The following is a 57,232-nucleotide window of genomic DNA, read 5'->3' on the forward strand; positions in this document are numbered from 1 at the left end:
CAGGCTCGACGTCGCCGGTCGCCTCCGCCACGACGTCGACCATCCCCTCGATGAACCGCTCCTTGAGGGTCCCGAGCAGCTGCTCCTTGGAGTCGAAGTAGAGGTAGAACGTGCCCTTGGCGACGCCCGCCGCCCCGGTGATGTCCGAGACGGTCGTCGCGGCCACCCCCTGCCTGGTGAAGAGCCGTTCGGCCGCGTAAAGGAGCTGCGCGCCGCGGTGCCGTGACCGGTCCGCGCCCGTTCCCGAGGTTGAGGTTCGTGTCTTCATGACCGCCGGTCACCGTACCGGAGGGCCCACCCGCCTCGGCTGTTCGGACCGGGGCGGAGCCCGAAGCATGTCCCGATGGACGGGCGTGAGGGGTTGGCAGGCGCCGACCCGCCGACCAGTGTGCCCACGGACCGTGATACACGGATGACACGAGGGGAACGACGATGGAACTGGGTCTGCTGCTCCTGCGCGCCGTTGTCGGTGGGCTGTTCATCGTCCGCGGAACCCAACGTCGCTACGGCAGCTTCGACGGCATGGGTCGTGAACGCACCGTCGGCCACTTCCAGGCGCTCGGCTACCGGGATGCCGGCGTCGTCGCGACCATCGTGACGATGACCGAGCTCGTCTCCGGTTCGCTGCTGGTCCTGGGACTGCTCGTCCCCGTCGCCGCCACAGCCGGCGGCGATGACGAGCGTGGCGAGCGCGGCCGCCAGCGCTCGCGGTCCGGCCATCGAAGCTAGCCGCCGGCGCCGGCGGCGAGCAACCCGGCCACGGGCAGGAACCCTCCGCTGGACCGGCGGTCGGCCCACCACCCTGCGATGATCCGGACCGAGAGACCCACCACGCTCGCCAGCGCGACGAGTAGCCCCGCCGTGGCCTCCTCGAGACCCGCATCGACGGTCGCCACGACGACGAACGCGTTCAGCGCCCCGACGCCCGCCATGGCGAGCCCGCCTCCCACCGCCAGCGTGACGAGCGACGGTGTCGCGATCGAGGACATCGACGCCGTGTCAGCGCGCTGACGCTTAGGCTCGGGCCCGCCGAGGGCTCGGCGCGGGACCGCCAGCGCTGCGGCCAGGGGAACCACCAGGCCAGCGACGAAGGCCCAGCGCCAGCCGATGGTCAGCGCGACCACGGGCAGCGACAGGCCCGCGAGCAAGCCGGCGAACGGGATGGATGCCTGCTTCACACCGAACAGCAGCCCCTGTCGCCCCGCGGGCATCTCACGCGAGAGGACCAGGTTCGAGGTCGGGATGGCGAGCGAGATCGACACCCCGCCGAGGATCAGGAAAGGCACCAGCGACGCGAACGAGTGGGCCAGCGTCGCGATGCCGAGTAGCACGGACGCGCTGATACCGGCTGCGACATCCAGCGAGCGTCGCCAACCGAACTGCTCGGCCAGGCGACCACCGAACGGGCCGCAGACCGCGGCCACCGCGAAGTACAGCCCGAGTGCCGCGCCGAGCGCCGTGTCCCCGAAGCCCAGGTCACGTCGCAGCTGGAGAGCGAGCGCGCCGACGAGGAGCGCCGGCAGCGCCGCCGCGGCGTTGATGACGAGGGCGGCGCCGAACGTGCGGAGCCGAGCGCTCACCCGCCGTCCGCCGGTGGCCAGGAGATGTCCTCGTACGACCAGGTACCGCGGTCCACGGTGCCGCCCCGAGCGGCCGCGCCATCTGCCATCTGCGCGCGGAGTTCCGCTGTCGCGGCTTCATCGACCGCACCGTCCGCACCGATGACGACGCCGTAGCCTGCGCGCGCCCCGTCCCGAGTCACGTACCCGTCGAGGTAATCGTCGACGACCTCGTCGATGGGTCGCTCCCACGCTGGTCCGTAGCCTCCGCCACCGGCGGACTGGAGGACGAAGCGGTCACCGCGGGCGAGCGGCTGTGGGGGCGTCTTCGAGGGCAGCCGCTGCTCCTCGGGCGATCCCACGTTGATCGCGTACACACCGCACGCACCGGCGCTCCCACCGAACAGGCCGAACGCGGGGATGTGAGCTCGCTCGGTGAGCAACGTCAGGTTCACGTCGTCGACCACCTGCCACTCACGCGCGACCGACGTGCCGCCCCGTTGCCTCCCCGCCCCACCGGTGTCAGGAACCCGCTCCCAGCGGACGTAGCGCACCGGTGCGTTGAACTCGACCATCTCCACGGGTTGGACGCGAGCGTTGCCGGTGTGGACCTTGATCCCCGAGACGCCGTCACGGGTCGCTCGTGCGCCCATCCCGCCCGGCGAGTTGTCCATCAGGATCATGCGGTCGCGCCGGAGTGCCTCACGTCGCCATGCGAGCGGGTCGCGGCCCTCGATCATCATGACGGTCGCCGACGCGAACGTCCCCGCGATGACGTCGTCGGGCACGGCCTCGGCGAGGCACAGCATGAGGAGGTCGGCCATGCGCTGGATCGTCTCGGCCACGCCTGCCTGGTTGGGGGCGGGTGGCGAGGGGTTGACGACGGTTGCCTCGGGCGCCGTGACCGTCACCGGTGCCCACATACCGGCGTTCGGCGGGATGTCGGGGTCGAGGGCAGCCTTGAGGGCGTAGACGCTGACCCCGGCGGTCGACGGGAACCCCAGGTTGAGACCACCACGGACCTGGGGGGCGCTCCCTGACCAGTCGAACTCGACGTCGCTGCCCCGCACGCGCATCGTGACCTCGATGCGGACGGGACGATCCTCCCACCCGTCGCCCTCGAGCCAGTCGAAGGCGTTGTACTCGCCGTCGGGGACCTCCTCGATGCGAGCCCGCATGCGACGCTCGGTGTACTCGATCGCGCGGTCGCTCACCTCGAGCACGGTCCCGCTGCCGTAGCGTCGCGCGAGGCGCTGCAGACCCCGCTCGCCGGCTACGCACCCTGCGTAGCCGGCACGAAGATCCCACTCGCGCTCGGTCCGACCCCGGACGTTGGAGAAGATCAGCTCCCAGATGTCCGCTACCGGCTCGTACCCGCGGTACGCCAGCAGCGTGGGGATCCGCAGGCCCTCCGCGTACATGTCGGCGACACGGACGTTGAACGAGCCTGGAGCCGACCCGCCGATGTCCATCCAGTGCGTACGGGTGCAGACGTAGCCGAGCAGGGTCTCGTCGTCCGTGAACGCCGGCATGATCAGGCACACGTCGTTGATGTGGTTCGAGCCGCTGACGTAGGGATCGTTGCCGATGAGCACGTCACCCGGCCCGAGCGTCCCGGCCCGGTCGCGCAGCATGGCCTCGAACGAGAACGGCAGCGCCCCGAGCTGGGCGGGGATGTCGCGCCCCTGCGCGACGACGCGCCCGTCGGGGCCGCCGATCCCGACGGACATGTCTCCACCCGTGGACACGATGGGGCTGTACGCGGTCCGCTGCACCGCGGTCTTCATCTCCTGCGCCACGGCCCGCAGACCCGCGTGCACGACCTCGAACGTGACCGCATCGACTGGCTCTGTCACCTCAACCCTCCTCGATCACGATCGACCCGAGCTCGTCGACGGACCAGTGCTGTCCCGGCAGCACGAGGGTCGTGGAGTCGTACTCCTGGATGACCGCGGGACCAGCCAGCCGCTGACCCACCTTCCAGGGCTGACGCTGGAAGAACGGGCAGTCGACGTAGCCGCCGTCCTCGAACCACGCCTCCCCGCGGAACGCCGGTTCCGGTTCGAGGTCGCTGCTCTCGACGCCGAAGTCGGGCTTCTTGATCGCCCCGACGGCACGCAACCTGGCACCGACGACGAAGATGGGCTCGTCCTCGACCGCGAAGCCGTAGACCCCGCGGTGAAGTGCGTGGAAGCGCCGCGCCATCTCCTCGAGGTCCACGTCTGCGATCTCGCCTGCGAGTGGCACTTCGAGGTCGTGCATCTGGCCGATGTAACGCGCGGCGAAGTAGGGCTGGAGGCTGATCTGCTCCTCCGTCGCACCTTCGTCGTTCAGGATCGTGCGCGCCCGATCGCCGAGGGTCCGGAACAGGCCGGCGAGATCCTCCTGGGTCAGGACGTGGAGCGGACGTAGGACCGACTCACGGAGATCGTGGATGAGGTCGCCCGTCCCCACGCCCATCGCGGACAACGTCCCCGGGTGCGGCGGGATGATGGTGCGGGCGATCTCGAGCTCACGCGCCAGAGCCGAGGCGTGCATCGGCCCGGCTCCGCCGTACGCGAACAGGGCCAGGTCACCGGGGTTCATCGCCCGCTCGCTCGCGATGATGCGCATCGCGTCCGCCATGTGAGCGTTCACGAGCCGGTAGACGCCGCTGGCTGCGCCTACGACCTCGAGGTCGAGCAGCTTGCCTACGTGGGTCAGTAGCGCCTCCTCTGCGGCCGGAGCCTCGACGCTGAGGTCGCCACCCGCGAGGTCACGCAGGTAGCCGAGGACGACGTTCGCATCGCTGACGGTCGGGAGGGTGCCGCCGCGCCCGTAGCACGCCGGTCCCGGATCCGCACCAGCGCTCTGGGGACCGACGCGTAGCGCCCCGCCGTCGTCGACCCAGGCGATGGAACCACCGCCGGCACCGATGCTGCGGATGTCCAGCATCGGGACGCGCACGGCGTAGCCGTCGACCTCGGTCTCGATGTTGAGCTGTGGGCGACCGCCCACGACGAGTGCGACGTCGAAGCTGGTGCCACCCATGTCCACGGCGAGGAGGTCCTCGATGCCCATCCGCCCCGCGAGGTAGCTGCATGCGGCGACGCCCGCTGCGGGTCCCGACTCGAGCAGCGCGACAGGTTGTCGCGTCGCCTCATGGATCGAGGCGAGCCCACCGTTGGACTGCATGATCCGCGGTGCCGGGAGCTCACGCCGCTGCGTCTCGGCCTCGAAGCGACGCATGTAGCGGTCGATGAGCGGGCCGAGGTAAGCGTTCACGACGGTCGTGCTGGAACGCTCGTACTCCATGATCGAGGGGTCGATCTCGTGGGAGCAGCTCACGTAGACATCGGGTAGGGCCTCATGCAAGGCGTCCCGCAACCGGATCTCGTGGGCCGGGTTCTCGAACGACCAGAGCAGGCAGACCGCGACGGCCTCGATCTCGGCGTCGCGGAGGAGGCCGATCACCCGCTCGACCTCGACGTCGTCGAGTTCCTCGATGATCTCGCCGCCGCGGCCGATGCGCTCGGCGACGCCGATGCGGTACCTGCCTGGCACCAGCGGGGCGGGGAAGTCGAACTGAAGCTCGTAGGGGTCGAGGATCCCGCTGCGATCCATGCGCCGGAACTCGAGCACGTCCCGGAAGCCCGCGGTGGCGAGCAAGGCGGTGCGCGCGCCGCTCTTCGTCAGGAACGCGTTCGTACCTGCGGTGGTCCCGTGCCCCAGGAAGGTGACCTCGGGGTCGCCCTCATCGGCGAGCAGCCGCGAGAGCCCGTCGATCACGGCGACGCTGGGGTCACTCGGAGTGGACGGGACCTTCAGGACCGCCCAGCGGTCACCGTCCTCCCCGATCCCCACGACGTCGGTGAAGGTCCCACCGACGTCGATACCCACGCGCAGTCGACCCACCATCGACATCCACCTGTCGTCGGCCCCTCGTGAGGGGTCGGTCACTGCAGCCCGAGCAGCTGCAGCGCGTTGCCGCGGACGATCTTCTCCGTGGTCACGGGATCGAGGTGCTCCGTCTGCTTCTTCGCGACCTCGAGCGAGTCCGGCCAGTTCGAGTCTGAGTGGGGGTAGTCGGTCTCGAAGATGACGTTGTCCGCACCGATGGCGTCGAGGTTGTCGAGCCCGAACGCGTCGCTGAAGAACGTGCACCAGATGTGGTCGGGGAAGTAGGTGCTGGGAGGCTCGGGGATCTTGCCGCGCACCTCGTTCCAGCCGCGGTTGTGCTCCCACACCTCGTCGGCGCGCTGCAGGAAGTAGGGGATCCAGCCGATCTGGCACTCCGCGAGACCCAGCTTGATGTTCGGGAACTGGATGAACAACCCCGAGAAGAGCCAATCGACCATGCACATCGCGGAGTTGACCGCCGGCAGCGAGTTCTGGACCGCGTTCGGGGCGTCCGAGGACGTGACGGGCAACTGCGAGCTGGACCCGATGTGGACCATGATCGCCGTCTCGGTCTCCTCGCAGGCGGCGAAGAACGGGTCCCAGTGGTCGCCGTGGATGGACGGCAGGCCGAGCTTGGCCGGCATCTCGGAGAAGCACATCGCGTGCATCCCCTTCTCCGCCATGCGGTGCACCTCAGCGGCCGCAAGGTCCGCGTCCCACAGCGGGATGATCCCCAGCGGGATGAGGCGACCGTCGGAGCCTGCGCACCACTCCTCGACGATGAAGTCGTTGTAGGCCTCGACGCACAGGCGCGCAAGCTCCCTGTCCTGGCCCTGCAGGAAGCGCTGGCCACAGAAGCGGATGAAGAGGTTCGGGAAGCACAGGGACCGGTCGATGCCGGCCACATCCATGTCCTCGAGCCGTGCCTTGGGCTGGTAGCAGCCGGGGCGCATCTCGTCGAAGGTCATGACGTCCATCGTGACGTCGTCGAGCGAGTAGCCGACCGCCGCGCCGGGGATCGTGGCTGGCACGCGCACGTCCTCGTAGTACCACACGTCGGCCCACCGACCCTCGTCCGTCTGCTCGTAGTGGAAATCGCCCTCGCGGAGCGCGACCTCCCCCTTCTCGCGCACGACCCGCGGCGCCACGTCCTGGTACTTCGCGGGCAGCCGGCTGGTCCACAGATCCGCGGGCTCGACGACGTGATCATCGGCCGAGACGATGAGCGGGAAGTCTCCCATGCTGACCCCTGTCCGTAGCTCTACGAATGATTATCATAGATACACGCTCGTTGCTTCGGCGTCAACCCTCGCGCCTCAGGAGCGTCGAATCGAACCGGAGGTGCAGCATGGTCACCCAGCCGCGAGCCGCACGTCCGTGGGTCGTGACCGGAGCCGCGTCGGGCATGGGCCACGAGCTGGCACGAACCCTGACCGCGGAGGGCGTCCGGGTGCACGCGTGGGACCGGGACCCGGTCCCGGCCGCGGCTGGTGGCGGCGTCGCGGTCGACCTCGCCGATCCAGAGCAGATCGTGGCCGCCGCCGCACGCGTCGAAGGGCCGCTGGCCTGCCTCGCCCACTGCGCCGGCGTGCTCCTGCCGACCTCCATCGACGATCACACCGCCGCCACGCACCTGCGCACGAGCCTCGAGGTCCACTGCACCTCGCTGCTGCTCGCGACCCAGGCCCTGCGCGATCGGCTGCGCAACGGCGGCAGCATCGTTGCGGTGACCTCGGTCGCCACCACGGTCGGGTACCGGGGCTCACTCGCCTACGGGCCATCGAGGGCGGCTCTGGCACGCCTCGTACAGCAGCTAGCGGTGGATCTCGCCCCCGATGGCATCCGAGTGAACGCCGTCTCCCCAGGGGCGGTGCGTACACCCATGACCGCCCACCTCTGGAGCGACGCCGAGGCCGACGCTCGACGCCAGCACAGCGTGCCCATCCCCCGACGCGCCGATCCCGGCGAGGTCACCACGGTCATCCGCTTCCTCGCCTCCAACGCGGCGAGCTACATCACCGGCACCGAGGTCCGCGTCGACGGCGGCTTCGTCGCCGCCCTGTCGCGCCCCGGCGGTCACACCGTCACCTCCTGACGACGACGGCACGTCGTCGCGCTCAAGCCCACGGGACAGTCAGGGCGGTGAGCACGTCGATGGCGACGCGCTCCGCCTCCGCGCGGAGGTCATCGTCGCCGAGCGGAGCAAGTGGGTGACGGACCACGACGACGGGGAAACCCTCCGCCCCGCGAGCCGCGGCGGTGGCGTCGGCGAGTCCGTGGAACGGCTCGGTGACCACGACGACGGCGGGCACCCCGTGTCGCTCGAGCTCGACGGCGTCGCGCACACTGCACGACGTGCACGCGCCTCAGTCACCGACGCCGCTGATGACGAGACGCGATCGCGCCGCGACGGAGCCGGTAGTGGTGGCATCCAGCGGACGGGCCGACGTCGGCTTGGTCACCAGCTCGATCTCGCCGATAGCCCGCAGGTGCTCAGATAGGGCCTCCCCCAGGTACCGGAGGAACCGCGCCGCTCCGGGCTTGCTGTTGTCGATAAGCGCGAGCGCGGACCCGGACGCGACCTCGTCGCGGGGGGCGGGCTGGACGAGCTCGGGTGTCGGCTCGGCCACGACCGGGATGACGATCTCGGCCACCGAGCCGCCCTGCTGCGCGGGGAGGTGATCGGGGGCGTGAGGCGTATCGACCCGGCGCGTCACGACGGCCGAGCCCGAGTGCCGCTTGGGCGCCCAGGCGGGGAGGAAGGCCGACCAGCCGGGGCCGGCTCCGCCGGCCGTCACTAGGAGCAGGTCTGCTCGGCTCTCGACGACAGGCAGCAGGCCGTCATCGCCGCGCAGGTCGAGCTGATCGTCCTCGAGCACGACCCCCGCCCTGCGCAGCGCCTCCGGCGACACCCGGCTCGCCATCGCGAGCGCATCGCCCACGCGCGAACGGTCCCAGCCCGCCCGGGCGAACGCCGCCGCGTGCTCCGGGCCGAGGACGACCACGCCCTGCCCGGCCTTGCCGACGGCGAACCTGGCGGGGTCGGCCATCGCGGTCGCGATGGTCGCGACGAGCGCGTCAGGGTCCGCGCTCAGGTGGTTCCCGATCTGCCGCGGGCCCTCGGTCCCGAGCAACGTCACCGTCGTTTCCGACGGGGCGTGGCCGAGGGCTTCACGCAGCGTCGACCATCCCGAGGGAGGCGGGGACTCGACGACGACCAGCGTGTACTGGCCCGGGTGCCCGATCGACGTCCCATCCCGCTCGCCGGGTCGCGCACCGAGGACGTTGCGAGCGATCAGGCGGAGGGCACGACCGATGGTCGCGTTGGCGCGGTTGCCCGGCCCCAGCGCGGCTGGGCCCGCGTTCATCCCCACCGCTGCCGAGATCGGTCCGCTCACAACGAGGCACAGCGCCGCCCCGCCCGTACTGCTGACGACCGTCTCGACGTTGAACCCGGGGTCGAGCATGGCGTCGACGGCGGCCGCCACGACGGTCAGGTGCTCGGTCCTGCATCCCGCCATGACCGCGTTGGAGACCAAGCGATCGGCGGTCAGCGTGCGGTCACCGACCGTGCCCAGGACGGTCGCAGGTTCGAGTCCGAGTGCCTCGAGACCGACGTCCACGCGCTGGCGCGTGGGCGGGATGACGGGGAGGCCGTCGGTCCAGCCCCGCTGGAACAACTCCTCCTGGGCCGCGCCGGCGCCGACACTGATCGTGTCCACGGTCAGGTCGCGTCGAGGCGGGAGAGGTGCTCGGTCAGCACCGGGCGGGTGACGCTCCGCGTGGCCCCCCAGGAGTGCACGCACGAGGAGTGCTTGCCAGGCCCCCCGGCCACGACGATCACCAGGTCCTCGGGCTCGCGCACGACGGGCAGCAGCGCGTCCTCGTCGACCGCGTAGAACCACTCCGGCCACCACTGCATCCCCCACATCCCCCCGCGCTTCAGCTCACGCAGGGAGTTGCGGGCATGCTGGAACAGGAAGCCCTGCACGTCGTTGCGGGTCCACCCCCCGTCGGCGATCGTCGCGGCGTGCTCGGGACACAGCAGCACCAGGATCTCGCCGCCGTAGTAGACGTTGTTCGATCCGATGGCGCCGATGGTCCCCGCCGCGGTGTGGAGGATCCCCGCGGGCTCGGTGCTGACGTGGTCCTGGATGTTGTGCGGCGATTCACCACCGAAGACGGTCACGGTGCTGACGTCGGCCGCGAAGCCGCGTTGCACGTGCAGGGGCTCCCACGGGTTGTCCTCCTCGGCCTCGGCCCCGCAGTAGGTGAACTTCGCCGGGCTACCCTGCGTTGAGCGGTCGGGGTTGGGCGAGCGCGCCCCGCCGATGTTCTGCAGGCACAGGCGCACGGCGCGACCGGTCGTGGCGTTGGCCTCGTTGCCGGTACCGAACATCCCCGCCCCGCTGTTGAACCCGGATCCGCGCACGGGCCCGTTGACGAACACGAGCGTGGACACGGTGTGCGTGGTGGTCTGTACCGCTTCGAGGTTGAACGCCGGGTCGGCCACGGCGGCGATCGCCGCTACGGCAACGGGGAACCGGTCGGGGCTGCCACCCGCCATGACTGCGTTGGCCGCGATGTCGGCGAGGGTGGCGCGGCGGTTGCTGGGAGCGAGCGTCGCCACGACGTGGTCCGGTGGTGCGTCGACGGTGGCGAGCATCGCCTCGACCCTTTCCACGGTCGGGGCGAGCATCGGCAAGCCGTCGGACCAGCCCCGCTCGCGGGCGTACGCCTGGAAGGCCGCGTCGTCGGTGACCGCGGTCTCGACGACCTCGAACGGCGCTGATCCCTCCGGTGGGATGTCGCTCACGTCACCTCCCCAGATCGCGGACCGCCGGTGGCTGCGACGAGGTCAACGCAGCGACGACGCGGTCCACCGCGCCCTCGGCCACCGCGACGACCTCGTCGTGCCGCAGCGAGCCGAACGGGTGCGGGATCACGACCAGGCGTGCGGAGGTCGCCCCGAGGCGTGCGAGCTCGAACTCCGCCTGCAGCTCGAACGCCTCGCTGACCAGGAGCACCGCCGGAAGGCCGAGCCGCTCGAAGGTGACGATGTCGCGACAACTGTGCGACGTGCACGCTCCTCAGTCGCCGGTCCCGGTGATGATGCCGCGCGACTTGGCCGCCAACTCGCCCGTGATGGGGCCGCCGTCGATGACGGAGTTGGGCTTGCGCCCGTGCACGGCGGACGCCCCGCGCTCGCCGAGCAGGTCGGCGAGCGTGCGCAGGAGCAGACGGGCGTTGTGCTTCGTGTTGTCCAGGAACCCCAAGGTCGCGCCCTCGATGTCGGGCACGGCGCCGCCCAGGGTCCAGTCCTCGCCGGTGACATCGCGGCCCTCGGGGGAGACGAGACGCAGGCTCTCAGCGGCCATCGACGACACCCTCCTCGGTCAGTCGCTCGCGTAGCTCGATCTTCCTGATCTTGCCACTCGCTGTACGTGGGAACTCGTCCACGACGTGGAAGGCCGTCGGGACCTTCAGCTTGGCCAGGTTCGCCACGCAACGCTCGCGCAGCAGGTCGACGTCTAGCTCGCGACCGGCCGTGGGGGCCACGAACGCGACGGGGACCTCGCCCCACTCATCGTCGGGACGCGCCACGACCGCCACCTCGGCCACACCCTCGATCTCGCGTATGACGGCCTCGATCTCGCTGGGGTAGACGTTCACGCCGCCGCTGATCAGCATGTCCTTGGCGCGGTCGACGATCCACACGTACCCGGCCTCGTCCATCCGGCCGAGATCGCCAGTGCGTAGCCACCCGTCGATGAGCACCTCAGCGGTGGCCTCGGGGTTGCGCCAGTAGCCGGCCATGAGCTTGTCGCTGCGGACGCACAGCTCCCCCACCTCGCCGGGCGCGAGATCGCTGCCGTGCTCGTCGCGGATCGCGATCGTGACGCCGGGGACCGGTCGGCCGGCGGACCGCAGCAGCTCGTCGCTGGCGTCGGGGCGGTGCTCCTCCGGCAACAGCCCGGTCAGGTTCGTCGTCGCCTCGCTCAGCCCGTAGCCCTGGTACATGCCGCCCGGCAGCTCCTCGATGGCGCGCCGGATGAGCGTCAGGCCGGTGGGTGCGGCCCCGTACACGAGCAGCCGCAGGCTGGAGAGATCGGGACGGTCCCGGTCAGGGACGTCGAGCATCCGGCGAAGCTGGGTCGGCACGGCGATGGTCGTGGTCACGCCGTAGCGCTCGATGGCAGCGAGCGCCTCCCCCGCGTCGAACCGAGGCAGGACGACGTGGGTCTGCCCGTCGACGATCATCGACACCACCCGGGTCCCCGTGGCCGCGTGGTACAGCGGCGTCATGGTCATGAACACGTCGGTGGGGACGAACCGCTGCACCATCGCCATCGTGACGGCGTTGAAGGTCAGAGCCGCCTGGCTCAGGCAGACACCCTTCGGCCGTCCGGTGGTGCCGCTCGTGTAGATGATCAGGGCGATGTCGGAAGCGCTCGCCCGTGAAGCCAGCGACGGCTCCTCGGCCCGCGCGAGCATCTGCTGGTAGTCGGTGCTGTCCGTCGCGATGAGCGGGATCGAGTCGTCGAGCACGCTCGCCAGGATCTCGACGTAGTTGGGGTCAGCGAGCGCGAACGACGGGGCGGCATCCTCGACGATGTGCACGATCTCGGGCGCGGCCAGGCGCGTGTTGACGGGCACCGCTGCCGCGCCGGCGTAAGCACACGCGAGGTAGGCGTCGAACGGGGTGAGGCTGTTGCCGGCCATCACCACGACGCGGTCGCCCGCGGTCACGCCGCGGTCGATCAGCGCGGTCGCCAGACCACCCACCCGGGCGCGGAGCTGGCGGTAGGTGACGGCCGGACCATCGACGATGACGACCGCCGGCTCGTCCGCGTACAGCCGGGCGTCGCGGTCGAGCAGGTCCCCGATGCGCATCGGCGCTACTGATCGAGACGCAGGGTGATGTCGTCGGGGACCTCGACCTCGAACGCCAGCATCAACGACGCGTAGGCCTTGCCGTGGGTGTCGAGCGCCAGCGAGCGCGACACCCCCCCGCCGAGGGCCTCGGTCAGGACGAAGTTGAGCGCCGAGATCCCGGAGAACTCGTAGCGCGTGACGTCGCCGCGCACCAGCGGACCGAAGTGCTCGCGCACCCGGTCGACGGTGAGCTGCTCCTTGAGCAGGTCGAGGTGCTGGGGTTCGTAGGGCACCACGCCGACGTTGGACGTGTTGCCCTTGTCGCCCGAGCGGACGAACGCGATCTCGCGCAGCTGCACGGTGCGCATGGATCAGCCCTCCAGGATGTCGACGGTGACGGAAACGTCCTCGCGCGGGACCAGCGCCGAGTACATCGCCAGGACCGGCTTGACGGTCTTGCGGACCCCTCCGCCCGCGGCCGACCCGAAGTAGACGAACTCGACCTCCTGCGCCACGGCCGCCGCCGCTTCCTCGGTGTTGCAGCGAGCCGCCAACCGCAGTCGGACCTCCCACGGCTCGGGTGCGTCCGCGGGGGTCGCGTCCCCGTGCACCGAGTTGAGCCCGATGTAGTCGATCCGCAGCTCCTCGGTGACGACGCCGTCGTGGGCGAGGCGCTTGGTGACGGTGTCCGCGGCGAGCTGGGCTCGGCTGAGCGCTCCTGGCCCGGCGAAGCTGACCTCACCCTCGCCGGTGAAGCCCTCGCGGACGCCCACGAGCACCTTGAGCGTGTCGGGGCGGGCGCGGCCACGAGCGCCCTGGACGAAGACGTGGTCGTGCGACTTCTGCTCCAGGGTGACCTCGCGCATGTCGACGGTGAGGTCTGGCGTCAGGTAGGTGGACGGATCGTGGATCTCGTAGACCAGCTGCGCCTTGCAGTTCTCGACGTCCACCGCTCCTCCCGTCCCGGGCAGCTTCCAGATGGTGGAGGTGCCATCGGGGTAGACGTCGGCGATGGGCAGCCCGAGGTTCCACAGGTCGGGGACCATCCGGTAGGGCGGGTCGGCGAAGTTGCCGCCGCTTCCGTGGGTCCCGCACTCGAGGAGGTGGCCAGCGACCTGGCCGCCGGCGAGCAGATCCCAGTCGTCGAGCGGCCACTCGAACTCGAACGCGGCCGGTGCCAGGAACAGCGACGGGTCCGCGATGCGCCCCCCGACGATCACGTTCGCGCCTCGACGCAACGACTCGATGATCGGGTCGATGCCGATGTACGCGTTGGCGCTGACGAGGCCGTAGTCCATCTCCGAGGGACGCTTGCCGTTGGAGAGCCGAAGGTCGCGCTCGAGCACGTACTCGAGGACGTCGTCGCCGGTGATGGCGGCCACCTTCGTGTCCGGGTGGCCGAGTTCGGCCAGGAGCTCCTTGGTGCGCCGGGCACCGGCCGCGGGGTTGGCGGCCCCCATGTTGGCGATGAAGGTGATGCCGCGCTCGACCGCGGGTGCCGTCAGCTCGCGCACGAGGCGGTCGAGGCGGATGTCGTAGCCCTTGTCGGGATCTTCCAGCCGTCGCAGCTGTGCATGCACCAGCGTGCGCTCGGCCAGGCAGTCGAGGGCGAGGTAGTCGAGCTCACCCTGCTCGACCAGATCGACTGCCGGCTCGATGCGATCCTCCGCGTAGGCGGATCCACAGCCGATCCGCACCCGTCCCTCGCTCATGACCGCCTCCTTCGGGGCCCGTCCGGCGTGCCCGACCCAACTCCGCTATCTAGGCGATTCATAGTAATTGATTCTGCGACGGCGTCAACCCCGCACCTCAGGCGCCGCCGAGCCAACCGGTCGCCGTGAGGCCGCCGTCCACCGGGAACACCCCGCCGGTGATCCACGAGGCATCGTCGCTGAGCAGGAACAGTGCCACCTGGGCCACATCGACGGGTCGGCCCAGGCGGCCGAGGGCCAGCCGCGAGGCGGCGAGCTCGAGGCGCGCCGTGATCTCGTCCTCGCTCGCCGTGCCCCGTGCGTACAAGCGCTCCACCAGCGGGGTCCGCACGGTCGCGGGGCAGATGGCGTTCACGCGCACGCCGTGACGTCCCAGATCGACCGCCATCTGCCGGGTCAACGCGACGACGCCGCCCTTGGCGGCGGAGTAGGCCGCGGTGTCGGGAGTGCCCACGATGCCGGAGACGCTCGCGGTGAACAGGATCGCTCCGGCCCCCCGGTCGAGCATCGTCGGAAGAACAGCACGCGCCGTCAGCCATGCCCCGGTGAGGTTGACCGCCAGGACGCGGTTCCAGCGCTCGAACTCGACGTCGGCGGCCGACCCCGGCCCGGGGATACCGGCGTTGGCATGTACCGCGTCGAGCCGACCGTAGGCCTGCAGCGTCAGGCCGACCATGCGCTGGGTGGCAGCCTCGGAGCTGACGTCCACCTCGACCGCGATCGCGTCGCCGCCACCCTCGGTGGCCACTGCCTCCGCCGTGCTCTCCGCGGCCGCGACGTCGATGTCGGCACACGCGACGCGCGCGCCCTCCCGACCGAACAGGACCGCGACCGCACGGCCGATGCCCGAGCCCGCTCCGGTGACGAGCGCGACCTTGTCGGTCAGACGGTTCACGGCTCCTCCTCGTCGTCGGGACCGTGGGTCCGGAGTTCCTCGATCACGACCGCCACCATCTGCTCCAGGGTCCTCGGCGTGAGGTCGAAGTCGGAGTCCGCCGCGGTGGCGTCCACCTCGGGCAGCGAGGGCCGCGTCCCGCCGGTGAACCGGATGTCCGCGTCGGGGACGACCGCGCGTGCGGCATCGGCGAGATCGGCCAGCGACGTGTAACGGCCCCCAGCGTGGTAGAAGGGTCGCCCCGTCGGACGCAGCACCGCACCTACGAGCATCGCGGCGACCTCACGCACGTGGCGCAGCGGCAGCGACCACCTCGGCTCCGCCGGCACGATCGCCGGCTCGCCACGCGCGACGCACGTCAACAGGTGCAGGTGCGGCGCGGCGTCGGGGGCCAGGCCCCTCCGTCCCACCCCGAGCGTCCCGGCGATGGCGACGACCGTCGCGTCGAGCCCGCGGTTGCGGCGGGCGAGGTCGATGTGGAACTCCGCGGCGAGCTTGTGCGCCCCGTAGAGGTTGCGCGGCGCAGGGTGGTCGCCACCCGTGTGCGGCAACCCCCACCCCGCCTGGCGCGTGATGGACGACGCGAACACCAGGCGCGCCACGTCCTCGACGTGACACGCCTCGAGGACGTTGCTGGTCCCCATCACGTTGACCGCGGCGGCGCGGTGCGGGTCGGCGTCGGTGCGGACCCCGATCAGCGCAGCCAGGTGGATGACCCGCCGGATGCGGTTGGAGGCCACGGCGTACCGGATCGCGGCGAGGTCACGGACATCACCCTCGACGTGCACGGCACCGGCGTCGGCCGGTGCGACCGGGTCGAACACGACCGCGGTGTGGCCCCGGTGCCGCAGCTCGGAGACGACCGCCCGGCCGATGAGCCCGGAACCGCCCGTGACCAGGACCGCCTCGCCGCCGCCGGAGCTCACCTCGGCTCGAGCCCGAACGCGCGCAGGACGTGGGGGACCATCCCGCCCCACCACCCGACGGTGAAGGCGAGGTCGAGCGCGCCCTCGCGCCCCCACGCCGTCGCCGCTGCCGCCCACTCCTCGTCGCCCCACCGCTCGCCGGCGTGGAGCCGCCGGCACAGCCTCAAGGCCAGCCGCTGCTCGTCGTCGAAGGGCGCGTCGGCATCGTCGACCGTCCCGGCGCGCAGAGCCATCAGCTGCTCCTGCGACAGACCGGCCGCGCGAGCGGCCTCGTGGTGGGTCGCCCACTCGTAGGCGGAGCCCTCCTCCACGCCGAGCCACAGGATCACGAGTTCGCGGACCGCCGCGGGCAGGTGACCGCGGTGGATGAGAGCGTTCGCCAGCAGCACGAAGGGTCGGAACGCGTCGGGAGCGTTGGCCACCAGCCGCAGGACCGTCAGGTCCTGGTCACTGGACTCCAGTTTGCCGAGGACGCGGCTGACCTCGCCGTCCGTGTCCGCCGACGAGCGCAACGGCAGGTCGCCCGACCAGGTCCAGTCTCCGTCGATCGACACGACCGCCTCCTCGCTCACGGCCCATACGCGCCCGTACTTGACGCCTCGGCTATTCTAGGCTAACCATTAGCATAGTCTCTCTGCGGGAGGGTGCCGGATGGCATCGATCACGGTTCGCAACCCCGTGGCGCTCACGGCCACGCCCAACGATCCCCCAGCCAAGCGGCCGCCGTCGCTGGACGGCCTGACGCTCGGTCTGTGGTGGAACGAGAAGCCGGGCGGCGAGGTCGCGCTCGAGCACGCCGGGGCGCGGTTCGCCGAGCGGTTCGACGTGGCGCTGCACGAGCGCTACCAGAACTTCCCGGCGCCGACCGAGAACATCGACGAGGCGGCCCTGAAGGCCGACGTGGTGATCGGCGCCACCGGCGATTGAGGGTCCTGCACCTCTTGGCTGATCCACGACCTGATCGAGATCGAACGTCGTGGAACGCCAGCTGCGGCGGTCGTCGCAGCCGAGTTCGAAGAAGACGCCAAGGCCAGCGCCATCGCCTTCGGCATGCGGGACCTCCCCATCATCGTGGTGCCACGGTGCCTGACCAACCTCGGCCACGACACCGTCCGTACCTACGTGGACGACGCTCTGGACGAGTTGATCTCTGCCCTGTCCCGTGACAGCGAAGCACGCGCCGCCGGCGTGCTGATCGAGCCCGACCCCGAGGAGGCGAACCTGACCTACAGCGGAGGTGACCTGCTGGAGGCAGCGCAGGCGTTCCAGGACGACTACCTCGACCGTGGATGGGGGGACGGGTTCCCGCTGATCCCGCCGACGGACGAGAAGGTCGAGGCGATGTTCGCGGCGACGCCGCTCGCGCGTGACCACGTCGTGGCCGCACTGCAACCTGGCCTGGGCGCGGCGACCGTGGAGAAGCTCGCGGTCAACGCGGTGATGGCCGGGTGCAGGCCCGAGCACCTGCCCGTGCTCATCGCCGCGGTCGAGGCGATGAGCGATCCGGTGTTCAACCTGCGCGACGTCGCGATGTCGACCGGCCCTCACGCCCCGCTGATCGTCATCAACGGACCGATCGCCCGCGAGCTCGGCGTCAACTCCGGGCGGGGAGCACTCGGTCCCGGCCGCCAGTCGCGCGTGAACACGGTCATCGGTCGCGCGCTTCGCCTGATCCTGATGAACGTCGGCAAGTGCTACCTCGAGATCCTCGACCTCGACACGATCGGGTCACCGAAGAAGTACGGCATGTGCCTGGCCGAGAACGAGGCCGCCAGCCCGTGGGTTCCGCTGCACGTGGAGCGTGGGTTCGACGGGGACGACAACATCGTCACGGTCTTCAGCGTCGAGTCCGAGATCGAGGTCTACGACTTCTACAACTACCACGCCGAACCGCTGCTGCGCACCTTCGCGGGAACGGCCACCAGCTCGGGCGCCTGCTCGGTGCAGCTGTCGTTCCACAACCGCCCCGAGATGCACAACTTGATCCTGCTCGCCCCCGAGCACGCCGAGGTGTTCGCGAACGACGGCTGGGACAAGGAGCGCATCCGCCAGGAGCTGTTCACCACGGCCCGGCGGGAGTGGAGCTGGATCGGGGCGGCGCAGGATCCCCAGAGCGTGCGCAAGGAGTGGAAGTGGGTCGTCGACCAGCCGGACCAGCTCGTGCCCGTCACACGTGACCCACGCTTCTTCCACGTCTGCGTCGTGGGTGGTGCCGCGGGCAAGAGCCAGTACCTCACCGGCTTGGGTGCGCCGGCGAGCCGACCGATCCTCACCCCTTGATGCTCGACCCGACCATGACCCATCCAGGAGACGACCGATGACCGAGGCTCAGGTCCGCACCGCCGTCGACGCCATCGCGATGTCCGTGCGTGCGGACGGTGGCGACCTGCAGCTGCTCGGCTACGACGACGAGCGCAAGGTCGCCCGCGTTGGCTACGACCTCGACAGCTCGTGCGACGTGTGCGTGCTCACGCCCGACCAACTCGGCCAGCTCTTGGGCACGGCGCTCGAGCGGCAAGCGCCCGAGGTCACCCTTGAACTCAGCCAGCTCGAGACGTGACTCCGACCCCGCCACCGCGTGACCAGGTGGCCCTCGTCACGGGTGGCTCGCGGGGCATCGGTCGCGGCGCGGCGGAACGCTTGGCCGAGAACCACGCGACGGTCGTGATCTCGTACCGGCAGGACGAGGCGGCCGCCCGCGATGTCGTCCGATTGGTGCAGTGGCACGGCGCTGCCGGGGACGCCATCACGGTCGACCTCGCCGAGCCCGCGGCAGGCGTGGCGTTGGTCGAAGCGGTGCTCGAGCGGCACGGTCGCATCGACTCGGTCGTCAACAACGCGGGCATCGCCGAGCGTCACTCCCTGACGGAGCTCTCCGAGGACGTCTGGCACCGGACGCTCGCGATCAACCTCTCGGCGCCCTTCGCCATCCTGCGCCGGGCGGCGCTCGCCATGATCGAGGGCGACGGCGGCTCCATAGTCAACGTCGGATCCCCGGCGTCGCTCAACGGTGGTGTCACCGGGGCGCACTACGCCGCATCCAAGGCCGGCCTGATCGGCATGACCGTCTCCAGCGCCAAGGAGTTGGCACCTCACGGTGTGCGGGTGAACCTCATCGAGCCCGCGTTCGTCGACACCGACCTCGTCCGCGGTTTCGTCGCCGACGATCCTGGCCTGACGCTCGTACCACCGCTCGGCCGCCGTGGCGATCCCGCAGAGGTCGGCGCACTCATCGCCTTCCTCTGCTCCCCCGCCGCGAGCTACGTCACGGGCGCCAGGATCGCCGTGACGGGCGGGGCGTGACGTCGCCGCAAGAGTCCCCGCGCGCGCAACCGACGCCATGACAGAAACACGCATCCACGCGCGTTGTCGTCATCGCCAACGCGACCAACGTCCCTCGGCCTGACGGAAACGCGCATCGACGCGCGTTCTCGTCATCGGCGCACTTCCGCGGAAGCGTTTCGCACCATCTTCATCCGGCTGGCTCGGCGCAGGAACCACGGTTGCCGCGCGGGGCGAGTGCCGGCCCACGCCCCGCCCGCGACGACCGTCAAGCGGGTGACTGGTCACCCGCGTTGGCTGAAGGGGCGGCCGAGGAACTCCGACGCGATCCGCAGACGCTGGATGGTCGGCGTGCCGCCGCCGATGGCCCAACCGTGCGCGTCGCGATGCATCCGCTCGACCTCGTACTCGGGGTGGTAGCCGTACCCGCCGTGCAGCTGCATCGCGCTGTCCGAGACGCGCTTGGCCATCTCGTTGGCGAAGCACTTGGCGATGGAGGCCTCGAGTCGATCGGGAGCGCCCCGCCCGGCGCGTCCAGCGGCACGCCAGATGAGGAGCCGCGTCGCCTCGACCTGCAGGACCATGTCGGCGAGCTCGGTCTGGACGGTCTGGAACTCGATGAGCTCCTTGCCGAACTGCATCCGCTGCTGGACGTACGCGGCGGTGCGGTCGAGGCAGGCTTGACCGATGGCGAGGCTCATGGTGGCGTTGCCGAGCCGTTCGACCGAGAACGCCGTGAACAGGTCGCGGAAGCCGCCGGGTCCGACGACGAGGTTGTCGAGGGGGACGCGCGCCCCGTCGAAGTGCATGTCGGCGGAGGGGATCCCGTGGAAGCCGTGCAGGACCTCCTGGGGGCCGAACGTCAGCCCGGGGGTGTCGCGGTCGACGACGAGCGCCCCGATCCCTCGTGACCCCGGCTCATCCGTCAGGCGTACGTACACCAGGTACTGCTCGGCGTGCCCAGCACCTGAACACCAGCGCTTCGTCCCGTCGACGATCCAGCTGTCGCCGTCGCGTCGCGCCTGGGTCTGCAGGTCGGTGGCCGCGGACCCGGCGTCGGGTTCGGAGATGGACACCGCCATCGTCACCTCGCCGGCAGCGATGGGCGGCAGCAGGCGCGCCTTCTGCTCGTCGGTGCCGAACAGGTCGATGACGCGCGCCGGTCCGGTGTTGGACTCGAAGACCGTGAACGCCGCGATCTGGTTGCGCTTGGCCAGCTCCTCGATCACGAGCAGCGCGTCGAGAAGGCCCTGCCCGCTACCGCCGTGCTCCTCGGGCAGGCAGATGCCGAGGAACCCCAGTTCCGCGAGCCGGCCTCGCTCAGCGTCCGGCAGCGGAGTCGCAGCAGCGTCCCACTCGATCGCGAGGGGGGCATAGACGTCGACAGCGACCTTGGCTGCGGTGGCGCGGAACGCCTCCTGGGTCTCGGTGAGGGCGAACTGGATCACGTCATCCTCCGGTCGCTGGCTCGAACCAGAACGGCACGCCACCGTTTCCCTCTTCGGCGAGTCGGAGCGTGACCGGCAGCGGGACGACGTCCTCCTCCGATAGCCCCCGTACGTGCCCGAACACCTGCACCCCGCCGAGCTCGACCAGTCCCACGTCGTACGGAGGCGGCAGCCCCTCGACCGGCACCCACACGCGTGCCCACGTCTTGAGCGTTCCCGCCGGTGGGAGGTCGTACGCGTCGATCTCGTCGCTCCCGCACCGGGGACACACGGCACGACGCGGCCAGGTCGCCATGCCACAGCCAGCGCACCGACCACCCACTAACACGCCGGCCTCGGGGTCGATCCGGGGCCGCGCCCCGAAGTCGTCCGCGTGGAGTGCCCGTTCGAGGCTCACGCGTCGAGCCGCTCGAACACGTGCACGTTGCAGGCGGCGGAGTCGCCCTCGACCCAGCCCCCGCTGTTCTGGGCGAGCCCCACCCGCGCGTCGGCAACCTGGCGAGGGCCTGCCTCGCCTCGCAGCTGCCACACGATCTCGGCGACCTGTGCGAGTCCGGTCGCCCCGACGGGGTGACCGCGGGATGACAGCCCGCCACTGGGGTTGACGACGTGGCGTCCGCCGAGCTTGGTCACGCCCGTCCGCAGGAGCTTGGCCGCCTCGCCGTAGCCGCACAGGCCGAGGTGCTCGTAGTAGAACAGCTCGCCGGGAGCCATCGCGTCGTGGACCTCGAGCACGTCGAGGTCGTCGGGACCGAACCCGCTCTCCTCGTACGCGGCGGTGGCGCACTCGACCGCGGAGACGACCACATCACCGTCCGGCGAGGCGGTCCGGCCGGAACGGAGCTGACTTGCCCGGACCGCGACCCGTGGCCGCCCGTCGGGATCGGCGGCACCGGAGCGTTGGACGACCACGACGGCGGCGCCATCACAGACCGAGCTGCACATCAGCAGCGTCAGCGGTTCCGCGATGGGACGGCTCGCCAGTACCTCCTCGGGCGTGACCGTGGCCTGGTGCTGCGCGTAGGGGTTCAGCGCGCCCATCGCGTGGGACTTCACCGCGATGTCGGCGAGGTCGTCGATGGTGATGCTGCCATCGTCGAGACGGGCGCGGAGGCGCATCGCGTAGATGGCGGTGAACTGCAGCCCGAGTCCGGCGACGACGTCGAGGTCGGCGGCCGAGCGGAGCGCGTCGAGGGTCCGCGTGGTGTCGCCCACGAACATCTTCTCGACCCCGAGCGCGAGGACGGTGTCGGCGGCTCCGGCGCGGACCGCGAGGACGGCCTCGCGCAGCGCCGTCGAGCCGCCCGCGCACGCGTTCTCGACGTTGACGATCGGGACGCCCTCGATGCCGATGTCGCGCACGATGGTCTGCCCGCGGATCTGCTCCTGACCCGTCAGCACGCCGCCCAGCGCGTTGGCGACGTACACGCCGTCGATGTCCTTGACGCCGAGGCCGGCGTCGTTGATCGCCTCGATCGCGGCGACGCGACCGAGGTCCTTCAGCCCCTTCTCGGGGAAGCGCCCGAACGGGTGCATCCCCACGCCGCGGATCTCGATCCCGTCAAGCATCAGCCCCTCCCACGATCTCCTGGACGGCCGCGACGATGTCATCGAGGTTCGAGCCGGGACCGAAGATCGCACGCACACCGAGCCGTCTGAGCTCCTCCGTGTCGTCCTCGGGGATGATCCCGCCGACCACGACGGGGATGTCCTCGATGCCCATCTCGGCCATCGCGTCGGCCAGCCGGCGGCAGATCGACAGGTGGGCGCCGGACAGGATCGAGAGGCAGATGGCGTCGAGATCCTCCTGGAGCGCAGCCGCGGCGATCGACTCGGGCGTCTGGCGGATCCCCGTGTAGATCACCTCCATACCGGCGTCACGTAGCCCGCGCGCCACGACCTTGGCACCACGCTCGTGACCGTCGAGGCCCGGCTTGGCCATCAGCACGCGCGGCGGCCCGACCCGCCCCGACACCGGCCCGGCTCCCGCTGTGCTCACGTCCGTTCCACCTCCGCCCTTCACGGTCAGACCTGCGCCCACTGCTGCTCGAACTCGCCGAAGACCTCGCGCCACGCGTGGCAGATCTCGCCGATGGTCGCGCCCGCCGCGACGGCCGCGAGGACCGAGGGAACGACGTTGTCCGTACTCGCGCACGCGTCGCGAACGCCAGCGAGGGCCGAACGCAACTCGGCCTCGTTGCGCCCCTCGCGGTGGGCGCGCAGGTGGCTGAGCTGCTCCGCTTCCCACGCCGGATCCACGGCGAAGCGCGGGTGGCTCACCGTCTCCTCTTGCACGTATGCGTTCACGCCGACGACGATCCGCTCGCCGGTATCCAGAGCGCGCTGGTCCTCGTAGGCCCGCCGCGCCAGGCGCTCCTGGAAGTACCCCGCTTCGACGGCCGCCAGCGCGCCACCGAGTTCACCGATGCGTTCCAGCTCGTCCTGGATCACCTGATGGATGCGCTTGGTCAGGGCTTCCACGTAGTAGGACCCCCCGAGCGGATCGGTCGTCTTCGCGATGCCCGTCTCGTGCGCGATGATCTGGTTGATCCGGAGCGAGACCACCGCGGCCTCCTCCCGCGGGATCGCTAACGCCTCGTCGTAGGAGGCGGTCCTGGTCGCCTCGCAACCGCCGAGCACCTGCGCGAGTGCCTGAAGGGTGATGCGGGCGATGTTGTTCAGTGGCTGCTGGGCGGTGAGCGGCAGACCCGACGTCGCCGCGTGCAGTCGGAACGGCAGACGCTCGTCGGGGACGCCGAACCGCTCACGCCCGATCTCGGACCAGGCACGGCGCACAGCGCGGTACTTGGCGACCTCCTCGAAGAAGTCCATGTCGGTGCAGAAGTGGATCTCGAGGGTCGGGTTGAAGTCGGCGAGCTTCACCCCCTTCGCCTCGAGCTGCTCCATGTACGCGGTCGCGTTGGCGAGCGTGAACGCGGCCTCCTCAGCGGGGCTCGCACCCGCCTGCTTCATGTGCGACCCCGACACCGACACCGGCAACCACGTCGGCGTGTGCTCGTGGGAGTACGCCATCACGTCGGTGGCCAGGCGCACCGCCGCCTGAACCGGCAGGAACTGGGTCCCCCGCGCGATGTACTCCTTGATGGGGTCGTTCTGGATCTGGAGCCGGAACGTGGCGGGGTCGACGTCGTGGGTGTGGCAGTAGTGCAGCACCCACGCGTACATGATCGGCCCGATCGCGTTCGCCGTGGAGAAGACATGGCCGGCCTGCCCCAGGTCCACGCCGGAGAACAGCCGCTCGATGTCGCTGAACGAGTCCAGGGCGACACCAGCCAGCCCGACCTCATCCTGAGCGAGCGGGTGATCGGAGTCGAGGCCGATCTGGGTCGGCAGGTCGAGCGCGACGGAGACCCCCCCGGTGGCGCCGTTCTCGAGCAGAAATCGGTAGCGCTCGTTCGCGTTCTCCGCCGACCCGAAGCCGGCGTACATCTCCCAGTCCCAGAAGCCGGTCCGGTAACCCTCCTCGCGGAACCCCCGCGTGAAGGGGTAGGTCCCGGGAGGCGGGAAGCCGCGGTCCTCGTCGACACCCAGCTCATCGAGGGTGGTCGAGTCGTGGTAGGCGGCGATCGGCAGATCGCTCGTCGTCGTTATCGTCGTGTCGTCCGTCATGAGGACACCTCCTGGGCGGGTACCGCTTGTTCCAGGGTCCCGAGTCGGGTCCGGATCTGTTCCGCGACCCGTTGGAGTTCCTTGCGTGCGTGGTCCATCGCGCGGTCGGACAGCCGCGCCTCGGGTGCGAGCACGCTCAACGCCGCGACCAGGATGTCGCCGGGACCGAAGATCGGGACGCTGACCGCCTTCGCGCCGGGAACGCGTTCGCCCTGACTCTCCGCCCAACCGCGCTCTCGGACGACGTCGAGCCGGCTTCGGAGGTCCGCCTCCTCGCTGACGGTCCGCTCGGTGATCGGGTCGAGGCTCATCGAGGCCAAGAGCCGGTCGAGGCTCGCGTGCGACATGAAGGCCAGGAGGACGTGACCGGCGGCGCCGACGTGCACGGGGGCCACCGCCCCGATCCCCGCCGTGTACCGGACGGTGTGGGGACTGGGCAGCTCCTCGAGGCACACGCGCTGAGCACCGACGCGCATGTGGATGGTCACGGTCTCGCCGGTGGCGTCGCGTAGCGCCTCGAGCAGCGGACGGGCGACGAGGGTGACGCCGCCGAGCCCGTTGCCGACGGCCTCGACGAACCGAAGACAACCGGGTCCGAGCACGTAGCGACCCTCGACCGGCTCCTGGATGACGAGGTGCCGGTAGGCGAGGCTGGCGAGGAGACGGTGGGTCGTGGCCTTCGTGAGTCCGGTCTCGGCCGCGATCTCCCCCAGGCTGCGGGGCCCCTCCGTGAGCGCGAAGAGGAGGTCGATCGCCCGCCCGACGGCTCGAACGGGGATGTTCTGGCGGTCGTCCGCGGACCGTCCTGTCACGATGGCTCCGTTCCGTCGAGCAGGGCCGCGCCCCCGGCGTCGGACGCGACGAGCTCCAGCAACCTATGGCCGCGGTCGGCGTCGCATTCGGCACGGGCGCTGAGCACGTCGATGCTGTCCGTCACCTCCGTCCACGACGGGTACAGCAGCTCGCGGCCGTCGGCCCGACGCTCCACGGTCCCGTCGGTCGTGTCCACCACCATGATGCACTGCAGCTCGTCCAGCGCCGCATCCTCGACCAGCTCGATGCGCTCCAGGATGTCGACCTCGTCACCCTCCGGCGCCGTGACGAGGTGGTCGTAGGGGACGCGACCGTGCAGGTACCCCAGGGAGACGCAGCGCGCCACGCTCATCAGTGAGTCGGAGCGAGAGCGGAAGGGCCCGCGGTTACGACTGCCTGGGTAGCCGAGTTCCGCCGGCGACATGCGTACCTCGACCCGGCGGGGCGGTCGATGGTCGAGCTTCGCGCCGATCTCAGCGGCGAGCCATGTCGGCGTCTGGGCGATGCCGCTGACGGGGAAGGGTTTGGCCGCGACGTCGGCGATGCGCGCCGGTTCGGCTGCGGCGATGGTGGTCGACAGACGCGAGCCCTCGGGGTCGTCGAAGTACGCGCGGGCCCAGCCCGCAGCGCCTCCGAGGGCACCCGATGCGCCCCGCACCCCCGCCCGTGCCATCAGCGCCGCCTCGACCCCCGCCCGCGCCGCGCCCGCCACCTCGATCAGCCACTCGTCGCTGCCGTCCAACCACGACTGGTTGGTACCCGCCGCCGCGGCGGACGCGATCGACACCGCGTCGTGGAGTTGTCCGTCGGTGAGTCCCAGCGCCACTCCGGCACCCACGGCGGCGCCGATGGCGCCGAACACCCCCGTCGGCCGCAGGCCGCGCTGCTGCGCGATCGGCGCGTAGCTGGCGGAGACGAGCGCGAGCACCTCGTAGCCCGCGGCGAGTGGCCGCAGTGGGTCGCCTTCGGTGACAGCGAGAACGGCGGGTATCACGACCGCCCCGACGTGCGATCGCCCGGGCGGGTAGAAGTCGTCCTGAGTGCGGGCGTGCATGTCGGCGGCCAGCCGGAACGCGATCGCGCCCGGACCGTTGCCGGGAACGACGGTCTTGAGCGGGGCGCTCTCGTCCTGCCGACCGCACGCCACCAGCAGGTTGCCCAGCAGGCGCGCGCGGAGCAGGTCGAACGGAGGATCCTGCGCAGCCATCGAGCCCGCAGCCACGAGGTCCTCGCGCAGCGTCACCGGTCACCCCGCTGCCCGTCGCTTGCCCCTGTCGGCACCGGGAGTCGGCTGCGGTCGACCTTGCCGTACGACGAGCGCGGGAGCGAGTCGACGAAGACCACCGACCGCGGGCGACGGAAGCCCAGGCGTGGTCGGGAGTGCTCGATGATCTCCGCCTCGGTGACCGCTCCTCCGTCGGTGACGACGTAGACCCGCACGGCCTCACCCCAGCGCGGGTGGGGGTAACCGACGGCGACGCACTCCGCGACCGCGGGGTGCTCGGCGACGGCGTCCTCGACCTCCTTGGGCGCGATGTTGAACCCGCCCGAGTTGATCATGTCGTCGCGACGACCCCTCAGGTGGACGTAACCCTCCGGGTCGATGATGGCCATGTCGCGCGTCCACAGCCGGCCGTCGCGCAGGACCTCCGCGGTGAGCTCCGGCTTGCCGTGGTAGCCGTCCATGAGGTGTGCGCCGGCGACGACGAGTTCGCCCAACTCACCGGGCGCGACCTCGGTGCCGTCGTCGTCGACGACGGCGAGTTGGACGGAGCGCCAGGGCCGCCCCGCCGATCGCCGGTGCTCCCCCGGTCGTGCGTGATCGGCCTTGTGCAGCACCGTGATGGTGACCGGCGCCTCGGACTGGCCGTAGATCTGCATCAGCACCGGCCCGAACCGGTCGAGCGCCCGGTCGAGGACGGAGGCGGGGATCGGGGAGGCGCCGTAGATGATGGTGTCGAACGCCGAGGACCCGTCGGCAGTGACGAGGTCGGCCAGCATGCTGGGCACGAGCTTGAGCGTGTCGATGCCCTCGGAGGCGCCCAGCGCCAGCGCGTGGTCCGCGTCGAAGCGCGACAGCACGTGGCAACGGCCGCCCGTCGCCAGGTACGCGAGGACGAAGAAGCCCGCCCCGTGTGACAGCGGCTGCGGGAGCAGGATCGAGCGCCCGGAGGTGATCGGCCCCAGCTCCATCATCATGTTGAAGGTGACCTGCGCGAGCGCGCGGTGGCTCAGCGTCACGCCCTTCGGCCGGCCGGTCGTCCCGGACGTGTAGGAGACCCACGCCGTCGAGCCGTCGTCGATCGGTGCCCGCTCGACGCGGGGCGAGGACCGCTCGACGAGGTCCTCGTAGTCCAGCGCGCGAGCGTCGCCGTCCGCCGCATCGCCGATGCGGATCCACGCCATCTCGACATCGTCGACCAGACCCGCGACCGTCTCGTCGAAGGCGGCCTCGGTCACGATGGCGCGCGCCCCGACATCACCGAGCGAGTAGGCGAACTCGGCCGAGCCCAGCCGGGCGTTGAGCGCCACGCGGACGAACCCGCCGTAGGCGAGCGCGACATCGACCTCGGGGTACTCGATGCGGTTGTCGAGCAGCACCCCGACCGCATCACCGGGCTCGATGCCGCACGCCCGCAGTCCGTTGGCGAGCCGCTGCGCGCGCTCGTCGAGCGCACCGTACGTCACGTGTCGGTCGCCCCACACGACCGCGGGTCGCGCGGCGTGCTCCCGCGCGCCACGGCGCAGCAGGTACGCGACGTCCAACGCGCCTCCCTCGTAGCGGTACGGGAGCGCAACTGTACCACTTAACAGAACGGTGATACCGTGGGACGGAACGTCGTCGGATACGCGCTCGGAGGATGACGGTGCATGCGGAGCTGTGGGACCGTGAGCTGATCCGCGAGTGCAAAGCGCTCTACTGCCACCTGCTCGACAGCCGCCGCTTCGACGCGCTCGTCGACCGCTGCTTCGCACCGACCGACCCCGTGGTCGACTTCACCCCCGAGCACGAGCGCGTCGAGGGCATCGAAGCGGTCCGGCGCTTCTACACCGAGTACGTGCCCTCCATCCGTGACCAGACCTGCCACCGGTTCACCAACGGGATCATCGCGATCGACGGGTCCACAGCCCGCGCCTCGTGGTACCTGCACGGCTCGCTGGTCATCGCGGGCGAGCCGTACTGGGTCCAGGGGATCTACAACGACGAGCTCGTCCGCGACGACGACGGCACCTGGCGCATCCGCGTCCTCGACCTCGACTGGGAGTACCTCTGCCACTACGAGGACGGATGGAGCCACCCGAGCCGCGCCCCCGCCATCGCCTGGACGCACAAGTCCTCTGGCGCGGCGATCGCCGGTTGACGCTGCTGACCCTCCCCGGCGCCATCGGGACCGGACCGGTCGGAGAGCTCTTCGCCGACCTCGCGACCCACCACGGCTGGACCCGGGTGGCGGTGATCACGGGGACCGCGGTCGCCGGGGCGACCGACCTCGCAGCCTGTATCGAGGACAGCCACAACCGTGTCGTGGAGACGTTCGCCCGTGGCCCGGCACACGCGCCCGTGGAGCACGTCGAGCAGCTCGCCGCCGAGCTGAGAACCTTCGGACCCGATGTCGTGGTGTCCGCTGGCGGCGGATCGTCGCACGATGCCGCCAAGGGGGTCCGGACCCTGCTGGCCCACGGCGGTCGCCTCGAGGACCACTGTCTGCGCTACTTCCCTCCCGATCGTCTCGAGCGCCCCGACCTGTCGGGACCGAAGCTGGCGCACGTGACCGTGCCGACCACGTTGTCGGGGTCCGAGGCGAACGGCGCGGCCGGGTTCGCCGCGGGCCCCGACGGCAAACGGGTCCTGGCCGACGACTCGCTGCTGCCGAGGGCCGTCCTCATCGACCGTGAGATCCTGGCCACCACGCCCGAACGGATCTTCCGCGCCAGCGCGATGAACGCCCTGGACCATGGCGTCGAGGGTCTGGCGTCGCGCGGCCGCAGCCCGGTGACGGCGGCGATCCTCCGCGGAGCACTCCGCGAGCTCGCAGCCGCCACCGCAACCGACAGCGATGACCCGTCGCAGCGCGAGCGCGCGGTCGTGATGTCGGCGCTGATCGGCACGTCGCTGCCGGGGACGTGGCTCGGCCTGGCCCACGCGATCGGGCACGTGCTCGGGGCGCGGTACGCGGCCGCCCACGGTGACTGCCACGCGATCGTGGCCGGTGCCGTCGTCCGCTTCAACGCCCCGGCCGCCGCCCCCTCCCACGAGGAGGCTTGTGCCGTGCTGGGGCTGTCGGGCTCGTCGGACGCTCTCGCGGCGTGGCTCGACGCACGCGCCGACGCCTGGAGCCTCCCCCGACGCCTGCGGGACATCGAGGTCCCCCGAGGTGATCTCGACGCCGTGGCCGGGGCGGTCCACCGCGACCACGACACGTTCCACAACCCGCGCCCCCCGACCCCCGGGGACATCGCGGACCTGCTCCGGTCGATGTGGTGACCTAGACTGCTAGACGGAACTTGACTTCCGCTGCGCGGAACGGATTCGCAGCCACGAGGCGACCGAAGGGACAGCAGATGAGCCTCCAGATCACCCCTCTGGACTGCGGGCAGATCACCGGCGTGGAGCAGTCCATGCACCAGTACTTCCAGGGGTTCGGCAACAAGGTGAACGCCAACATCGTCCAGTGGCTGATCACCGGTGGTGACCACCCGGTGGTCGTCGACTTCTCCGCCGGGACGCCGGAGATGGTCCGTGAACGCTTCGATCGCGAGCTCATCCAGAGCTCGGACCAGCACCCGCGCGCCCAGATCGAGGCCGCCGGGGTGGACCCCGCCGACGTGGGGACGGTCGTGCTGACCCACCTTCACCTCGACCACTGCGCCGGCATCGACCTCGGCCTCTACCCCAACGCCGCCATCCTCATCCAGCTGAGTGAGCTGCGCTACGCGGCCGCCCCGTACCCCCCGCACTACGGCATCTACGACAAGGGCGTGATGAAGCGGCTGCTGCCGATCTACGCCTCCGAGTACGACAACATCCGGGTCATCGACGGCGACCTGCGCCTGATGGACGGCGTTCGCGTCCTGCACACACCGGGGCACACCCCCGGTACGCAGGCGGTGCTGGTCGACACCGACGAGGGGACCTACGCCATCGCCTCGGACAACGTGCCGTTCCAGTCATCGTGGCGCGGACCGACGCTGAGCGACTGGATCCCGGAGGGGATCCACGTGAGCCTGAAGGACTGCTACGACTCGCTCGGCCGGATCGCCTTCCTCGCCGATCACATCCTCCCGTCACACGACTACGTCGTGCTCGAGGAGGCCAGCTACCCACCGAACAGGGCGGAGTCATGACGAGCTATCGGCGCACGGAGGAGACCCTCACAAGGCTGGAGGAGCACGGGACCCCGGATCGGCTCGTGCAGATGGCGCGCGCGCTGGAAGGCTCGGCGCAGGACACCGCGTCCCTGCCCCCCAAGGTCATCCAGCTGGGGCTGGCGCTGGCCTACGCCAACCGAGGCCGCGACGACGAGGCGCGGCGTCACGGGGAGGCGGCCCTCGCAGCGGGGTTGACCCGTCCGGAGGCGATCGAAGCGCTCCTGGCGGGCGTGCTCTCGCGCGGGATGGGGGTCCTGCACGTGAACGCGTGGATCGTGGAGGCCGCCGCCGAGGGCGACTGGACGCCACTGCCGGACGCCGAGGCGATGGACACCGCCGCGATCCTCGAGTACTTCGCGGGGAACTTCGGCGAGGTCCCGGCCTGGCTCGAGATGCTGGCCGACGCCTCACCGCCGACGCTCGAGGCTTACTACAGCCTCCGCTCCGACATCCTCCGGGACGGGGCGCTGCCGCGGAAGCACAAGGAGCTGCTCCTGGTCGTCCTCAACGCCGTCGAGCGCTACGACGTCGGCATGCAGGTCCACATGAAGGGCGCGCTCGCTGCTGGCGCCACCGAGGCCGAGCTGGCGGAGGCCATGCGCGCGGCGATCGTCGGGGGCGGGCTGGTCGCGTGGCTCGCGGCCGCGAGCACCGCCGGGCCGGTGCTCGAGGAGCACCGGTCGGCCTGAGGTCAACCGCCCAGGTACGCGGACCGGACGCGGTCGTCGTTGCGGAGCTCGTCGGGCGTCCCCTCGAGGATGATGCGGCCACCCGTCATCACGAGGCCCCGGTCCGCGACGCCTAGCGCGAGCGTGGCGTTCTGCTCCACAAGGAAGACGCTCGCTCCCGTCGCACGGATCTCGCGGATCACGTCCCCGATCCGCTTCACGAGGAGCGGGGCGAGGCCGAGCGAGGGTTCGTCGAGCAGCAGCAAGCGCGGCCGGCTCATGAGCCCGCGTCCGATCGCGAGCATCTGCTGTTGTCCTCCACTGAGGTTGCCCGCCCGAGCCGAGCGCACCCGATCGAGGTCGGGGAACAGCTCGAAGACGTGCTCGAGATCCTCGGACAGATCGTCGTCCCGCAGGTACGCCCCCATCTCGAGGTTCTCGACGACCGACAGGTCCGGGAAGAGCTGGCGCCCCTCGGGAACGTGCGCGACACCAGCCGCGGTGATCGCGGGGGGTCGCAGCCCGTCGGTGCGTCGATCGTTCACGTGGATCGAGCCAGCATGGGGCGGGTTGAGGCCGGTGATGCTCCGCAGCGTGGTGCTCTTGCCGACACCGTTCCCGCCGAGCAGAGTCAGGATCTCGCCCTCCCCCACCTGCAGCGACACGCCATGGAGCACGTCGACGTTGCCGCGTCGAACGTGGATGTCCCGAACGTCGAGCAGCATCTACTCGTCCCCTCCGAGGTAGGCCTCGATGACCTTCGGATCGACGGCGACCTCTCGCGGCGGACCCTCGGCGATCTTCTCGCCGGCATCGAGGACCATCACGTGATCGGAGACGCGCATCACGAGGTCCATGTCGTGTTCGACCAGCCAGATCGTGTACCCGTCAGCCTGCAGGCGCCTCAGATCCGCCTCGAGGCGGCGCGTCTCCTCGGCGTTGAGGCCGGCGGCCGGCTCATCCAGCAGCAGGCACGTCGCCCCGCTCGCGACGGCGGTCGCCAGTGAGACCCGCCGGGCAAGGCCGTAGGCGAGATCGGACGCGCGCGCATCAGCCAGATCGGTCAGCCCGAAGCGCTCGACGACCTCCTCCGCGTGCTCGAGGGCCGGACCGCGCTGTCGCGGGACGACGGCATCGCGGACGGAGTGGTTGGCGAGCATGTGCGCCCCGAAGTGCACGTGCTCGCGCACGGTCACGTCCGGGAAGAGCCGTGAGTGCTGGAACGTCCGCACGATGCCGAGCGCGGCCCGCTGGTGCGGTCTCAAGCCGGTGATGTCCTCACCGCGCCACCGCACCACGCCGGACGTAGGCTGGTCGAAGCCGGAGACGAGGTTGAACAGGGTGGTCTTGCCGGCGCCGTTGGGTCCGATCAGCCCCACGATCTGCTCGACGCCGAGCTCGAAGTCGACCTCGTGGAGCGCGCGCAAGCCTCCGAAGATCCGTGTCAGCCTCTGGCCCGTGAGCATGCTCACTCCCCCCGCGCCGAGCCGGATGGCACGTCGGACGTGGGACGGTCACCGCCCGGCCGGTCGGGGTCGGGCAGCACGGCGCTGGCCTCGCTCAGCCTCCCCCTCCCCGTGACGCGCAGCCGCAGTCGCCGGGTCACGCCGAGGACACCGTCAGGGGCGAACAGCACGACCGCGATCAGCACGACACCGAACAGTCCCGCGCGGAAATCACCCCCGAACCGCAGCCCCTCGACCAGGCCGATGTAGAGGCCCGCACCGATGATGGGCCCCAGCCGGCGCCCCGTGCCCCCGATGACGACCATGACGATCAGCGTGATGAGCTGGTGGAACCCGTACAGGGCCGGGGCGACGAAGCGGAAGTAGTGCCCGTGGAACGCCCCGGCGAGCCCCGCGATCACCGCGCTGAGCATGAACGCGAGGATCTTGTAGCGAGCGGTCGCGATGCCCAACGAGGTCGCCAGCAGCTCATCCTCCCGGATCGCGACGAGTCCCCGACCGAAGCGGGTGCGTTCGAGCCGGCTGAGGAAGAACAGGCATAGCAGCACCGCAACGACGAGCAGCGCGTAGAAGCCACCCTGACGCGACCCGAGGTCCCATGACAGCCCCCCGATGGCGATGCGACCGAGGTCGTAGGTGACGTTGAGCCCAGTGGTGCGGCCGGCCACAGCGAGGTTGCTGATGAACGCCAGGAAGATGAGCACGAAGGCGAGGGTCATGATCGCGAAGTAGAAGCCCTGGAGCCGCAGGGTCAGCACTCCGAGGATCGCGCTGGTCACCACCGCGGCGGCGACGCCCATCAGCATCCCGGGCCAGAACGACCAACCGGCTTCGAGGAACAGCAACGCGGTGACGTAGGAGCTCACGGCTCCCAGGCCGATCTGGCCCATCGAGAACTGGCCCGCGTAGCCCCAGATGAGGTTGAAGCTGATGCCGAACAGCGACCACAGGCCCACCAGCGTCCCCAAGTGGACCCAGGTGGGGTCGTCGCCCACGAACGGAGCGCCGGCCAGCACGATGATGACGGCGAAGAGCATGCCCCGTCCGAACAGGACGAGCGGGGCGCGGTCAGCCGTAGCGTTCACAGTGCCTGCCGACCACGGACCGCGACGAGGCCCTCGGGCTTGACGAGCAGCACCGCGACGAGCGCGAGCAGCGGCAGGATCGTGGACCAGGTCGTGGAGAGGTGGACCGTGGTGAGGGACTCGGCGATACCGAGGCCGACACCGGCGATGACGGCCCCGGCGGGACTGCCTGCCCCGCCGATGATCAGCACGACGAAGCCCTTGATGAGGGGGCTCTCACCGAGGGCGGGCTCGACGGCGAACAACGCCCCGAGCGATGTCCCGGCGAACGCGGCCAGCGCCGACCCGATGATCATCGCGAGGTTGCGGATGCGCAGCACGTCGATCCCCATGAGCGAGGCGGCGTCGGAGTTCTGCGCCGTAGCCCGCATCGCCTTGCCGGTCCTGGTGCGACGGAGGAAGTACGCCAGCGCGAGGAGGATGAGCACGGTCGCCACGACGACGGAGAGGCGGCTCTTGGCGAACGAGATGTCCCCGAAGCGCAGGACGCCCTGCACAGGCGCCTCGAGGCTGCGAGGGCTTGGTCCCCAGATGGCGTCGGCGAAGTTCTCGATGATGGCGATGAGGCCGATCGAGATCAGCAGGCCGTTGATCGGCCGTTCGCTGACCCTACGGAACAACGACACCTCGAGCAGCGACCCGAGCAGACTGACGACCACGAGGCTGGCCGCCAGGCCCAGCCAGAAGGAGCCGACCACCTCGACGACGGCGAAGGCGACGTAGCCCCCGAGCACGATCAGCTGACCGTGCGCGAAGTTCACGATGTCGAGCAGGCCGAACACGATGGTCAGCCCCAGCGCCACGAGAGCGTAGACCGAGCCGAGCATCAGCCCGTTCAGGATCCCCTGGACGGTGAGTCCGACGTCCATCGTCGCTCCTCGACCTCCGCTCCACCGCCGAGCGTGGTGGAGACGGCCGCGTCAGGTCCGGGGCGCGACCGCCTCCCCACCTCATACCACGAACGCCTAGCCGGCGTCTCGGTACTCGACCGCGCCGTCCTGCATGACCGCGAGCTGCGGCGTGTAGTGGGCGCGGTGGTTCTCGTCGTAGGTCAGGTCGAGGACCCGGCCATCGTAGGAGTCGACACCGATGAGGGCTTCGGCGACCGCGCTCGGATCGTCGACGGTACCGGCCTGGCTCATCGCCTCGGCGAGCATCAGGATCGGGTCGTAGTAGCTGAGGCCCCAGAACCCGTTCGGGCCGGGCGCCTCACCGAACTTCGCCTCGTACGCCGCCCGGTACGGTTCGACCTGCGGGTCGTCGGCGTTGTCGACGGCACGGGTCGTGACGGACCAGATGTAGGTGCTGATCGAATCGGTCTTGCCCTCGACGCTGCTGAAGCCGGCGCCTGGCGAGCCCACGAAGATCGGGTCCGTGAAGCCCGCCTCGATCGCCTGGCTGAGGAACGGCTCGACCCACTGGTCGAGGTAGCCCACGACCACGATGTCGGGATCCGCCTGCTGCATCGCCGCGATGAAGGACGAGAAGTCGCGCTGCTCGGGGTCGAAGAACTCCGAGTAGACGACCTCGACGCCGTTCTCTTCGAAGCCGGTCGTGAAGACCTCGCTGTGGATCTCGCCCGGCGGATCCTGCGGGACGAGGATCGCGGCCGACGCGATGTCGTACTCCTCACCCAGGATGTTGGTCATCCGGATGATACGGCCGTCCTCACCGGCCTCCTGGATGTGGTTGTGGAACAGCAGCGGTGGCTGGCCCTCGGCGGCTTCGAGCACGGCACCGGCCGAGGTCGCCGGCGTGAGCACCAGGATCTCCTGGTCGGCCACGGACTCCCAGGCCGGCGTGAACGCCGTGGACAGTCCGGGCCCGAGGATGTACTGGTAGCCATCGCGCACGAACCGCTGGTTGATGCTGATGGCCTGCTCCGGGTCGGATTGGTTGTCCTGCAGGTCGAGCTCGAACGTGTAGGTGGTGCCGTCGACCTCGAAGCCGGTCTCGTTCACCTGATCGACGGCGAGCTCGATGGCCTTCGCCCACTCGGAACCGAGGAACGACGCCCCGCCTGTGTTGGCGACGTTCGCGCCGATCGCGACGGTCGCCTCGCCACCATCGTCGGGTGGCTGCGTGTCGGTGGGCGCGGCCGTCCCGTCGGTGGGCTGATCACCACCATCGGTGCCGTCATCGTCGCCCCCACACGCGCTCAGCGCGAGGACGCCAACCACACCCATCACCAGCCAGCTAGCCGGCCGGCCACGGCCACGACGCACTCCAACCATCAGCTTGCCCTTTCATCAGGTGGTACGACTATATCGCATGATGGACCAGGAGAGGGGATCTCACCTGGGGTTCCCCCGAGACCGTCCACGTGCGCGGCAGCGCTCACGTCCGTGCCGCCGAGCCGGCCAACGCCGGGATCACCTCACGCCCGAACAACTCGACCGCACCCACGGTGCGGGCGTGATCGGGGCCGTGAGGGAAGCGCAGGCGGAAGCAGATGCCTTCGGGCTCGATGAGTCGCGCGTAGTCGGCCAGTTCAGCCGCCACCTGCTCGGGCGTGCCGACGACGACGCGGTCGTCGCGTAGCCGGTCGAAGGTGATGTCCTCGGGCGACTGGATCTCCTCGAGCCACGTCTCGTACCGCGGGTTGAACCGCCCCGAGTTGAAGAAGCCCAGGCCGTGGTAGAAGCGCCAGTCGGCGACGAGGTGGGGCGCCCAGTGCTCGCCGATCTCGCTGGGGTCCTCGGTCACCCACAGATCGCGCTGGAGCCAGATGCGGGGCGTCGTACCGGCGGCCGCGGCCGCGCTGCGGTAGCGGTCCGCCCACACCTGCATCGTCCGCTTGTTGTGCAACGGGTCGGTGATCCACCCGTCTCCGATGCGCGCCGCACGATCGACGGCGCGCCCCGACATCCCGCCGATCCAGATGCGGGGGCGGTCACCACGCGGCTTGGGCTGCACGTCGATGCCGTCGTACGCGAAGTGCTCGCCGTCGAACGACACGGGCTCGTCGGACCACGCCCGCTTGAGGATCTCGACGGACTCCTCGAACCGGCCCACGGCGTCCTCGATGCGCACGCCGAACTGGTCGAACTCGGCCTGGACGAGACCCAGAGCGACGCCGAGGTGCATCCGCCCGCCGGAGAGCACATCCAGGGTGGCAACGTCCTCCGCGACACGCATGGGGTCCCACAGCGGCAGGACCAGGATCCCCGTGTGCACGTCGATCCGGGTGGTGCGCGCGAGGACCGCCCCGGCCATCACCAGCGGAGCGGGGAGGTACCCGTCCGGTTGCTGGTGGTGCTCGGGGAGGAAGCAGGCATCGAAGCCGGCAGCCTCCGCCGCCTCCGCGATCTCGAGGACCTCGTTGTACACGCGGTCGAGGTTCGCCGCTCCGGGCGGATCCTGGGTGTTGACGTAGACGCCCAAGCGCACGGTGCCGCCCTCTCAGCCCTCGAGGAAGTGCCAGTCCATCAGCGGTCCCCAGTCGCAGTACATCCGGACCCGCTCGATCTGCCCGTCCTCGAACTCGTAGACCAGCACGCCCTGGTTGGTGTAGTCGTTGCCCTTGCCCTGGGCGACGTCCTCCCACTCGATCATGACGGTGTCGCCGTCCTCCATGACCGCGCGGAACTCGTAGTGGAGCTCGTCGCTCGCGCCGCCGACCCAGTTCGAGATGTACTCGTGGATAGCGCTCTTGGGCTCGTAGGTGTGGCGGACGAGCTTGCCGTCGTCCTGCTTGCTCAGACCCATGTAGCTGGCCGTCTCCGAGAACCCGGAGAGGGCCAGATCGACGTCCAGCTCGTTCATCCCGAGCAGGTACTGCTTGGCCTTCTCGACGTTGCTCATCCCTGGCTGTCTCCCGTGTCTGCGCTCCCAGGGGCCGCACGGGGCCGTGCGGGCCACTCCCACTAACCATAATAATGGTTATTCTGGATTGCAAGAGGTCCGGTCGATGACGTTCGGAGGAGCCTTGAAGCGGGACATCTTCGAGGAGGAGCACGACGCGTTCCGGGACGCGGTGCGGACCTTCCTCACGCGCAGCGTCGTGCCGAGGTACGACGAGTTCACCCGGACGGGCGTGCCCCGCGAGGTCTGGCTCGAGGCTGGGGCCCAAGGGTTCCTCGGACCCCAGGTACCTCAGACGTTCGGGGGCGGTGGTGTGGATGACTACCGCTTCAACGCGATCCTGACCGAGGAGCTCGCGGCGGTCTCGGCGGCGCTGGCATCGCAGTTCCAGATCCAGTACGACGTCGTCGCCCCGTACCTGCTCGAGCTCGCGACCGATGAGCAGAAGCAGCGCTGGCTGCCGCGTTTCTGCACCGGCGAGCTCATCACCGCCATCGCGATGACCGAGCCGGCCGGCGGCAGCGATCTGGCCGCTCTCGAGACGCGTGCCGAACGCACGGATGACGGCTGGGTGATCAACGGCTCGAAGACGTTCATCACCAACGGTTCGATCGCCGATCTCGTCATCGTCGCCGCGCGTACCGACGCGACCAAGGGGTCACGCGGGATCACGCTGTTCGCGATCGAGGCCGGCACACCTGGGTTCGACCAGGCCCACCCCCTGCGCAAGATCGGCCAGCACGAGGCCGATACATCCGAGCTCTTCCTCACCGCCGTCACCGTGACCGACGACGCGGTCCTCGGCCAGGTCGATCGTGGCTTCGTGCACCTGATGGAGCGGCTGGCGCAGGAGCGCCTCGGTACCGCCATCGCGAGCCTCAGCCACGCGCGAGCGATCTTCGCGGAGACCCTCGACCACGCCAAGCAGCGGCACGCCTTCGGTCAGCCGATCGGGAGCCTGCAGCACAACAAGTTCCAGCTCGCCGAGCTGCAGACGCTGGCCGACGTGACGCAGGCTTTCCTGGACCGGTGCATCACGTCGCACACCGATGGCGGCCTCTCCCCCGTCGACGCGGCCAAGGCGAAGTGGTGGGCTGCCGACGTCCAGGGCCGGATCCTCGACGTCTGCCTCCAGCTCCACGGCGGGTACGGCTTCATGTGGGAGTACCGCGCGGCGCGAGCGTGGGTCGATGGTCGCGTCGCGCGGATCTGGGCGGGGACGAACGAGGTGATGAAGGAGATCATCGGCCGGGACCTCGGCCTGTGATCGCAGGTCGGAGGTTTGACGCCTCCCCTATTCTAGGGTAACCATTCGCATAGTTAGAGCGACGTCGTCGAGGGCCGCGGCCGGCCCGGGAGGAGGGACCGGTGGACTTCCAGATGAGCGAAGAGCTCGAGAGCGTGCGCAGCTGGGCTCGCGAGTTCGGCGAGCGCCACTGTCCCCGTGAGTACATCCGGCAGCTCGACGACGCGGCGGAGTTCCCCGAGGAGCTGTACCAGAAGATGGCCGAGGCAGGGTTCATGGCCATCGCGGCGCCGGAGGAGTACGGGGGCTCGGGCGGGGACATCATCATGCAGACGATCGTCTGCGAGGAGCTGGCGCGGGCGATGCAGGGCAGCGTCATCGCGTGGTTCACCACGAGCTGCTTCGGGGCGCAATCGGTGGGTGCGTACGGGACCGAGGAGCAGAAGAGCAAGCTCGTACCCGCCATCTGCGACGGCTCCACGAAGTTCGCCATCTCGGTGACCGAGCCTGGCGGCGGCACGGACGTGCTCGGCGCGATGCGCACCCACGCCGAGCCCACGGAAGGCGGCTGGGTCGTCAACGGCCAGAAGGTGTTCACGACCGGCGCGGACGTGGCGGACTACATCCTGCTCTGCCTGCGCACAGGGCCCCCCGAGGACGGCAAGAAGCACAAGGGCATCTCGGCGATGCTGGTGCCAGGCGACGACCCCGGCATCTCCATGGAGCCCATCCGCACGCTGGGACTGCGCACCATCGACTCGTTCACCATCTTCTACGACGACGTGTTCGTCCCGGAGGAGAACGTGCTCGGCGAACCTGGCAACGGCTGGGGCGTACTGACCCACACGCTGAACAACGAGCGCATCCTCACCGCGGCCATGTGCCTGGGCATCGCCCAGGCAGCGTTCGAGGACGCACTGGCGTACGCCAAGGAGCGCGAGGCCTTCGGCCGCCCCATCGGCCAGTTCCAGAGCATCGCCAACTACATCGTCGACATGCAGGTGCGGATCGAGCAAGCACGGCTGCTCACCTACCGCGCCGCCTGGATGCAGTCGCAAGGGCTGCCGTGTGGGCCCGAGTCGACGATGGCGACCCTGGTCGCGTCCGAGACGGTGTCCGCCGTCGCGGACGACGGGATCCAGATCCTCGGCGGCTACGGCTACTCGATGGAGTACGACATGCAGCGGTACTGGCGCGACACGCGCCACCTGCGCATCGGACCCATCAGCAACGAGATGTCGCGCAACTACCTGGCGTCCGCGCTGGGACTGCCCAAGTCGTACTGAGGGTCGCCGGCCGTGACACCGATCGCTGGCGAGGACGAGGGCTCTGCCCGTACCTCGGTCCTGGCGACGGCCGAAGAGGCGGTCGCCCGCATCGAGGACGGCATGACCATCGCGATCGGCGGCCTGCACACGAGCAGCCGCCCGTACAGCCTGATCCGGGCGCTGGTGCGGCGGGGCGTGAAGGACCTGACGGTGGTCGGCGGTGCCATGGCGAGCCTCGACGTGGACCTGCTCATCGGTGCCGGCTGCGTTCGGCGCGTCGCGGCCGGAGGAGTCGGAGCGGCACCGGTCACGGCGATCGGCCCGTGGTTCCGCCGCGCAGCCGTGGACGGCTCGATCGAGGTGTGGGAGACCGACGAAGGCGCGCTGTACCTCGCGCTGCACGCGGCGGCGTTCGGGGTGCCGTTCATCCCCTGGCGCGCGGGGATGGGGACCTCGATCCCCGACCTCAACCCCGACCTGAAGGTCATCGAGGACCCCTTCGGTTCCGGGCCTGTCCTCGCGGTCCCCGCGATCGCACCCGACGTCGCCCTGCTGCACGCGGCCACCGCCGACGAGTTCGGCAACGTCCAGCCGACCGGGCACGGCTTCTCCGACGACCTGCTGCACCGTGCTTCACAGGTCACGATCGTGCAGGTCGACCGCGTCGTGCCCAACGAGGTCATCCGCCAGCGCCCCGAGCGCACCAACATCGCGACCGCCGATGTCGTCGTCGAGACGCCCTACGGGGCGCATCCCGCCGCCTCCCCCGGCGCGTACGTCGTCGACGAGCCCTACCTGGCCGACTACGTCGCGGCCGTGCGCGCAGATGATGACGCGTGGGAGAGCTGGCTGCAGCACGAGGTCCTCGCGCACGGCGCTCACGCCGACTACCTCGAGCATCTCGGCGAGCAGCGACTCGAGGGGCTCCGTGAGCGCTGACGTCGCCGTTCCGACCGCCGAAGCCTCGCCCCTCGAGGTCCTCGCCTGCTTCCTCTCGCGGAGCTTCGAGGACGGCGACCGCGTCGGGCTCGCCTCCGGCCTGCCGGTGGTGGCGTACGCCGGCCTGCTCGCCCACCGGCTCGGACGGCCCAACATGCGCCTGCTGATGGGACTGTCGCTGCAGAACTTCTGGGGACGCGAGCTGCCCGACCGCCTCCACGACGCCGTCGACTTCCGCGGCAGCTACGGCGCCGAGATCTACACCCGCCACTACCAGAACCTCGAGGGCATCCACCGGCGGGCCAACGTGTTCGTCGGCGGGGCGCTGCAGGTCGACGCGTACGGCAACAGCAACCTGATCGGGCTGCGCGGCGACGACGGGCGGATGCGGTTCCGCGGCCCGGGCGCGCTCGGAACCACGACGATGTGCGAGTACGTCCGCACGTGGCACGTGTACGTCAACCGACACGATCCGGGCACGTTCGTCGAGGCGTGTGACTACGTCAGCTGCGTCGGACACGCCTCCGGTGGTCCCGAGGGTCGCGCGGCGGTCGGCCTGCGCGGCTCCGGGCCCACGTACGTACTCAGTCCGCAGGGCATCTTCGACTTCCCCGCCCCCGGACGCCGCATGCGTCTGCGCCACCTGCAGCCGGGCGTCGCGGTCGAGCAGGTCGTGGCGGCCACCGGCTTCGAACTGGACGTGGAAGGAGCCGAGCCGCTCCCCGCACCGACACCGCGGGAGCTCGACACCCTCCGCCGCATCGACAGCCATGGAACACTCAGAGGAACGCCCACCGAGGAGGCGTCACCGTGACCAGCCGCGACTTGCCCAAGCACGTCTTCCTTCCCCGGGTGGAGCTGCTGGATCGAGAGGAGATCGAGGCGCTCCAGACCCGCAAGCTCCGTCGCCAGGTGGAGCGCCTGTACGCCACCAACCGGTTCTACCGCGAGCGGTGGGACCGGGCGGGCGTCACCCCCGACGACATCCGGACACGGGAGGACGTCCGGAGGCTGCCATTCACGACCAAGCAGGACTACCTCGCCGACCAGGAGGCGCATGCGCCGTTCGGCCTCCGCCTCGGGGTGCCCGAGACGGAGGTCTTCGAGGTCACTCTGACCTCGGGGACCTCGGGCAAGGGCCAGGAGATCCACGGCCAGACGGTGCTCGACGCCCACCTGCGCGGCCAGATGACCGCCATCGGATGGGCATGGGGAGGCCTCTCCCGGACCGACAGCGCTGTCTTCCACATCCCAGCGTCCAACTCGGCATCGCTGTACACCATGCTGCGGGGGATCCGTGCGGTCGGCCGCCTCCCCTACCTCGTCGCGCACATGGGGTTCGAGGAGCGGCTGAGGTTCATGGAGACGTTCGGCGTCAACGCGATGTACGCCATGCCGAGCGCCCTCAACGGCATGGCGCAGCTCTGCGACGACCTCGGCATGGACCCGAGGACGGCGTTCCCGGACCTGAAGTTCATCATGACGAGCGCGGAGAGCTGGCCGGTCGAGTGGGTCGGCCGGATGGAGCAGACGTGGGGCGCACGGATCATCGAGGAGTACGGCTCGACCCAGACCAACGCCGCCTACGGCGCCTCCTGCTGCGAGTACGGCGCCGTGGTCGACGGCGAGCGTGGGAACAACCACCTGTTCGAGTGGACCATCCTCTACGAGGTCCTCGATCCTGCCACCGGTGAGCACGTCGCCGAGGGCGAACCGGGCGAGCTGATCATCACGCACCTCGACAAGGAGGCCTCTCCGATCATGCGCTTCCGCACCGGCGACCGCGTCACGTACTACCGCTGGAACCGCTGCCCTTGCGGGCGCCAGTACGACGCCGCAGAGGCTGGCACGATCGGCCGCGTGGACCAGATGCTGAAGGTCAAGGGCCAGAACATCTGGCCGCCCGACATCGACGCGCTGCTGTTCGCGCATCCCGAGATCGACGAGTTCCAGGCGCGCGCCTACATCGGGGAGAAGGGTCGGGACGAGATGGAACTGCGCTTCTCGCTGAAGGCTGGCGTCGACGTGTCCGGCGAGGAGTTCGCGGACGCGCTGACCCGTGAGCTGAAGGACTCGACCAACATCACGTTCCGGGTCCACCACGTCGCGCCCGATGAGCTGCCGCACTTCCTCAGCCCCGACGAGAAGGCGCGGCGCTGGACCGACGACCGTCACACCGGGCTCGCCACCGGCGACGCCGGCTGAGGCCGGGAGGAACAGGATCATGACCGACGACACGCACAAGATGGATCGGCACGAAGCGCTGGAGAAGGCGCGCACGATCTGGCAGCTCGGCAAGGAACTGGAGACGTCGGGCCACCGCGACCTCGAGGCCCGTGCCGCCGAGATCCGCTCCCTGGCGCACTACATGCTCTACGACCTCGACGCCGGCGTGGAGGACGAGCGATGATCGACCTGCACCTCACGCCCGGCACGTGGGAGGACGCCGAGGCGATGGTCGGTGAGGAGTTCGCCCACCAGATGGGCGCCGACCCCGTGAACCGCGCGATGATCCGGCGCCAGCTCGAGGCGCTGGAGTGGGACTGCCCACTGTTCTACGACGATGACGTCGCGCAGGACGCTGGCTGGCCCGGGATCGTCGCCCCGTACTCGATGTACATGACGTTCGCCATGCCCGCGTACTGGGAGCCCGGCGCACCTGCGATCGACCACCCCGTCATCCCTCCCTTCCCCTACGGCGCCGTGCCTGCACCGGGAACCTCGATGATGGCCACCGACACCGCCGTCGAGTTCCACGCCCCGATGCGTCCCGGCGACCTGATCTCGAGCACGTGGAAGCTCGCGGATGTGACGCGCAAGACGACCCGGGTCGGCGAGGGCGCGTTCATGACCTTCGAGGTGACCTACCGCAACCAGGACGGCGACACGATCGCCGTGGACCGCACGACCGTGTTCCGCTACGACCCGGGGCCGACCGATGGCGACTGACAGCCACACCACCTGGGATCACCAGCTCACCATCGGTGACGTCACCGTCGGCGACGAGGTCACCCCGTCGTCGCTCGAGCTGTCGGTCCAGAAGCTGGCCATGATCGCGGGAGCGAACCGCGACTTCGCTCCCATGCACCACGACCCCGAGATCGCGCGGGCGACCGGCGCCCCGACGGCCTACGCCAACGTGATGTTCGTGATGGCCATGATGGAGCGGACGCTGCTGGCGTGGGGCGGCTTGCGGACGCGGCTGCGGCAGCTCGGCCCGTTCCGGATGGTCGACTTCAGCCGTGCCGGCGACACCATCACGTGCCGCGGCACCGTGTCGGAGGTCGACCTCGACGCCGCGACCGTCACCGTCGACGTGTGGCTCGAGTCCGACCCCGAGCGCCGGACCGCGGTCGGGACCGCCACCGTCAACCTGCCGTCCTGAAGGATCTCCCCGCCATGACCACCGACGACGAAGCGGTCGCGCTGCTGCGACGCGCGGTCGACCTCGTGAACCAGGGCCGCGAGGACGAGCAGGCCCGCGAGTGCCTCGCTCTGGACTTCGTGCGCCACGACCTCGCCGGAGTCGCCGAGACGCGTCACGGCCGTGGGTCTGCGACCGAGGCCGCGAAGCAGATCCGGGCCGCGCTCGGCGACATGCAGATCGAGATCGTCGACGCGTTCGCGTGCAACAGCCGGGTCACCGCCAGGATGATCCTCCGCGGACGCCACACCGGCGAGCTGTTCGGCATCGCTCCCACCGGCGGCGCCTTCGCGATCAACGGGCTCGGCATCTACGCGGTCGCCGACGAGCGCATCACGGAGGCGTGGGTGCTCTTCGATCTGCTCGGGGCGCTGCGACAGGCAGGCAGCCTGACAGCCAGAGGAGGGACCACGTGACGACCGTCACCGTTACCCGACCCACACGGGGCATCGCCCAGCTCACCCTCGACCGTCCCGATCGACTCAACGCCCTGTCCCACGAACTCGTCGGCGACCTGCACACCGCCCTCGACGTGCTCGCGACCGATCGCGACTGCCGTGCCATCGTGCTCACGGGGGCGGGGCGCGGTTTCTGCGCCGGCTTCGACCTCATCGACGCTGGGACACCACCCCACGCCGAGGGACTCGATCGGGTCAGCTACGGGATGGTGGAGCAGCAGCACATCGCCACGCTCATCACCCACCTGCGTCGACTACCGCAACCGGTCATCGCGGCCGTGAACGGTCCCGCAGCCGGTGGTGGCCTCGCCTTGGCACTCGGCTCCGACATCCGCATCGCATCACCGTCGGCGACGTTCACCGTCGCCAACGTGAAGGTCGGGCTCTCCGGCTGCGACATCGGGATCAGCTACCTGCTGCCCCGCGCGATCGGATCGACCCGTGCGTTCGAGATGATGCTGACGGGAAGGACCGTGGATGCCGACGAGGCCGACCGCGTCGGTCTGGTGTCGCGCGTCGTCGCTTCCGATGCCCTCCTCCCCCACGCGCTCGAACTGGCGACGACCATCGCGAGCCACAGCCGGTTCGGCATCTGGATGACGAAGGAGGTGATGTGGTCCAACCTCGAGATCACCAGCCTCCAGGCGGCCATCGATCTCGAGGACCGCACGCAGATCCTGGGGACGATGACCGGCGCCATGGAGGAGGCCAAAGCCGCCTTCCGCGAGGGGCGCTCGCCGAGGTTCACGACGTGAGAGAGCGCGTCGTCAGTACGTCACCACGCCGCTGGTGACGTTGAGGTCCGCCCCCGTGATGGCGGACGCCTCCTGGGAACACAGGAACACCACCGCGTCGGCCACGTCCCCCGGCTGCACCAGCCGCCGCAGCGGCGCCTCGGCCTCGAACTCGCGCCGCACCTCGCCGGGCGTGATGTCACGCGCGCCTGCCTGCTGCTCCAGCACCCACGCCATCCTGTCTCCCTCGACGGCACCCGGAGAGAGCAGGTTGATCCGCACGCCGTACGGACCGGCCTCCAGCGCCAGGGTCCGAGTGAGCCCCACGAGCGCCATCTTGCTCGCGGCGTAGGCGCTGCGATGCAGCAGGGGCCGCTTGCCCGACATCGACCCGATGATCGCGATGCTGCCGCGACCCCGTTCGATCATGGCTGGGAGGACGGCGCGGCAGCACAGGTAGGTGCCGGTCACGTTGACGGCGAACGTGGCCTCCCAGTCCTCCGGCGCGATCTGCCACAGCGGCGCGCTGGGCCCACCGACGCCGCTGTTGGCGACGAGGATGTCGACGCTGCCGAACTCCTCCAGCGCACGGGCCGCCATCGCCTCAACCGCATCGACGGAGCGCACGTCGGTCGGGATGGGCAGCGCGCGCCGGCCCAACGCCCGCACCTCTGCCGCGACGGTATCCAGCTCGTCGGCCGACCGAGCAGCGAGCACCACGTCGGCGCCCTCCTCCGCGCACCGCACCGCGATGGCCCGCCCGATGCCGCGCCCTGCCCCCGTGACGACTGCGACCTCGCCCTGCAGACGCACGTCACACCTCCCGCAGCTCGCGACGGAGGAACTTGCCCGTCGGGGTCTTGGGGAGCTCGTCCAGGATCTCGACCAACCGCGGGTACTTGTAGGCCGCCATCCGTTCACGGCAGAACGCGATCAGCTCCTCCGGCGTGACAGCTGCCCCTTCCATCAGCGAAACGAACGCCTTGACGGTCTCGCCCCGGTAGTCGTCCGGGACGCCGACGACCGCGGTCTCACGGACGGCCGGGTGCTGGTAGAGCACGTCCTCGACGTCGCGCGGCCAGACCTTGTAGCCGCCCGCGTTGATCAGGTCCTTCTTTCGGTCCACGATGAAGAACCAGCCGTCCGCATCCATGAACCCGACGTCGCCGGTGTGGAGGCGACCGGCGGGCAGCGCTCGTGCCGACTCCTCCGGCTTCTCCCAGTAGCCCGGGACAACCATCGGTCCGGAGATGACCAGCTCACCGATCTCCCCGACCGGAACCTCGTCCTCTCCTTCGACGTCGATGACCGTGACCGCAGCGCCGGGCACCGGGAGCCCCACGCTGAGCGCCCCCGTACCCGGGTCGACGGGTCCGCGGACAGCCAGCGGGGTCAGGTGGCTGGGTGAGGTCGTCTCGGTCAGTCCGTAGATGTTGTGGATGTACGCACCCGTGAGCCGCTCGAACCGCTCGACGATCGCAGGACTGACCGGAGCGCCACCCGAGGCGACCTTGGTCATGCTCGACAGGTCGCGGTCGGCGAGTCCCGGGTCATCCATGAGCGCGATGAAAACCGTGATGGAACCCACGACGAACGAAGCGCGCCACCGTTCGGTGAGGCGCAGCGCCTCCTCTGGGTCGAAGCGGTGGAAGAGCACCAGCGGGGCGCCCGTCACCCAACTGACCGCCAGGTGCGCCACCAGGCCCGTGATGTGGAACAGCGGCGCCACGCCGAGCACGACGTCGCGGTGGTCGAGCTGGAACCAGCTGGCGTAGACCTGCGCGGTGTACGCCATACCGCTCTGGAGGTTCATGGCGCCCTTGGGGGGACCGGTCGTGCCGGACGTGTACGTGAGGACCGCGACGTCATCCGGCGACGGTCGCAGCGGCCTGATGACCGTGCCAGCCTCGAGGATCACCCCGAGGTCGTCCGTGTCCGGGCACGGCTGCTTCGGACCGACGCTGCGTGACACTACGTCCGGCAGCGGGTGTGGGAGCACGTCGGAGGGATGCGTGGTGATGACGCGGGTGACCGGCGTGTCCTCGATGACGTCCGCGACCACGTCGTGGTAGAGGCTCGTCAGGCACACCAGCACCGATGCGCCACTGTCGTTGAGGTGGTAGGCGAGTTCGTCACGCTTCAGCATCGGGTTGAGCGCAACCGGGATGGCACCTACCTTCCAGGCGGCCAGCAGAGCGATCGCCCACTGCGGGTCGTTCTGGAGGTAGATCCCGATGCGCGCCCCGGCCTCGAGGTTGCCGGCCCGCAGCGACGAAGCGAGGGCGTCCGAGTGCCGCTCCACATCCGCGAAGCTCAGGGTGTGGTCGAAGTAGTGGATGCAGGCACGCTCGGAGAAACGGTCCACCCTGTCGTACCACGCATCGAGCATGGTCCGGTATCGCACGGCGAGAGGATCACTGACGTGATCGGGGTACGCGTCGCGCCACGGCCGAGCCGCGTAAGGAGATCGACCGTCAGACCTGGTCGAGGAGGACACCTCAGTTCGAGTTCGCGATGTCGTCACGCGGAGTACCCGAACTCCATGATCCACCGCCTCACCGATGCCTGCGTACTATACGCATAGATGCTCGATCGAAGTCCTAGGTCACGATCGGTGATGGGGCCATCGACACGCCGAACTAGACCATGACTGGTACATCACCGTGCAGGGCCGCTACCTCGATCAGACCGCTGGGTTATCGCAGAACAGGCCTGCTTGCGCCCCGCAGTCCGGCGGCTCGACTCCGATGCTGGGTGCGGATGGCACGATGGGCACTAGCACGTGAGACGGGAACGCCTCCCCGTAGTGGAGCGTGTTGGTCGCGGGCGCGTTGAGCGGCATGTAGGTGTTCACGCGGGCGACGGGATCGATCCCGCCCGGATAGAGGATGTCTCGGTAAGCGTCGCCGTGGGTCTGCATGGGCATGATCGTCACAAGGTGCGGCGGGTGCAGGGCCGCGACGAAGTACTGGACCATGCCGACGTACGAGAGCCCGTACATCGCGACCGTGCCATCGCTCCATGGTTGCGCTGCGGCCCACTCGATGACGTCGTAGCCGTCCCTTGCCTCGGTCGCCGACAGCGGGTCGAGGTAGCCCTGCGAGCAGCCGGAACCGCGCACGCTGACCTCCAGCACTGCGTAACCGCGCTCGACCAGTTCGACCGCTCGGGCCGTGTTCAGCGACGCGTTGGAGTGGAAGCCCTCGCCCTGTCCGTAGGGACCGTACTCGAGAAGTGTCCCGACGCGTCCGGCCGGTAGATGGTCGCGCGAAGCTGAGTGCCGTCGCGGGTCGTGATGTACACCGGGCTGTCGGTCTTGACACCGTAGGCAGGCGCTGTGGCGTGTGCCGCGCCGCTGCTTCCGAGCACGAGCAGCGCCAGCACGCTGGCGAGGAGGTTCATCGGTCGTCGATCACGCAGCATGCCTACTCCCAACGGTCACCGCCTGCGGCGCTCGCGAACGGAGGGGCCGGCCAAAAGCAGCAGGGCGGCGGCGAGGGCAGAGCCGGACGCGCCCGTGGTGGGCAGGGGCTGACTGGCGGCCTCGGTGGAGGCTGCGACCCTTGCAGCCCCCAGCGGGGTGGAGGTCGGGGCCGGACCCAGCGGACGGCCCCCGGGTCCGTCGTTGAACGTCGGCCAGGTGCCGATCGGCGGCTGCTGGCTGACCCCCGGCTTGTTGTAGTCGCACACCCCGTCCGGGAACGCGGCCTGCATCCTGGCCCACTGGGCATCCGTGAACGTGACGTCGTAGTCGCCGCGGTCCAGGGGCTCGAGCTGGCACTTGAGCACGTCGTTGGTGGCCGGCGCGCCGGACACGATCCGGGGGCTGGCGCCGTATGGCATCGCTGTTCGACACGTCTCGGGATCCGTGACCCCCTGGCCCGCGATGTTGCCGTCGGGGAAGCACACGTCGACCAGATCCTCGGAGCGGGCGCGGGCGATCCTCACCGCCTTTGGGGCGTCGCTGGTGTCTGCTTCGACGTTGGTCAGCCACCGATCCATCTGACCAAAGACGTAGTCGGTGGTCTGATCGGTCGGGGTGAAGCCGGCTCCAGCAGCACGCACGATGACGTGGTTGTCGGCGTGGCCGTTGGCACGGACCAGGCGCTCCCGCATCGTGAAGGAGTGATAGTCACTGTGCACCTCGGCCGGCGACCACACACGGAAGTCGATGATCGCGGTCTCGGACAGCCCCCGGGATCCGTGGGTGACGCGTCCTGCCTGGTAGGCGATGCGGAGCGCCTCTGGGTCGGCTGCGGTGCGTTCGGTGATATGCCGGTAGTCGATGTCGAATCCGCCAATCTTCTCGTTCATATCCACGAATTGCTCGACCGTGATGGCCCCATCCTCCAGCGCACCAAGCCCGTACTGCACGCCGATGTTGTCGTAGGGCCGGCCCGCGAACCCATCGGCACGCTCGTTGCCGTAGACGTTGCTCATGAAGTCCTGCACGGTGCAGCGAACCCCGTCTGGGTTGGTGTTCGGGTCGTATACCCAGTCCGGTTGCTCGGCGACGGGTCGGTCCGCGAACTCCATCCCCCACGAGTCCGGGAGGTCACCGCCGACACAGCCGAACCTCGGGTCGAAGAGCTGCCACCCGAACGCGAAGACCTCCGCCCACGCCGAGCAGACGGTCGGCAGAACCTCGCCCATGACGGCATTGCGGGCGTGGTGGTCGGCCCACAGGTGAGGCGATCGACGGTCCATGTAGCGTTCGAGCAGGTCGCAGTCGATGTACTGCTGCACCGGGGACCAGTCGTCCGGGAAGCTGCAATAGGGCAGGATCCCGTCGTACAGGCCCGGGTACGACTCGGCGATCTGGTGCACGTTCACCGAGCCGCCCGAGCAGCCGATCCCGACCGTGAAGCGCGGCACCCCGTAGGACTCGGTGAGGTGCTCTTTGACCATGGCGGTGGACTCTGCGGATGTAACGGTATTGAAGTTGTTGCCCAGGATGCTGAAGGAGGTCGAGGCGACCGCCCAGCCACGCGACAGCGCCCGGTGGTCCAGCACGTCCGCCGGCAGGAGCTGGCGGTGGTCGGGATAGCCGTTGCCTCCGTGCTTCCAGTAGAGCTTGCCGTTCCAGCCACGCTGATCGATCCACGGCGACCAGTCGGGCTGCTGTGGGTCATATAGCACGGCGATGTCGTAGATCGCCCGGTCGATCACCCCGCGTTCGCGGCGGACGATGTAGGGCAGGGTGTGGCTCTCGTCGGTGGTGGTCGTCGCGACATCCGAGGGCGGGTCCGCCGGGTCCTCGAGCGGCTCGAAGCTGCCGGTCACCGTCGACCGGTAGAAGAAATCGAACGTCGTCGGGGCGGAGCAGTCCTCGTCGGTGGCCTCACCCAGGCCTGCCTCGAGGGTGGAGCACAGAAACGGTTCAAGGTGCGGGCCGGAGAAGATCGGACCCTCCACGGGATGGTTGACAACCTCCAGCGCTGCCCCGCGCCCGTCCCCCAGCCTCGCCGTGATCGTGCTGGTCCCAAGCGGCAGGCCGTCCACCAGGGCTGTCGGCCGCCCGTCCGGCAGCGCCCGGACCGGCACCTGTCTTCCCGCCACCTCCACCACGACATCACCGGCTCTCGCTGGCCCTCGTACCGCCACCAGCGCGTCACCCCCGGACACGAGATCGGCACGCGACGACAGCACCTCGAGCGCCACCCCGCCGGGGGTGGCGCCGCCCTCCGCCGCCGCGGCCACTACCGGCACCGCAACAGCCAGCATCGACGAGACCACGAGCCCCCAGCCCAAATGCCGCGTGCCGCCGCTCACCAGAACTCGAGCGTGCATCCCACCCTCCGGTGTCAGGCTCTCCCAGGATTTCTCGACGACGATACTAGACTATAGACGCTGGTACCGTCAATCGTCTACAACCTTCGGGGTGCAATAGCGAGTGAACGGCACGGTGCGTGGGCATCCCAGTACGGCACGCGCATGAGCCACCGCGGGTTCGGTTAGAGAGTCTGGGTTCCCTGGGTTCCGTAGAGTCGCGAGGATTCTCATGCTGCTGGGCTGTTGGATCGAGGGCACGAGCTTGCTCATGACCTCGACCAGCACTGTGTCCCGCTACCGCTACCGGCCCACCCACGCAGCAGCGCGTTCACGCGGAGCAGCAACGCCGTGGGCGGGATGGGTTGGACTCCGAGCTCCGGTTGCGGAGGTCTTCACGGAACGGTTGGGGTTCAGCCCTGGGACGTCGTCACGTCTCCGCGCGCTTGGATCTGCGGCGGCGGCCATTGCCGTCGCCGCGTGTGTCAGGGGCGGTCGTGATGCCGTGCAGGATGATCGAGGTCAGCTCTTCGAACGCGTTGGCCTCGGAGGTGGCCAGGCTGCGTAGGACGCGCGGATGCTGGAGGCGGGCGAGGCCTGCATCCAGCGTCTGCGCGACGAGGTACGGATGGACCGGGCGGAACACGCCTCTGTCGATCCCCTCCTGGATGACGCCACTGAGCACCGTGGCGGCGAACTCGTAGTGGGCGTTGAAGAGACGACGTGCCGGTCCGTGGTTCTCGATGTCTTCGGCGAAGGACACGCTGACGGAACGGATCTCCGCGATCGCGACGCCCATGAACGCCTGCACACGCTCGATGGGGTCATCCAGTTCTCGCAGCTGCTCATGAGCGCGTTTGCCCATGCGCTGCAGGAGCCGATCGAGCACGAGCAGGACCAGTTCGTCTTTGCTGTCTGCGAGTTCGTAGAGGGTGCGCCGTGAGCACCGCAACCGCTCGGCGAGATCTCCTACCGTGAGGTGCCGGAATCCCTCTTTAAGGATGATGGTTTCCAGCCCCGTGAGTATCTCCTCTTGGCGCTCGGTGAAGGGACCGGCTGCTATCGGTGCCGGCGGCGGCATTCGCGGGGCGAGGTCGGTGGCGAGATCAGACATGGGGAGAAGCTCCGTGGTATCGGATTAGGAACTAAGGTACCGCCTACTTCGCCCGTCTCGGACGACCCCGCGGGTGGCTCTCGGTGTTGGACCTAGTCGTCGCCGGTTCAGAAGCTCGTCCTCCAGCCAGGATCCGGTGTAACCCAGCGGCCATCCACGCAGCATCTGGTTACGCTGACTGCGTCGGCGCCCGAGCGATCTCCGGGGCCGAACCTCGGCGGTGGCACGTAGGGGGTCTGCCAGCCGTTCATCTTGGTTTCGATCGCGGACACGAACGTCTCCCTCGTCAGGCTCTGCCCGGTCTGTTCCAGCGCCTCGATGTAGAACTGCGTCATCACGTAGATCAACACCATCGCGTCTTCCGTCTCGGCCCCGGAGTCCGGGTAGTGCTTCTGCATGACCTGGGCGAACTCCCGGCCCACCGGTGTCTCGAGAGTGGGCGCTACCCCGAGCGTCTCGATGCCGTCGGCGGCGCCGCCGGTGGCCGTGGCGGTGATGTCGAGGTTCCAGCTGGCCCCCACCCCGGTCCAGATGGGGTCGTAGCCGAGCGTTCGGCCGTCGCGCAGCATGCACGATGCCCCGATGGGGCCCGCCATGACGAACACCACACCTACGTTGCGTGATTGCAGGTTGTTCACTTCGTTGGCGCAGGTCGCCTGGTTTCGATCGATGGGTTGCTCGAAGACAACCTCGAGGCCCTGTTCCGCGGCCGTGGCTTTGAAGACTTCCTTGGCATCTTGAGCCGGGCCGGAGGTCTCGAACACCACCGCGATGGTCCGGTCACCGGCACGCAGGTGGTTCTTGATGAAGCCTGGGAGGATGCGCGCCTGGGTGGTCCAGTACGGGAAGGGTGTGAACGTGTACCGCAGCTGCCTGGCCTGCTCGCCGGAGATGTTCCCTGCTACGAAGGGCACCCGGTCCTGTTCCACAAACCCCGCCAGGATCTCGTTGCTCTGGCTGATCAGGGAGAGGAACGCGAAGGTCTCGTCGCGGGCGCGACGCTCGTTGGCTCGGATGGTGCCGGCGTCTCCGGTGCCGTCGTCATAGGACTTGACCGCGAGTTTGCGGCCGTGGATACCACCTCTCTCATTGACCTCGTTGAAGGCGGCCTGTACCACGAGTTCGGCGTTACGGGCGTAGGTCGCGTAGGCACCGGTCTTGGGGTAGAAGAGCCCGAGCGTCACCTGGCCTGGCGTCACGCCTACCTCTCGGACCTGTTCCTGGGATGGTGGAGGTTGTTCCGGAGCTGGGCTCTCCTCAGCGCCGCGGCCCTCCTCGCTGTCCCCGCTGGTAGGGGCGGGCCCAGCGTTGCTACCTCCTGGCTGTGCTGCGGAGCCTGGTTGCGAGCCCGGCGCGCTGGTGTTCGCCAGGGGGGGCGCGGTCCTGCCGGGTTCTGTTAGCGCCGTTGCCCCGGATTCCGTGGCCGTCTCCGTCGGTGCGCTTGGTACCGCAAGCTGGTTGACGTCTCCGACGTCCGGGGCGGCGGCTTGGCCGTCGGTGACGCTGATGCCGGCGTTGCGGTACTTGCCCACCGAGCCGGCGCAGGCGGAGAGGGTCAACGTCAGGACGACCCCGATCGACAACGTCGTGACGGGGAACGGACGGCGTGTGACGTGCTCGCGAGTGGCGATGATGTTCATGGCTGTCCTCACATCAGGTGTCCGTTGCGGGAGTCGTTCCGGCGTGACCGCCCAGATAGAGAGCCGCGATCCGCTGGTCTTCGCTGAGGTTGGCGGCGGTTCCCTCCAGGGCGACGCGTCCGCGTTCGAGTATGTAGGCGCGATCCGCGACGCGGAGTGCCGCGCGGGCGTTCTGTTCGACCATGAGCACGGAGGTGCCCCTGTGCCGGATCTCGGTCAAAGCGTCGAAGACCTGCTCCACCAGCACCGGCGCCAACCCCAACGAGGCTTCGTCGACCATCAGCAGCCGCGGTTGCGCCATGAGCCCTCTACCGATCGCGAGCATCTGCTGCTGCCCGCCCGACAGGGCTGCGGCTATCTGATGGCGTCGTTCCGCGAGCACGGGGAAGAGCTCGAAGACCTCACCGAAGGAGGCTGGATGGTCGTCGTTGCGCCGGCGTGCGTACGCGCCCATCCGCAGGTTCTCCTCCACCGTCAGGTCGCCGAAGATGTGCCGGCCTTCCGGCACGTGGACCAGCCCCGCACGGACGCGGCGGTAGGCGCTGGTGCTGGACATGTCCGCACCGTCGAAGTGGATCTCGGCATCGGAACGCACGAGCACACCCGAGATCGTGCGCAGCAGGGTCGTCTTGCCGGCACCGTTGGCCCCGAGGACCGCGATCAGTTCCCCCTGCCCCACATGCAGGGATAGGTCGGTCAGGACGGCGACGCTGCCGTAGCCGCTGGTTTTGATGGTGGCGTCGAGCAGTGTCACTGCGAGGCTTCCGTGGCGGTCGTTCCCAGGTACGACTCGATCACGCGCTCGTCGTTGCGGATCGCCTCTGGGGGACCTTCCGCGAGCACGGTTCCGAAGTTGAGGACGTAGAGATGGTCGACCACGTTCATGGCGAGTCCCATGTCGTGCTCGATAAGCAGGATCGCCAGGTCCCTCTCGGCGTGGATGGTGCGCAGCGCCTGGCCAAGCTGCGCGGTTTCCTCGGGTCCGACGCCGGAGGAGGGTTCGTCGAGCAGTAGCAGTCGGGGGCGGCGCAGGAGCACGCATCCCAGCTCGACCAGCTTGGCGGTTCCGGTAGGCAGGTCTCGGACGGACGCACCCAAGAGGTCGGTGAGCTCGAGCAACTCGATCACGCCGAGGCGCTCCTCCCGGTCTCGTGCTTCGCTGTGTCGGGCGGTGGGTGTCAGGAGGCCCACCAGTTCCTCGCCCAGCCAGCCCACGTCTTGCGCGATCCGGAGGTTCTCGTCGACGGTGGCGAGCTTGTCCAGGCCGACGTTCTGGAACGTGCGGCCGAGGCCGGCCCGGGCCCGCCGGTCCGGGGGCCAGGCGTTGATACGACGGCCCGCCAGGCGGACGCGGCCCCGGTCGGGATGCACGAAGCCGCTGACGACGTTGAACAGGGTGGTCTTGCCCGCTCCGTTGGGGCCGATGAGGCCCACGAAGCCGCGCCTTGGTACGTGAAGACTGACGCTGTCCAGCGCACGGACGACACCGAACTGCACGGTGACGTCAGCCAGCTGCAGGATGGATCCTCGCCCACGGTCGTGAGCACGGCTTGGTCGTCCGCTGCGGTTGGGGGTCACGCGACCCCCTTCACTCGCGGGTCCGGTGTCGGCTCATCGAGTGCCTCGCGGATCGCGACCACATCGTCCTCGATGTCGTCGAAGCGGTCACGGAGCTCCTCCAGTGCCTCACGCATGGCGCGCGTGTCGTCATAGCTGTGCATGCTCGTGCCGATCATCACCAGCGCGATCCCGCCGATCCCGCCGCTGGCGAGGTAGGCGAGCTGGACGGCGACCACCGGCGTGGACTGAACGCCTACCCAACCCCCTGCGATGGTGGCGAGTCCGGCGGCGATCACGATCCAGCCCAGGGCTTTGCGTGGGGGCATGTCAGACCTCCTCTGTGGATACGCGTGTGTCTGTGGCGGACGTTCGGTGGTGTGTTAGGCGTCGGATCAGCTGGCTGATGGCGTGCAGCTGCCCGTTGATGCCGCGCGGTTCCACGAGGACGACCAGCAGGATCCCCAGCGGACCCAGCAGGCCCACGATCCGCCCCAGATCACCGAGCAGGATCGGCACGGCGCCCAGAGCCGCGGCGGCGAGGAGCGAGCCCCACACGGGTCCACGACCACCGAGCAGGACCGCCGACAGGTAGAGGATCGAGTGGCCGGGCGGGAAGACCGCGGGTCCGGCTTGGCCGATCGCCAGAACGGTGATGCCGCCCGCCAGTCCCGCGGTGGCGCCCGCGAACAGGAACGCGAACAGCTTGTGCGCGCCGACGTTGATGCCGTAGGAGGCGGCAACCTCCTCGTCGTGAGCCACGAGCCGGCTGGCCTCACCGATGGCCGATGCGCCCAGCCGTCGGGTGGCCGCGCTGACGGCCACCACGAGCAGGATCACGGGAACGACGAAGGCGTTGCTGTCGCGTATGTCGAAGCCGAGGAACGAGAAGTCGGCCAGGGGCACGCCAGCGCTGGATGGCACCAGCCACGGTTGGACGAACAACCAGCGATCGGCGGCGAAGCCGAATGCCAGCGTGGTGATCGCTAGCGCGAAGCCGCGGATGCGCAGGGCCGGTAGGCCGATCGCCAGGCTGGCCAGGACGGCGGCTGCCATTCCGGCGAGCACCGCGAGCGGGAGCGGCAACCCGACGTCAGCGTTTACGCGGGCGGTCACGAACGCGCCGATGCCGACGAAGGCAACCTGTGCCACCGACACCTGACCGGTCCAGTGGACCAGCGCGTGCAGGCCAGAGGCGACGAGCATGGTGATCCCGGCCGTGATGATAACGGCGTTGCCGAAGCTGCCGAACAGGCGAGTTAGCAGAACCAGAGCCGCTGCGACTAACAGCGGCGCCGTGAGGCCGGCAACCCGTCTGGTCGTCGCCCATCCCACGGGGGATGCAGCTGTGCGGGGCGGCCGCTCGGTTGTGCTGGTGTCTGCGGTCATCAGACCGTCCGTCCGGCGAGTTGCGTGGGTCGTAGGGTCAGGACGGCAACGATGACCACGACGAGAACCGCCTCAGGCAGGCCCGGTTGGTTCGTGATCTGGGTCAGGGCGGACTCGGCCATCCCCAGCGCCACGCCGGCCCCGAGGCTGCCCGCGACGTTGCTCATCCCTGCCAGTAGCGCCGCGGCGAAGCCACGGATGGCGAGCAGTGTCATGAAGAAGACGTGGAAGCTGACGAGTGGAGCCACCAGCACGGCGGCCAGTCCGGCCAGCGCGCCGGC

General features: G+C 69.6%; 61 protein-coding genes and 1 pseudogene (1 of these 62 cut by a window edge). 20 read left to right on the plus strand and 42 right to left on the minus strand.

Annotated features, from left to right (window positions below; genetic code table 11):
- A partial coding sequence (locus KY469_14295) for a TetR/AcrR family transcriptional regulator (protein ID MBW3664267.1) occupies positions 1 to 268 on the minus strand: 268 nt, incomplete at its 3' end.
- A gap of 164 nt (positions 269 to 432) precedes the next feature.
- Here KY469_14295 and KY469_14300 point away from each other — a divergent pair.
- Positions 433 to 729: a DoxX family membrane protein gene (locus tag KY469_14300; GenBank protein ID MBW3664268.1), complete on the plus strand. Its 297-nt coding sequence runs from the start codon at positions 433 to 435 to the stop codon at positions 727 to 729.
- Here the strand turns inward: KY469_14300 and KY469_14305 are convergent.
- The 4 genes from KY469_14305 to KY469_14320 are packed head-to-tail and all read right to left on the minus strand — an operon-like array spanning position 726 to position 6,679.
- Positions 726 to 1,580 carry an MFS transporter gene (locus tag KY469_14305; protein ID MBW3664269.1) on the minus strand — a complete coding sequence of 285 codons (855 nt, stop codon included), beginning with the start codon at positions 1,578 to 1,580 and terminating at the stop codon, positions 726 to 728. The genes KY469_14300 and KY469_14305 overlap by 4 nt on opposite strands.
- Entirely contained in the window at positions 1,577 to 3,415 is a 1,839-nt protein-coding gene (locus KY469_14310; protein ID MBW3664270.1) for a hydantoinase B/oxoprolinase family protein, read from the minus strand. The genes KY469_14305 and KY469_14310 overlap by 4 nt, the downstream gene beginning before the upstream one ends.
- Before the next feature lies 1 nt (position 3,416).
- Positions 3,417 to 5,456, minus strand: coding sequence for a hydantoinase/oxoprolinase family protein (locus KY469_14315; protein ID MBW3664271.1), 2,040 nt, complete (start codon positions 5,454 to 5,456; stop codon positions 3,417 to 3,419).
- 38 nt (positions 5,457 to 5,494) lie between these two features.
- Positions 5,495 to 6,679 (minus strand): amidohydrolase, encoded by a 1,185-nt coding sequence (locus KY469_14320; protein MBW3664272.1) that lies wholly within the window; start codon positions 6,677 to 6,679, stop codon positions 5,495 to 5,497.
- A gap of 107 nt (positions 6,680 to 6,786) precedes the next feature.
- Here KY469_14320 and KY469_14325 point away from each other — a divergent pair, with 107 nt between their 5' ends.
- Positions 6,787 to 7,533 carry an SDR family oxidoreductase gene (locus KY469_14325; GenBank protein ID MBW3664273.1) on the plus strand — a complete coding sequence of 249 codons (747 nt, stop codon included), beginning with the start codon at positions 6,787 to 6,789 and terminating at the stop codon, positions 7,531 to 7,533.
- 22 nt (positions 7,534 to 7,555) lie between these two features.
- Here KY469_14325 and KY469_14330 read toward each other — a convergent pair whose 3' ends face one another.
- From KY469_14330 to KY469_14380, 11 genes are all read right to left on the minus strand, one after another.
- On the minus strand, positions 7,556 to 7,783 hold the full coding sequence (locus KY469_14330; protein MBW3664274.1) for a hypothetical protein: 228 nt from the start codon (positions 7,781 to 7,783) through the stop codon (positions 7,556 to 7,558).
- Positions 7,784 to 7,804: 21 nt separating this feature from the next.
- Entirely contained in the window at positions 7,805 to 9,160 is a 1,356-nt protein-coding gene (locus KY469_14335) for a hypothetical protein (protein MBW3664275.1), read from the minus strand.
- Between the two features lie 2 nt (positions 9,161 to 9,162).
- Entirely contained in the window at positions 9,163 to 10,254 is a 1,092-nt protein-coding gene (locus tag KY469_14340) for a hypothetical protein (GenBank protein MBW3664276.1), read from the minus strand.
- 1 nt (position 10,255) lies between these two features.
- Positions 10,256 to 10,465 (minus strand): hypothetical protein, encoded by a 210-nt coding sequence (locus tag KY469_14345; protein ID MBW3664277.1) that lies wholly within the window; start codon positions 10,463 to 10,465, stop codon positions 10,256 to 10,258.
- A gap of 63 nt (positions 10,466 to 10,528) precedes the next feature.
- Entirely contained in the window at positions 10,529 to 10,816 is a 288-nt protein-coding gene (locus KY469_14350; GenBank protein MBW3664278.1) for a hypothetical protein, read from the minus strand.
- Positions 10,806 to 12,332 (minus strand): AMP-binding protein, encoded by a 1,527-nt coding sequence (locus tag KY469_14355; protein MBW3664279.1) that lies wholly within the window; start codon positions 12,330 to 12,332, stop codon positions 10,806 to 10,808. The genes KY469_14350 and KY469_14355 overlap by 11 nt, the downstream gene beginning before the upstream one ends.
- 5 nt (positions 12,333 to 12,337) lie before the next feature.
- Complete coding sequence (locus tag KY469_14360) at positions 12,338 to 12,682, minus strand: hypothetical protein (protein MBW3664280.1); 345 nt, start codon at positions 12,680 to 12,682, stop codon at positions 12,338 to 12,340.
- Between the two features lie 3 nt (positions 12,683 to 12,685).
- Entirely contained in the window at positions 12,686 to 14,026 is a 1,341-nt protein-coding gene (locus tag KY469_14365) for a DUF1446 domain-containing protein (GenBank protein ID MBW3664281.1), read from the minus strand.
- 97 nt (positions 14,027 to 14,123) lie between these two features.
- Positions 14,124 to 14,921: a glucose 1-dehydrogenase gene (locus KY469_14370; protein ID MBW3664282.1), complete on the minus strand. Its 798-nt coding sequence runs from the start codon at positions 14,919 to 14,921 to the stop codon at positions 14,124 to 14,126.
- On the minus strand, positions 14,918 to 15,847 hold the full coding sequence (locus tag KY469_14375; protein MBW3664283.1) for an NAD(P)-dependent oxidoreductase: 930 nt from the start codon (positions 15,845 to 15,847) through the stop codon (positions 14,918 to 14,920). The genes KY469_14370 and KY469_14375 overlap by 4 nt, the downstream gene beginning before the upstream one ends.
- Entirely contained in the window at positions 15,844 to 16,401 is a 558-nt protein-coding gene (locus KY469_14380; protein MBW3664284.1) for a carboxymuconolactone decarboxylase family protein, read from the minus strand. The genes KY469_14375 and KY469_14380 overlap by 4 nt, the downstream gene beginning before the upstream one ends.
- A 97-nt stretch (positions 16,402 to 16,498) precedes the next feature.
- Here KY469_14380 and KY469_14385 point away from each other — a divergent pair, with 97 nt between their 5' ends.
- The 4 genes from KY469_14385 to KY469_14400 all read left to right on the plus strand — a co-directional run bounded on the left by KY469_14385 (position 16,499) and on the right by KY469_14400 (position 19,150).
- The gene (locus KY469_14385; protein MBW3664285.1) at positions 16,499 to 16,774 is read left to right on the plus strand and encodes a hypothetical protein; all 276 of its coding nucleotides are present in this window, start codon (positions 16,499 to 16,501) and stop codon (positions 16,772 to 16,774) included.
- A 123-nt stretch (positions 16,775 to 16,897) separates the two neighbouring features.
- On the plus strand, positions 16,898 to 18,127 hold the full coding sequence (locus tag KY469_14390) for a hypothetical protein (GenBank protein MBW3664286.1): 1,230 nt from the start codon (positions 16,898 to 16,900) through the stop codon (positions 18,125 to 18,127).
- A 37-nt stretch (positions 18,128 to 18,164) separates the two neighbouring features.
- Positions 18,165 to 18,407: a NifU family protein gene (locus KY469_14395; GenBank protein ID MBW3664287.1), complete on the plus strand. Its 243-nt coding sequence runs from the start codon at positions 18,165 to 18,167 to the stop codon at positions 18,405 to 18,407.
- 26 nt (positions 18,408 to 18,433) lie between these two features.
- Positions 18,434 to 19,150, plus strand: a complete 717-nt coding sequence (locus KY469_14400; GenBank protein MBW3664288.1) for an SDR family oxidoreductase — start codon at positions 18,434 to 18,436, stop codon at positions 19,148 to 19,150.
- A gap of 263 nt (positions 19,151 to 19,413) precedes the next feature.
- Here the strand turns inward: KY469_14400 and KY469_14405 are convergent, their stop codons facing one another.
- The 8 genes from KY469_14405 to KY469_14440 form a co-directional block, all read right to left on the minus strand.
- Positions 19,414 to 20,574, minus strand: a complete 1,161-nt coding sequence (locus KY469_14405) for an acyl-CoA dehydrogenase family protein (protein ID MBW3664289.1) — start codon at positions 20,572 to 20,574, stop codon at positions 19,414 to 19,416.
- 4 nt (positions 20,575 to 20,578) lie between these two features.
- Positions 20,579 to 20,974, minus strand: coding sequence for a hypothetical protein (locus KY469_14410; GenBank protein MBW3664290.1), 396 nt, complete (start codon positions 20,972 to 20,974; stop codon positions 20,579 to 20,581).
- On the minus strand, positions 20,971 to 22,146 hold the full coding sequence (locus tag KY469_14415; GenBank protein MBW3664291.1) for a thiolase family protein: 1,176 nt from the start codon (positions 22,144 to 22,146) through the stop codon (positions 20,971 to 20,973). Before KY469_14415 ends, KY469_14410 begins: the two co-directional genes overlap by 4 nt.
- Positions 22,139 to 22,519: a cobalamin B12-binding domain-containing protein gene (locus KY469_14420; protein ID MBW3664292.1), complete on the minus strand. Its 381-nt coding sequence runs from the start codon at positions 22,517 to 22,519 to the stop codon at positions 22,139 to 22,141. Before KY469_14420 ends, KY469_14415 begins: the two co-directional genes overlap by 8 nt.
- Before the next feature lie 83 nt (positions 22,520 to 22,602).
- The gene (locus tag KY469_14425) at positions 22,603 to 24,207 is read right to left on the minus strand and encodes a methylmalonyl-CoA mutase (protein MBW3664293.1); all 1,605 of its coding nucleotides are present in this window, start codon (positions 24,205 to 24,207) and stop codon (positions 22,603 to 22,605) included.
- Positions 24,204 to 25,019: an IclR family transcriptional regulator gene (locus KY469_14430; GenBank protein ID MBW3664294.1), complete on the minus strand. Its 816-nt coding sequence runs from the start codon at positions 25,017 to 25,019 to the stop codon at positions 24,204 to 24,206. Before KY469_14430 ends, KY469_14425 begins: the two co-directional genes overlap by 4 nt.
- The gene (locus KY469_14435; protein MBW3664295.1) at positions 25,016 to 26,263 is read right to left on the minus strand and encodes an MmgE/PrpD family protein; all 1,248 of its coding nucleotides are present in this window, start codon (positions 26,261 to 26,263) and stop codon (positions 25,016 to 25,018) included. The genes KY469_14430 and KY469_14435 overlap by 4 nt, the downstream gene beginning before the upstream one ends.
- Complete coding sequence (locus KY469_14440; GenBank protein MBW3664296.1) at positions 26,260 to 27,786, minus strand: AMP-binding protein; 1,527 nt, start codon at positions 27,784 to 27,786, stop codon at positions 26,260 to 26,262. The genes KY469_14435 and KY469_14440 overlap by 4 nt, the downstream gene beginning before the upstream one ends.
- 95 nt (positions 27,787 to 27,881) lie before the next feature.
- Between KY469_14440 and KY469_14445 the strand changes: the two genes are divergently transcribed.
- From KY469_14445 to KY469_14460, 4 genes are all read left to right on the plus strand, one after another.
- On the plus strand, positions 27,882 to 28,382 hold the full coding sequence (locus tag KY469_14445; protein MBW3664297.1) for a nuclear transport factor 2 family protein: 501 nt from the start codon (positions 27,882 to 27,884) through the stop codon (positions 28,380 to 28,382).
- Positions 28,379 to 29,506 (plus strand): iron-containing alcohol dehydrogenase, encoded by a 1,128-nt coding sequence (locus KY469_14450; GenBank protein MBW3664298.1) that lies wholly within the window; start codon positions 28,379 to 28,381, stop codon positions 29,504 to 29,506. The genes KY469_14445 and KY469_14450 overlap by 4 nt, the downstream gene beginning before the upstream one ends.
- Positions 29,507 to 29,583: 77 nt before the next feature.
- Positions 29,584 to 30,366 carry an N-acyl homoserine lactonase family protein gene (locus KY469_14455; protein ID MBW3664299.1) on the plus strand — a complete coding sequence of 261 codons (783 nt, stop codon included), beginning with the start codon at positions 29,584 to 29,586 and terminating at the stop codon, positions 30,364 to 30,366.
- Entirely contained in the window at positions 30,363 to 31,079 is a 717-nt protein-coding gene (locus KY469_14460; protein ID MBW3664300.1) for a carboxymuconolactone decarboxylase family protein, read from the plus strand. Before KY469_14455 ends, KY469_14460 begins: the two co-directional genes overlap by 4 nt.
- Before the next feature lie 2 nt (positions 31,080 to 31,081).
- On the opposite strand, the gene KY469_14465 is transcribed toward KY469_14460, so the two are convergent.
- From KY469_14465 to KY469_14495, 7 genes are all read right to left on the minus strand, one after another.
- A complete protein-coding gene (locus tag KY469_14465; protein MBW3664301.1) occupies positions 31,082 to 31,780 on the minus strand; it encodes an ABC transporter ATP-binding protein in 699 nt (232 codons plus the stop codon).
- A 3-nt stretch (positions 31,781 to 31,783) separates the two neighbouring features.
- Positions 31,784 to 32,524 (minus strand): ABC transporter ATP-binding protein, encoded by a 741-nt coding sequence (locus KY469_14470; protein MBW3664302.1) that lies wholly within the window; start codon positions 32,522 to 32,524, stop codon positions 31,784 to 31,786.
- A gap of 2 nt (positions 32,525 to 32,526) precedes the next feature.
- The gene (locus KY469_14475; protein MBW3664303.1) at positions 32,527 to 33,561 is read right to left on the minus strand and encodes a branched-chain amino acid ABC transporter permease; all 1,035 of its coding nucleotides are present in this window, start codon (positions 33,559 to 33,561) and stop codon (positions 32,527 to 32,529) included.
- Between the two features lie 44 nt (positions 33,562 to 33,605).
- Complete coding sequence (locus KY469_14480) at positions 33,606 to 34,478, minus strand: branched-chain amino acid ABC transporter permease (protein MBW3664304.1); 873 nt, start codon at positions 34,476 to 34,478, stop codon at positions 33,606 to 33,608.
- Positions 34,479 to 34,574: 96 nt separating this feature from the next.
- On the minus strand, positions 34,575 to 35,795 hold the full coding sequence (locus KY469_14485; protein MBW3664305.1) for an ABC transporter substrate-binding protein: 1,221 nt from the start codon (positions 35,793 to 35,795) through the stop codon (positions 34,575 to 34,577).
- 151 nt (positions 35,796 to 35,946) lie between these two features.
- The gene (locus KY469_14490) at positions 35,947 to 36,999 is read right to left on the minus strand and encodes an LLM class flavin-dependent oxidoreductase (GenBank protein ID MBW3664306.1); all 1,053 of its coding nucleotides are present in this window, start codon (positions 36,997 to 36,999) and stop codon (positions 35,947 to 35,949) included.
- 12 nt (positions 37,000 to 37,011) lie between these two features.
- Positions 37,012 to 37,413, minus strand: coding sequence for a nuclear transport factor 2 family protein (locus KY469_14495; GenBank protein ID MBW3664307.1), 402 nt, complete (start codon positions 37,411 to 37,413; stop codon positions 37,012 to 37,014).
- Between the two features lie 124 nt (positions 37,414 to 37,537).
- Between KY469_14495 and KY469_14500 the strand changes: the two genes are divergently transcribed.
- The 10 genes from KY469_14500 to KY469_14545 all read left to right on the plus strand — a co-directional run bounded on the left by KY469_14500 (position 37,538) and on the right by KY469_14545 (position 45,503).
- Positions 37,538 to 38,680, plus strand: a complete 1,143-nt coding sequence (locus KY469_14500; GenBank protein MBW3664308.1) for an acyl-CoA dehydrogenase family protein — start codon at positions 37,538 to 37,540, stop codon at positions 38,678 to 38,680.
- A 101-nt stretch (positions 38,681 to 38,781) separates the two neighbouring features.
- A complete protein-coding gene (locus KY469_14505; GenBank protein MBW3664309.1) occupies positions 38,782 to 39,945 on the plus strand; it encodes an acyl-CoA/acyl-ACP dehydrogenase in 1,164 nt (387 codons plus the stop codon).
- A gap of 12 nt (positions 39,946 to 39,957) precedes the next feature.
- A complete protein-coding gene (locus tag KY469_14510; protein MBW3664310.1) occupies positions 39,958 to 40,866 on the plus strand; it encodes a hypothetical protein in 909 nt (302 codons plus the stop codon).
- Entirely contained in the window at positions 40,856 to 41,680 is an 825-nt protein-coding gene (locus tag KY469_14515; GenBank protein ID MBW3664311.1) for a hypothetical protein, read from the plus strand. Before KY469_14510 ends, KY469_14515 begins: the two co-directional genes overlap by 11 nt.
- Positions 41,677 to 43,071 (plus strand): AMP-binding protein, encoded by a 1,395-nt coding sequence (locus KY469_14520; protein MBW3664312.1) that lies wholly within the window; start codon positions 41,677 to 41,679, stop codon positions 43,069 to 43,071. Before KY469_14515 ends, KY469_14520 begins: the two co-directional genes overlap by 4 nt.
- 19 nt (positions 43,072 to 43,090) lie before the next feature.
- The gene (locus KY469_14525) at positions 43,091 to 43,276 is read left to right on the plus strand and encodes a hypothetical protein (protein ID MBW3664313.1); all 186 of its coding nucleotides are present in this window, start codon (positions 43,091 to 43,093) and stop codon (positions 43,274 to 43,276) included.
- Positions 43,273 to 43,815: a MaoC family dehydratase N-terminal domain-containing protein gene (locus tag KY469_14530; GenBank protein MBW3664314.1), complete on the plus strand. Its 543-nt coding sequence runs from the start codon at positions 43,273 to 43,275 to the stop codon at positions 43,813 to 43,815. Before KY469_14525 ends, KY469_14530 begins: the two co-directional genes overlap by 4 nt.
- Complete coding sequence (locus tag KY469_14535) at positions 43,805 to 44,251, plus strand: hypothetical protein (protein ID MBW3664315.1); 447 nt, start codon at positions 43,805 to 43,807, stop codon at positions 44,249 to 44,251. The genes KY469_14530 and KY469_14535 overlap by 11 nt, the downstream gene beginning before the upstream one ends.
- Before the next feature lie 14 nt (positions 44,252 to 44,265).
- A complete protein-coding gene (locus KY469_14540) occupies positions 44,266 to 44,706 on the plus strand; it encodes an ester cyclase (protein MBW3664316.1) in 441 nt (146 codons plus the stop codon).
- Positions 44,703 to 45,503, plus strand: coding sequence for an enoyl-CoA hydratase/isomerase family protein (locus KY469_14545; protein ID MBW3664317.1), 801 nt, complete (start codon positions 44,703 to 44,705; stop codon positions 45,501 to 45,503). Before KY469_14540 ends, KY469_14545 begins: the two co-directional genes overlap by 4 nt.
- Positions 45,504 to 45,515: 12 nt before the next feature.
- Here KY469_14545 and KY469_14550 read toward each other — a convergent pair whose 3' ends face one another.
- From KY469_14550 to KY469_14600, 11 genes and pseudogenes are all read right to left on the minus strand, one after another.
- Positions 45,516 to 46,295 (minus strand): SDR family oxidoreductase, encoded by a 780-nt coding sequence (locus tag KY469_14550; GenBank protein ID MBW3664318.1) that lies wholly within the window; start codon positions 46,293 to 46,295, stop codon positions 45,516 to 45,518.
- A 1-nt stretch (position 46,296) separates the two neighbouring features.
- The gene (locus KY469_14555; protein MBW3664319.1) at positions 46,297 to 47,871 is read right to left on the minus strand and encodes an AMP-binding protein; all 1,575 of its coding nucleotides are present in this window, start codon (positions 47,869 to 47,871) and stop codon (positions 46,297 to 46,299) included.
- A 294-nt stretch (positions 47,872 to 48,165) separates the two neighbouring features.
- Positions 48,166 to 48,735 (minus strand): annotated as a pseudogene (locus tag KY469_14560) (CocE/NonD family hydrolase).
- 185 nt (positions 48,736 to 48,920) lie between these two features.
- Positions 48,921 to 51,206, minus strand: a complete 2,286-nt coding sequence (locus KY469_14565; GenBank protein ID MBW3664320.1) for a hypothetical protein — start codon at positions 51,204 to 51,206, stop codon at positions 48,921 to 48,923.
- 475 nt (positions 51,207 to 51,681) lie between these two features.
- Positions 51,682 to 52,365: a TetR/AcrR family transcriptional regulator gene (locus KY469_14570; GenBank protein ID MBW3664321.1), complete on the minus strand. Its 684-nt coding sequence runs from the start codon at positions 52,363 to 52,365 to the stop codon at positions 51,682 to 51,684.
- A 107-nt stretch (positions 52,366 to 52,472) separates the two neighbouring features.
- A complete protein-coding gene (locus KY469_14575) occupies positions 52,473 to 53,564 on the minus strand; it encodes an ABC transporter substrate-binding protein (GenBank protein ID MBW3664322.1) in 1,092 nt (363 codons plus the stop codon).
- A 454-nt stretch (positions 53,565 to 54,018) separates the two neighbouring features.
- Entirely contained in the window at positions 54,019 to 54,753 is a 735-nt protein-coding gene (locus KY469_14580; protein MBW3664323.1) for an ABC transporter ATP-binding protein, read from the minus strand.
- A 2-nt stretch (positions 54,754 to 54,755) separates the two neighbouring features.
- A complete protein-coding gene (locus KY469_14585) occupies positions 54,756 to 55,583 on the minus strand; it encodes an ATP-binding cassette domain-containing protein (protein ID MBW3664324.1) in 828 nt (275 codons plus the stop codon).
- Positions 55,580 to 55,891 (minus strand): hypothetical protein, encoded by a 312-nt coding sequence (locus tag KY469_14590; protein MBW3664325.1) that lies wholly within the window; start codon positions 55,889 to 55,891, stop codon positions 55,580 to 55,582. The genes KY469_14585 and KY469_14590 overlap by 4 nt, the downstream gene beginning before the upstream one ends.
- A gap of 1 nt (position 55,892) precedes the next feature.
- Positions 55,893 to 56,951, minus strand: coding sequence for a branched-chain amino acid ABC transporter permease (locus KY469_14595; GenBank protein MBW3664326.1), 1,059 nt, complete (start codon positions 56,949 to 56,951; stop codon positions 55,893 to 55,895).
- On the minus strand, positions 56,951 to 57,232 hold the end of the coding sequence (locus KY469_14600) for a branched-chain amino acid ABC transporter permease (GenBank protein MBW3664327.1). It continues 570 nt past the right edge of the window; the window shows 282 of its 852 coding nt (coding positions 571-852); its start codon lies off the right edge, out of view; its stop codon occupies positions 56,951 to 56,953. Before KY469_14600 ends, KY469_14595 begins: the two co-directional genes overlap by 1 nt.

It is taken from the genome of Actinomycetota bacterium, assembly GCA_019347575.1.
Lineage (GTDB): Bacteria > Actinomycetota > Nitriliruptoria > Nitriliruptorales > Nitriliruptoraceae > JAHWKY01.

Bases quoted from the DNA above. Each gene is read 5' to 3' on its own strand.
- KY469_14300 (MBW3664268.1), top strand. From the start codon at position 433: ATGGAACTGGGTCTGCTGCTCCTGCGCGCCGTTGTCGGTGGGCTGTTC.
- KY469_14315 (MBW3664271.1), bottom strand. From the start codon at position 5,456: ATGGTGGGTCGACTGCGCGTGGGTATCGACGTCGGTGGGACCTTCACC.
- KY469_14320 (MBW3664272.1), bottom strand. From the start codon at position 6,679: ATGGGAGACTTCCCGCTCATCGTCTCGGCCGATGATCACGTCGTCGAG.
- KY469_14325 (MBW3664273.1), top strand. From the start codon at position 6,787: ATGGTCACCCAGCCGCGAGCCGCACGTCCGTGGGTCGTGACCGGAGCC.
- KY469_14350 (MBW3664278.1), bottom strand. From the start codon at position 10,816: ATGGCCGCTGAGAGCCTGCGTCTCGTCTCCCCCGAGGGCCGCGATGTC.
- KY469_14355 (MBW3664279.1), bottom strand. From the start codon at position 12,332: ATGCGCATCGGGGACCTGCTCGACCGCGACGCCCGGCTGTACGCGGAC.
- KY469_14360 (MBW3664280.1), bottom strand. From the start codon at position 12,682: ATGCGCACCGTGCAGCTGCGCGAGATCGCGTTCGTCCGCTCGGGCGAC.
- KY469_14365 (MBW3664281.1), bottom strand. From the start codon at position 14,026: ATGAGCGAGGGACGGGTGCGGATCGGCTGTGGATCCGCCTACGCGGAG.
- KY469_14385 (MBW3664285.1), top strand. From the start codon at position 16,499: ATGGCATCGATCACGGTTCGCAACCCCGTGGCGCTCACGGCCACGCCC.
- KY469_14390 (MBW3664286.1), top strand. From the start codon at position 16,898: ATGCGGGACCTCCCCATCATCGTGGTGCCACGGTGCCTGACCAACCTC.
- KY469_14395 (MBW3664287.1), top strand. From the start codon at position 18,165: ATGACCGAGGCTCAGGTCCGCACCGCCGTCGACGCCATCGCGATGTCC.
- KY469_14415 (MBW3664291.1), bottom strand. From the start codon at position 22,146: ATGCTTGACGGGATCGAGATCCGCGGCGTGGGGATGCACCCGTTCGGG.
- KY469_14420 (MBW3664292.1), bottom strand. From the start codon at position 22,519: ATGGCCAAGCCGGGCCTCGACGGTCACGAGCGTGGTGCCAAGGTCGTG.
- KY469_14425 (MBW3664293.1), bottom strand. From the start codon at position 24,207: ATGACGGACGACACGACGATAACGACGACGAGCGATCTGCCGATCGCC.
- KY469_14445 (MBW3664297.1), top strand. From the start codon at position 27,882: ATGACGGTGCATGCGGAGCTGTGGGACCGTGAGCTGATCCGCGAGTGC.
- KY469_14455 (MBW3664299.1), top strand. From the start codon at position 29,584: ATGAGCCTCCAGATCACCCCTCTGGACTGCGGGCAGATCACCGGCGTG.
- KY469_14460 (MBW3664300.1), top strand. From the start codon at position 30,363: ATGACGAGCTATCGGCGCACGGAGGAGACCCTCACAAGGCTGGAGGAG.
- KY469_14470 (MBW3664302.1), bottom strand. From the start codon at position 32,524: ATGCTCACGGGCCAGAGGCTGACACGGATCTTCGGAGGCTTGCGCGCG.
- KY469_14475 (MBW3664303.1), bottom strand. From the start codon at position 33,561: ATGCTCTTCGCCGTCATCATCGTGCTGGCCGGCGCTCCGTTCGTGGGC.
- KY469_14480 (MBW3664304.1), bottom strand. From the start codon at position 34,478: ATGGACGTCGGACTCACCGTCCAGGGGATCCTGAACGGGCTGATGCTC.
- KY469_14485 (MBW3664305.1), bottom strand. From the start codon at position 35,795: ATGGGTGTGGTTGGCGTCCTCGCGCTGAGCGCGTGTGGGGGCGACGAT.
- KY469_14495 (MBW3664307.1), bottom strand. From the start codon at position 37,413: ATGAGCAACGTCGAGAAGGCCAAGCAGTACCTGCTCGGGATGAACGAG.
- KY469_14525 (MBW3664313.1), top strand. From the start codon at position 43,091: ATGACCGACGACACGCACAAGATGGATCGGCACGAAGCGCTGGAGAAG.
- KY469_14530 (MBW3664314.1), top strand. From the start codon at position 43,273: ATGATCGACCTGCACCTCACGCCCGGCACGTGGGAGGACGCCGAGGCG.
- KY469_14535 (MBW3664315.1), top strand. From the start codon at position 43,805: ATGGCGACTGACAGCCACACCACCTGGGATCACCAGCTCACCATCGGT.
- KY469_14540 (MBW3664316.1), top strand. From the start codon at position 44,266: ATGACCACCGACGACGAAGCGGTCGCGCTGCTGCGACGCGCGGTCGAC.
- KY469_14555 (MBW3664319.1), bottom strand. From the start codon at position 47,871: ATGCTCGATGCGTGGTACGACAGGGTGGACCGTTTCTCCGAGCGTGCC.
- KY469_14565 (MBW3664320.1), bottom strand. From the start codon at position 51,206: ATGCTGGCTGTTGCGGTGCCGGTAGTGGCCGCGGCGGCGGAGGGCGGC.
- KY469_14570 (MBW3664321.1), bottom strand. From the start codon at position 52,365: ATGTCTGATCTCGCCACCGACCTCGCCCCGCGAATGCCGCCGCCGGCA.
- KY469_14590 (MBW3664325.1), bottom strand. From the start codon at position 55,891: ATGCCCCCACGCAAAGCCCTGGGCTGGATCGTGATCGCCGCCGGACTC.
- KY469_14595 (MBW3664326.1), bottom strand. From the start codon at position 56,951: ATGACCGCAGACACCAGCACAACCGAGCGGCCGCCCCGCACAGCTGCA.